Source organism: Candidatus Methylomirabilota bacterium (genome assembly GCA_035315345.1).
In the GTDB taxonomy this organism is placed as follows: Bacteria; Methylomirabilota; Methylomirabilia; order Rokubacteriales; family CSP1-6; genus CAMLFJ01.
On sequence record DATFYA010000225.1, the window covers coordinates 1 to 42,673 of the forward strand.

Annotated in this window: 42 protein-coding genes and 1 riboswitch; of the genes, 20 read left to right on the forward strand and 22 right to left on the reverse strand. The window is 71.9% G+C overall.

The window, feature by feature from the left end; genetic code table 11:
- The 4 genes from VKN16_28350 to VKN16_28365 all read right to left on the reverse strand — a co-directional run bounded on the left by VKN16_28350 (position 1) and on the right by VKN16_28365 (position 3,802).
- Positions 1–399: a cupin domain-containing protein gene (locus VKN16_28350; GenBank protein ID HME98135.1), complete on the reverse strand. Its 399-nt coding sequence runs from the start codon at positions 397–399 to the stop codon at positions 1–3.
- 18 nt (positions 400–417) lie between these two features.
- Positions 418–1,545 carry a zf-HC2 domain-containing protein gene (locus tag VKN16_28355; GenBank protein HME98136.1) on the reverse strand — a complete coding sequence of 376 codons (1,128 nt, stop codon included), beginning with the start codon at positions 1,543–1,545 and terminating at the stop codon, positions 418–420.
- Positions 1,546–1,641: 96 nt separating this feature from the next.
- Positions 1,642–2,751: a hypothetical protein gene (locus VKN16_28360; GenBank protein ID HME98137.1), complete on the reverse strand. Its 1,110-nt coding sequence runs from the start codon at positions 2,749–2,751 to the stop codon at positions 1,642–1,644.
- Between the two features lie 169 nt (positions 2,752–2,920).
- Positions 2,921–3,802: an LLM class flavin-dependent oxidoreductase gene (locus VKN16_28365; GenBank protein ID HME98138.1), complete on the reverse strand. Its 882-nt coding sequence runs from the start codon at positions 3,800–3,802 to the stop codon at positions 2,921–2,923.
- A 53-nt stretch (positions 3,803–3,855) separates the two neighbouring features.
- Between VKN16_28365 and VKN16_28370 the strand changes: the two genes are divergently transcribed.
- Both VKN16_28370 and VKN16_28375 read left to right on the forward strand, forming a co-directional pair.
- On the forward strand, positions 3,856–4,740 hold the full coding sequence (locus VKN16_28370) for a 5'-3' exonuclease H3TH domain-containing protein (GenBank protein HME98139.1): 885 nt from the start codon (positions 3,856–3,858) through the stop codon (positions 4,738–4,740).
- Between the two features lie 11 nt (positions 4,741–4,751).
- Positions 4,752–5,999: an MFS transporter gene (locus VKN16_28375; protein ID HME98140.1), complete on the forward strand. Its 1,248-nt coding sequence runs from the start codon at positions 4,752–4,754 to the stop codon at positions 5,997–5,999.
- Between the two features lie 55 nt (positions 6,000–6,054).
- On the opposite strand, the gene VKN16_28380 is transcribed toward VKN16_28375, so the two are convergent.
- The 7 genes from VKN16_28380 to VKN16_28410 all read right to left on the reverse strand — a co-directional run bounded on the left by VKN16_28380 (position 6,055) and on the right by VKN16_28410 (position 12,631).
- Positions 6,055–7,386 (reverse strand): adenylate/guanylate cyclase domain-containing protein, encoded by a 1,332-nt coding sequence (locus VKN16_28380; protein ID HME98141.1) that lies wholly within the window; start codon positions 7,384–7,386, stop codon positions 6,055–6,057.
- 64 nt (positions 7,387–7,450) lie between these two features.
- Positions 7,451–7,834: a RidA family protein gene (locus VKN16_28385; GenBank protein ID HME98142.1), complete on the reverse strand. Its 384-nt coding sequence runs from the start codon at positions 7,832–7,834 to the stop codon at positions 7,451–7,453.
- A complete protein-coding gene (locus VKN16_28390) occupies positions 7,831–9,375 on the reverse strand; it encodes an acetolactate synthase large subunit (protein HME98143.1) in 1,545 nt (514 codons plus the stop codon). The genes VKN16_28385 and VKN16_28390 overlap by 4 nt, the downstream gene beginning before the upstream one ends.
- A gap of 35 nt (positions 9,376–9,410) precedes the next feature.
- Positions 9,411–10,613, reverse strand: a complete 1,203-nt coding sequence (locus VKN16_28395; protein HME98144.1) for a CoA transferase — start codon at positions 10,611–10,613, stop codon at positions 9,411–9,413.
- A gap of 39 nt (positions 10,614–10,652) precedes the next feature.
- Entirely contained in the window at positions 10,653–11,906 is a 1,254-nt protein-coding gene (locus VKN16_28400; GenBank protein ID HME98145.1) for an RNA polymerase sigma factor, read from the reverse strand.
- A gap of 18 nt (positions 11,907–11,924) precedes the next feature.
- Positions 11,925–12,281: a YciI family protein gene (locus tag VKN16_28405; GenBank protein ID HME98146.1), complete on the reverse strand. Its 357-nt coding sequence runs from the start codon at positions 12,279–12,281 to the stop codon at positions 11,925–11,927.
- Positions 12,278–12,631, reverse strand: coding sequence for a YciI family protein (locus tag VKN16_28410; protein ID HME98147.1), 354 nt, complete (start codon positions 12,629–12,631; stop codon positions 12,278–12,280). Before VKN16_28410 ends, VKN16_28405 begins: the two co-directional genes overlap by 4 nt.
- A 161-nt stretch (positions 12,632–12,792) precedes the next feature.
- Between VKN16_28410 and VKN16_28415 the strand changes: the two genes are divergently transcribed.
- Positions 12,793–13,158, forward strand: a complete 366-nt coding sequence (locus VKN16_28415; protein ID HME98148.1) for a YciI family protein — start codon at positions 12,793–12,795, stop codon at positions 13,156–13,158.
- Between the two features lie 14 nt (positions 13,159–13,172).
- A complete protein-coding gene (locus VKN16_28420; GenBank protein ID HME98149.1) occupies positions 13,173–15,101 on the forward strand; it encodes a primary-amine oxidase in 1,929 nt (642 codons plus the stop codon).
- Between the two features lie 50 nt (positions 15,102–15,151).
- Here the strand turns inward: VKN16_28420 and VKN16_28425 are convergent, their stop codons facing one another.
- A complete protein-coding gene (locus VKN16_28425) occupies positions 15,152–15,784 on the reverse strand; it encodes a PilZ domain-containing protein (protein HME98150.1) in 633 nt (210 codons plus the stop codon).
- Between VKN16_28425 and VKN16_28430 the strand changes: the two genes are divergently transcribed.
- From VKN16_28430 to VKN16_28440, 3 genes are read left to right on the forward strand one after another with little or no spacing between them, the layout of a single operon-like run.
- The gene (locus VKN16_28430; protein ID HME98151.1) at positions 15,683–16,870 is read left to right on the forward strand and encodes a M20 family metallopeptidase; all 1,188 of its coding nucleotides are present in this window, start codon (positions 15,683–15,685) and stop codon (positions 16,868–16,870) included. The two genes, VKN16_28425 and VKN16_28430, sit on opposite strands and share 102 nt — an antisense overlap.
- A 10-nt stretch (positions 16,871–16,880) precedes the next feature.
- The gene (locus VKN16_28435; protein ID HME98152.1) at positions 16,881–17,648 is read left to right on the forward strand and encodes an SDR family oxidoreductase; all 768 of its coding nucleotides are present in this window, start codon (positions 16,881–16,883) and stop codon (positions 17,646–17,648) included.
- Positions 17,649–17,660: 12 nt separating this feature from the next.
- The gene (locus VKN16_28440) at positions 17,661–18,266 is read left to right on the forward strand and encodes a DinB family protein (GenBank protein ID HME98153.1); all 606 of its coding nucleotides are present in this window, start codon (positions 17,661–17,663) and stop codon (positions 18,264–18,266) included.
- 20 nt (positions 18,267–18,286) lie between these two features.
- Here VKN16_28440 and VKN16_28445 read toward each other — a convergent pair whose 3' ends face one another.
- Genes VKN16_28445 through VKN16_28455 form a run of 3 tightly spaced genes read right to left on the reverse strand, consistent with a single transcriptional unit; the run spans position 18,287 to position 20,239 of the window.
- Entirely contained in the window at positions 18,287–18,739 is a 453-nt protein-coding gene (locus VKN16_28445; protein HME98154.1) for a hypothetical protein, read from the reverse strand.
- Between the two features lie 35 nt (positions 18,740–18,774).
- The gene (locus VKN16_28450; protein HME98155.1) at positions 18,775–19,647 is read right to left on the reverse strand and encodes a glucose 1-dehydrogenase; all 873 of its coding nucleotides are present in this window, start codon (positions 19,645–19,647) and stop codon (positions 18,775–18,777) included.
- 13 nt (positions 19,648–19,660) lie between these two features.
- Positions 19,661–20,239, reverse strand: a complete 579-nt coding sequence (locus VKN16_28455; GenBank protein HME98156.1) for a hypothetical protein — start codon at positions 20,237–20,239, stop codon at positions 19,661–19,663.
- Positions 20,240–20,370: 131 nt separating this feature from the next.
- Here VKN16_28455 and VKN16_28460 point away from each other — a divergent pair, with 131 nt between their 5' ends.
- Genes VKN16_28460 through VKN16_28470 form a run of 3 tightly spaced genes read left to right on the forward strand, consistent with a single transcriptional unit; the run spans position 20,371 to position 24,431 of the window.
- Complete coding sequence (locus tag VKN16_28460; protein HME98157.1) at positions 20,371–20,994, forward strand: hypothetical protein; 624 nt, start codon at positions 20,371–20,373, stop codon at positions 20,992–20,994.
- Entirely contained in the window at positions 20,994–21,980 is a 987-nt protein-coding gene (locus VKN16_28465) for an LLM class F420-dependent oxidoreductase (protein ID HME98158.1), read from the forward strand. The genes VKN16_28460 and VKN16_28465 overlap by 1 nt, the downstream gene beginning before the upstream one ends.
- Before the next feature lie 18 nt (positions 21,981–21,998).
- Complete coding sequence (locus tag VKN16_28470; protein ID HME98159.1) at positions 21,999–24,431, forward strand: mechanosensitive ion channel domain-containing protein; 2,433 nt, start codon at positions 21,999–22,001, stop codon at positions 24,429–24,431.
- Here VKN16_28470 and VKN16_28475 read toward each other — a convergent pair.
- Positions 24,428–25,609: a mandelate racemase/muconate lactonizing enzyme family protein gene (locus VKN16_28475; protein HME98160.1), complete on the reverse strand. Its 1,182-nt coding sequence runs from the start codon at positions 25,607–25,609 to the stop codon at positions 24,428–24,430. The genes VKN16_28470 and VKN16_28475 overlap by 4 nt on opposite strands.
- 136 nt (positions 25,610–25,745) lie before the next feature.
- Positions 25,746–27,164, reverse strand: a complete 1,419-nt coding sequence (ahcY, locus tag VKN16_28480; protein ID HME98161.1) for an adenosylhomocysteinase — start codon at positions 27,162–27,164, stop codon at positions 25,746–25,748.
- A 25-nt stretch (positions 27,165–27,189) separates the two neighbouring features.
- A riboswitch (S-adenosyl-L-homocysteine riboswitch) is annotated at positions 27,190–27,280 on the reverse strand.
- Positions 27,281–27,475: 195 nt separating this feature from the next.
- Here ahcY and VKN16_28485 point away from each other — a divergent pair.
- Genes VKN16_28485 through cysK form a run of 3 tightly spaced genes read left to right on the forward strand, consistent with a single transcriptional unit; the run spans position 27,476 to position 30,026 of the window.
- Entirely contained in the window at positions 27,476–27,994 is a 519-nt protein-coding gene (locus VKN16_28485; GenBank protein HME98162.1) for a DinB family protein, read from the forward strand.
- Positions 27,995–28,005: 11 nt separating this feature from the next.
- Positions 28,006–29,073, forward strand: a complete 1,068-nt coding sequence (locus tag VKN16_28490; protein ID HME98163.1) for an LLM class flavin-dependent oxidoreductase — start codon at positions 28,006–28,008, stop codon at positions 29,071–29,073.
- Positions 29,074–29,093: 20 nt separating this feature from the next.
- Complete coding sequence (gene cysK / locus VKN16_28495) at positions 29,094–30,026, forward strand: cysteine synthase A (GenBank protein ID HME98164.1); 933 nt, start codon at positions 29,094–29,096, stop codon at positions 30,024–30,026.
- On the opposite strand, the gene VKN16_28500 is transcribed toward cysK, so the two are convergent.
- On the reverse strand, positions 30,023–31,984 hold the full coding sequence (locus tag VKN16_28500; GenBank protein HME98165.1) for a S9 family peptidase: 1,962 nt from the start codon (positions 31,982–31,984) through the stop codon (positions 30,023–30,025). The two genes, cysK and VKN16_28500, sit on opposite strands and share 4 nt — an antisense overlap.
- Positions 31,985–32,037: 53 nt before the next feature.
- Between VKN16_28500 and VKN16_28505 the strand changes: the two genes are divergently transcribed.
- The gene (locus VKN16_28505) at positions 32,038–32,388 is read left to right on the forward strand and encodes a hypothetical protein (GenBank protein ID HME98166.1); all 351 of its coding nucleotides are present in this window, start codon (positions 32,038–32,040) and stop codon (positions 32,386–32,388) included.
- A 309-nt stretch (positions 32,389–32,697) separates the two neighbouring features.
- Entirely contained in the window at positions 32,698–33,780 is a 1,083-nt protein-coding gene (locus tag VKN16_28510; GenBank protein HME98167.1) for a hypothetical protein, read from the forward strand.
- 53 nt (positions 33,781–33,833) lie between these two features.
- Here the strand turns inward: VKN16_28510 and VKN16_28515 are convergent, their stop codons facing one another.
- The 4 genes from VKN16_28515 to VKN16_28530 form a co-directional block, all read right to left on the reverse strand.
- A complete protein-coding gene (locus tag VKN16_28515) occupies positions 33,834–34,952 on the reverse strand; it encodes an ABC transporter ATP-binding protein (GenBank protein ID HME98168.1) in 1,119 nt (372 codons plus the stop codon).
- A complete protein-coding gene (locus tag VKN16_28520) occupies positions 34,949–36,649 on the reverse strand; it encodes an iron ABC transporter permease (GenBank protein ID HME98169.1) in 1,701 nt (566 codons plus the stop codon). Before VKN16_28520 ends, VKN16_28515 begins: the two co-directional genes overlap by 4 nt.
- 16 nt (positions 36,650–36,665) lie before the next feature.
- Positions 36,666–37,769 carry an extracellular solute-binding protein gene (locus VKN16_28525; protein ID HME98170.1) on the reverse strand — a complete coding sequence of 368 codons (1,104 nt, stop codon included), beginning with the start codon at positions 37,767–37,769 and terminating at the stop codon, positions 36,666–36,668.
- Positions 37,770–37,834: 65 nt separating this feature from the next.
- Complete coding sequence (locus VKN16_28530) at positions 37,835–38,557, reverse strand: hypothetical protein (GenBank protein ID HME98171.1); 723 nt, start codon at positions 38,555–38,557, stop codon at positions 37,835–37,837.
- A 112-nt stretch (positions 38,558–38,669) separates the two neighbouring features.
- Here VKN16_28530 and VKN16_28535 point away from each other — a divergent pair, with 112 nt between their 5' ends.
- The 5 genes from VKN16_28535 to VKN16_28555 form a co-directional block, all read left to right on the forward strand.
- Positions 38,670–39,368: a hypothetical protein gene (locus tag VKN16_28535; protein ID HME98172.1), complete on the forward strand. Its 699-nt coding sequence runs from the start codon at positions 38,670–38,672 to the stop codon at positions 39,366–39,368.
- Positions 39,365–39,817, forward strand: a complete 453-nt coding sequence (locus VKN16_28540) for a hypothetical protein (GenBank protein HME98173.1) — start codon at positions 39,365–39,367, stop codon at positions 39,815–39,817. Before VKN16_28535 ends, VKN16_28540 begins: the two co-directional genes overlap by 4 nt.
- A gap of 88 nt (positions 39,818–39,905) precedes the next feature.
- Positions 39,906–41,090, forward strand: a complete 1,185-nt coding sequence (locus VKN16_28545; protein ID HME98174.1) for an acetyl-CoA acetyltransferase — start codon at positions 39,906–39,908, stop codon at positions 41,088–41,090.
- Positions 41,087–41,536 (forward strand): OB-fold domain-containing protein, encoded by a 450-nt coding sequence (locus VKN16_28550; protein HME98175.1) that lies wholly within the window; start codon positions 41,087–41,089, stop codon positions 41,534–41,536. The genes VKN16_28545 and VKN16_28550 overlap by 4 nt, the downstream gene beginning before the upstream one ends.
- Positions 41,533–42,673 (forward strand): amidohydrolase family protein (locus VKN16_28555; GenBank protein ID HME98176.1); only part of this gene is annotated, 1,141 nt, incomplete at its 3' end. The genes VKN16_28550 and VKN16_28555, both read left to right, overlap by 4 nt.

A 42,673-nucleotide genomic window follows, 5' to 3' on the forward strand; every position in this document is an offset into this window, starting at 1 on the left:
CTAGGAGACGGCCGCGCGGGGATCCGCGGCGGTGGTGTGCTCGGTCGGCTGCGGCGTGGCGCTCAAGACGGTGACGCCGTCGGGCGCCTCGAAGCGATGCCAGCGCCCTTCCGGGACGACGATCAGCATGCCCTGAGACAGCGGGATGGACTGCGGCCCGTCCTCGGTCATGATCGTGAGGGTGGCCGCGCCCTCGAGGACGTGCACCAGCTCGTCGCCCGTGCCGTGCCGCTCCCACGCGGTGTTGCCCGAGAAGCGGCCCGCGAAGATGCTGCCGTCGCGGAACGGCAGGAGCGTCGAGAACGCGGCGCGCACCTCGTCGGCGGGCGTGTCGGGGCGGCGGTCGCGCAGCGGGATGAGTCCGGCCAGCTCGGCGGCGACGTCGACCGCGCGGATCACGACGTCGCCGCTCCCCGGTCAGTCGTCCACGCGGATGGCCATGCGCACGCCCCTGGGCAGGGGAGACCGCTCGGCTTCCACCTGCCAGGACCCGATCTGGGTCAGGCCGCGAACGAACGTGCGGTAGCGGGAGCTGGGGATCACCGCGTAGACGGTGGTCGCGGAGAGCTCGTGCCGTCCGCCGATCCGGGCCCCGCCGGAGCGGGTCAGCAATTCGGTCAGCTCCTGCTCGCTCGCGCCGCGATCCTGGACGGTGAGCCGTCCGACCACGTGCGGTCCGCCGCTGCGTGGGCTCTGCGCCGACGTGGTGGCCACCATCGCCCCGCTCCGAGCCGCGGCGAGCCGCGGTGGCGCCGGCTCCGATCCACGCCGCGACCCGCCGTCGATCGGCTCGGGGCGAGCGGGCGCCCGACGCGCCATCGTGACGTCGGACGCGGCATCCGGTCGCAGGATCGGCGTGGGCAGCAGCACGTAGAGGAGGAGACCGACCACGAGCGCGATGCCCGCGACCTGCACCGACCCGATGCGGGAGAACGAGACGAGCGCGGCGGTCGATGCGGCGGTGGCGCGCGCGGCCCGCGCGCGCGCGTGCGCGGCGACCCGGCCGACCTCGGCGCGGGCGCGCTCGACGCCGTCCTGGGCGCCCCGCCGGACACGCGCGTGGGCGCTCGCCAGCGCGGGCCGCAGGCGGCCGATGCCGGTGACGACGGCGTGGGAGCCGGCGCGCAAGGCGGCCGCGTCGTGCGCGGCGCGCTCTCGAAGTGTGGCACCCCGCGCCACGAGCGATTGCGAGGCCGCGCGCGTCCCGGACGAGGCCGCGGCGGCCCACGCGCGCGCGGCGCCGGCGGCGCGCCCCGCCGCGGCGACGGCTCCCGTCACCGGCAGGCGCAGCCTCGGTTCGACGCGATCGGGCAGGACGGAGAGGGCGGCGGCGTGGCCGACGGGCTCGGTCAGCCCGCTCGAGATGGAGAGCGTCCGCGACCAGATCGGATTCAGCAGGGAATGCCGCTCACGGTCCAGGCGGTCCCGCTCGGCTTGACAGTCGGAGCACTGCTTCAGGTGAGTTTCGACGAGAGCCCATTCGGTCAGGCTGGTCTCGCCGCGAGCGACCGGGGGAATCAGCGGGAGGATCTCGTGACAGTTCATGGCAGCAGCCTCTTCAGCGCTTCGGTATGGCGAACTTGCCGAGCTTAGTGGGTCATGAGGGCCACGTCAAGGCAGGTGTGAAGACCCCGTCCGGGGTCATCCGCCTACGCGAATGGTCAGATGCACGTCCTCCGGAAGTCGCGACCGCTCGGCCTCGACGCGCCACGCGCCGATCCGGGCCAGCCCGCGGGTGAATTCCTCGTAACCGGACTGCGGGACCACCGCGTCCAGGAACATGACCGCGCCGGCCCGGTCCGTGCCCACCAGGCTGCCGCCCGTCCGCGCCAGCAGCGCCGTGAGATCGCGCTCGGCCACGCCCCGGTTCTTCACCGACAGCTGTCCCGCGACGTGCGCCAGCGTGGGCGGACGCCGCGGGGCCAGGTCCGGGCTGGCCGTCTCCGCCCGCTTCGGCGCCGACAGCGGGGCCCTGGCCGGCTCGGGCTTCTGGATGGGCGTGCTCGGGGGCGCCGGCGGGGCGGGCGCGCGCCGCACCTCGGGCTCCGGTCGGCTGACGCTGAGGGCGGCGAGGGCGACCCCGCTCTCCAGCTCGGCCGGCCCGGTGCGCTCGGGCACCGCGGGCGTGCTGCTCTCGATCGTGGCGGGCGGCGCGGCCTTGACGTCGAGCCGCGCGGGCGATGGCGCCGGAGATTCCACGAGCGCCGGCGGCGCGAGCCGCGCGTCCGTCCCCGTGCCGATCGGGCCCGGGGCACGCGGCCGGAGCGCGGAGTGACCGGCATAGACCGCCAGCGTCGCGAGGACCCCGAGCCACACCAGGCGGACGGCCGGCCGCCGCGGTGTCGGCAATGCGGCGAGCCGGACGCGCAGGCCGCCGACGCGAGCGCGCAGGCCGCCGACGCGAGCGCGCAGGCCGGGCGTCACGCGGAGCGCGCCCGCGCCGGCTCGCGCGGTCTCGGCGAGCGCGGTCCGGGCGCGCGCGAAGAGCGCCGCGCCGTGGCGGGCCGCGTCACCGGCGACGGCGCCGGCCCGGGCGCTGAGCGCCGGCCCCGACGCGCGCAGCGCACCGAGGCGCACGCGCACGACGGCCAGCGACGCGGCGCGTTCGGGGGGCGGCGGAGTCTGGTGGTCCCGTGAGGCCTCCCGGCACGCGGCGCACTGTCTGAGATGCGCTTCGACCAGGGCCAGCTCGGTGAGGCCGATGTTGCGGGATGAGGCGGCAGCCAGCTCGTGGGCATCTTCGCAGTTCATCGTGGTACCTCTACCGGTGCCGCGGCGTGTCGGGAACGGGTGTCTCAGCCTGAGGACGAGCGTAGAGCGAGACGGCGAGCGTGGTCAAGCACCCCCCGTGTAAGCGCAGGAGATTTCGCGGTGAGCAACCGAGGCGATCGGGGCGGAAGCCGAAGCTGCCCTTACGCAATCAGGTCTGCAGGTCGCCCACCGCGTCGGCGAGGGCCTCCAGCTCGACCCGCCACGAGCGTGGCGCGATCACCGGGCGCACCACGAACTTCGAGAATCCCACCGCGATGAACTGCTCGATGGTGGCGCGGAGGGCGGGATAGCCCACCGGCGTCAACTCGAGCGCGCGCGGCCGGCGGGCGGCCAGCGCCCGGGCCGCCGCGTCGTCGAGCGGCGCGCTCGCGTAACCGATACTCATGCCGAAGTGCTCGGGGCTGATCGAGCGGGAGGCGCGCGCGGCCGCCGCCTCGATCACCTCGCGCCCCGCCGCCGCTTCCGCCGGCGTGCAGAGCGAGGGCAGCCAGCCGTCGGACAGCCGGCCGCAGCGCTGGAGCGCGGCCGGCGCGGTGCCGCCGAGCCAGACCTCGAGCGGTTGCTGCACCGGCAGCGGAGCGAGGCGGACGTCCGTGAAGCGCCCGGCCGGCCCGTCGTGATCCACCGTCTCGCCCGCCCACAGGCGCCGCAGCAGCGGGAGCGCCTCGTCGATGAACGCGCCGCGCTGCTTCGGCTCGACGCCGATCGCGTCGCGCTCGGGCGCGTAGGTCAATCCGGGCACCAGGGTGACGAGCAGTCGACCGCCCGAGAGCCGGTCCAGACTCGCCAGCTGCTTCGCGAGCCTCAGCACGTTGCGTCCGGGCAGCAGCGCGGTCGTGCCGATCTTCAGCTGCGGGCGGATCGCGGCGGCCCACGCCAGGCCCACCAGCGGGTCGACCACCGGCCCGGTCAGCACTTCCGAGAGCCACAGCGAGTCGAACCCAAGCGTCTCGAGCCCGTCCACCAGCTCGGCGAACGCCTCGGTCGTCGGCGCCGCGCCCCCGGCTCCCACCCCGATGCGGATCTTCATGGTGCGATGGATTCTACCGCGTTCGCCCCGCGTGCTGGCGTATCGTTGCCGGGATGATCGTGCACCTGGTCGACGGCACGTACGAGCTGTTCCGCTACTTCCTCTCGCCGGCCGCCGCCTTCGACCGGGGCGCGCCGCCCGAGCTGCGCGCAGTCCGCGGCGTGGTGGGCTCGATCCTCTGGATGCTCGAGGGCGGCGCGACCCACGTCGGCGTCGCGACCGATCACGTGATCGAGTCGTTCCGGAACGGGCTCTGGCCCGGCTACAAGACGGGCGAGGGCATCGATCCTGTCCTCCGCGCCCAGTTCGAGCCGCTGGAGGAGGCGCTGCGGTCGCTCGGCGTCACGGTGTGGGCGATGGTCGAGCTCGAGGCCGATGACGCGCTGGCCGCGGCGGCGCAGATGTCCGCCGCCGACTCCCGGGTCGACCAGGTCATCATCTGCACGCCCGACAAGGACCTCGCCCAGTGCGTGCGGGGCGAGCGCGTCGTCCAGCTCGACCGGCGGCGCAACGAGACGCGCGACGAGTCGGGCGTCGAGAAGAAGTTCGGGGTCCGCCCCGCGTCCATCCCCGACTGGCTCGCCCTGGTCGGTGACGCCGCCGACGGCTACCCGGGGCTGCCCGGCTGGGGTGCCACTTCCGCCTCCGCGGTGCTCGCCCGCTACCGGCACCTCGAGGGCATCCCCGAGCGCCCCGGTGACTGGGAAATCTCCGTGCGCGGCGCCGCACGGCTGGCCGCGACCCTCGCCGAGCAGCGCGAGCACGCGCTCCTGTTCCGCACGCTCGCGACCCTGCGCGCCGACGCGCCGATCGACGCGGACGTGGATGCCTTGCGGTGGACGGGGCCGCGCCCGGATTTTCCATCGTGGGCCGGGCGGCTCGGCACGCCCGCGCTCCACGAGCGCGCGGCCGCGCTGGCCGCGGACCGCGCCCCCTGAGCCGCGCCGCGGTGAACGCGCTCGCGCGGCCGGTACCGGCTCGGCTCGCCGCGCTCCGTCACCGTGACTTCCGGCTGTTCTGGAGCGGCCAGCTCGTCTCGCTGATCGGCACCTGGATGCAGAGCGTGGGACAGGCCTGGCTCGTGCTGGAGCTGACCGGCTCCCCGTTCCACCTCGGCGTGGTGACCGCGCTGCAGTTCACGCCGATCCTCCTCCTCTCGCCGGTGGGCGGCGCGCTCAGCGATCGCTTCCCCAAACGGCGCATCATCCTGGTGACCCAGGCCGCGATGATGGTGCAGGCCTTCGTGCTGGCCGCGCTCGTGTGGAGCGGGCAGGTACGCTACTGGCACGTGGCGACCCTCGCCCTGATCTACGGCCTGGGACGCGCGGTCGACATCCCGGCGCGCCAGTCCTACATCACCGACCTGGTGGGCCGGGCCGATCTCGCCAACGCGGTGGCGTTGAACTCGGTGGTCTTCAACGGCGCGCGCATCGTGGGCCCCGCGGTGGCGGGCCTGCTCATCGCGCGGTTCGGCGTGGGCTGGGCCTTCTGCCTCAACGGGCTCAGCTTCGTCGCGGTCCTGGGTGCGCTGCTGGCCACCCGCACGCCGGGCGATCCCCATCCGGCCGGGCGGCTCGGCATTCGCCAGGGGATCTGGGGCGCGCTCGATTACGCGGCGAGGACGCCGTCGGCCGCCTTCACCCTCTCGATGGTGGTGGCGGTCAGCATCCTGGTGCTGAACTTCAACGTGGTGGTGCCGCTGATCGCCCGCGACGTGCTCGGCGAGGGCGCGCACGGCTTCGGCCTGCTGATGTCCTCGCTCGGCGCCGGCGCGGTGGCCGCCGGGATCACGCTGACGCTCTTCCGTCGCGGGCGTCCGGCGCTCTGGTCGCTCGCCGCGGCCGCCGCGATCCTCAGCGCGGGCACCGCCACGCTGGGCCTGGTCTCACACTTCGCGGCGGCCGCGGCGCTGCTGGTTATCCTCGGCGGCTGTCAGATCGTCTTCTCCACCGGCTGCAACACCACGCTGCAGCTGGACACCCCGGATGCGCTGCGCGGGCGGGTGATGGGTCTCTACGCGCTCGCCAACGCGGGCATGACCCCGTTCGGCTCGCTGCTGATCGGCGCGCTCGCCGAGCGCCTCGGGGTGCGCGCGGCCTGCGCGCTGGGCGGCGGCTCAGGCCTGGTCGCGGTGGCGGCCCTGGTGCTGATCGGGCGCCGCGCCGGCGTGGCGTGGAGCCGGGGAACCGAGCGCTAGCCGCCCATCGCGCCCATCACGTTCTCGAGCGAGGTGTCCGCGACGGCGAGGCGGCTTACGGGGTGACCGCGTAGAGCGGCCAGGTGCCCGGAAGGCCCTTGAGGGTGTGTACTCCACGCTCCTCGAACGACAGGCCCGATCCCGCGACCAGGTCCTTCACGGTCCCGGACACGAGGATCTCCCCGGCCCGGGCCTCCGCGACCACGCGCGCGCCGATGTGGACGGCGATGCCGCCGACCTTCTCCCCGATGACTTCGCACTCACCGGTGTGGAGACCGGCTCGGATTTCGAGTCCCAACGTCTTTACATTGTTCGCGATGCTGGCCGCGCATCGGATCCCACGCGCCGGTCCATCGAAGGTAGCGAAGATACCGTCGCCGGCCGTGTCCACTTCACGGCCCCGGAAGCGGGCGAGCTCCCGGCGCGCAACCGCGTAGTAGGTGCCGAGGACGTCGCGCCACTGCCGGTCCCCCAGCGCGGCCGCTCGCTCGGTAGAGCCCACGATGTCGGTGAAGAGTACCGTAGCGAGAATGCGGTCCGACTCGGGCGCGCGTCTCGCTCCCGTCAGGAATTCCTCGACCTCGTCCAGGAGGGTGCCGGTATCCTCGACCCACGGCGCGTGGTCTGCCCCCGCGAGCTCGACCAACCTCGCTCCGGGGATGTGTTCGACCAGGTAGCGGGCCTGCTCGACGCTGATCATCCGATCCTGAGCCCGATGGAGCACGAGGGTCGGTACGCGGACGGCGGGCAGGATGGCCCGGACGTCGATCTCCTTGTTCATCTGCATCACCGCCACCGCAGCGCCCGGGCTCGCAGCCAGACGTTGATACGTGGCCCACCACTGGCGGTAGCTCTGGTTGTCGGCCGCGCTCGGGGCGCGGAGGTCCGGGCTCCGAGCCTCGCCCCATCCCATCTCGATGGCATCGATCATCGCCTGCCATTCCTGCTCCGTATGTCCACAGGCATGGTCGGGCGCCCAGGACCGGCGGGCATACGAGCCATACAGCACGAGCGCCGAGGTGCGCTCGGGATAGGTCGCCGCGAAAAGCACTGACATCGGGCCGCCCTCCGAGGCTCCGAAGAGGGCGGCTCGCTCCGATCCCACCGCGTCCATGACCGCACGCACGTCGTCCATGCGCTCCTCGAGCGTCGGGATGCCGCCGACCCGGTCCGATAGCCCGGTGCCGCGTTTGTCGAATCGGATCAGACGCGAGAAGGATCCGAGCCGTTCGAAGAAGTGGGCCGACCACGGATGCTCCCACTGGTACTCGAGGTGCGACACGAAGCCTGGGACGAAGACGAGGTCGAGCGGTCCGGCGCCCGTCACCTGGTACGCGACGTGGACATCGCCGCTCTTCGCGTACTGGGTCTTGGGCGGTACCGGCATTCCGACCTCGTGTCCCGCAATATGACCAAGCCAGCGGTGGCCGTCAACCCGAGGCTCGATCGCCTCAGTCCGGGATGCCCGCGACGACCGTGATCTCGATCAGCAGGTCGGGCGAGTTCAGCGAGGCCACGGTCACGGTGGTGCGCGCCGGCTTGTCGGTCGGGAAGTACTTCGCGTATTCCTCGTTGTAGGCGGCCAGGTCGTCGCGGCGGGTGAGGTGGACCATCGCGCTCAGCACCTGGTCCAGCGAGGTTCCCGCGGCGGTCAGGATCACCCGGATCCGCTCGAGCGTGTTGCGGGTCTGCTCCCGGATGTCCTTCCCCACCTCGCCGGTCGTCGGATGCCGGCCGGTCTGGCCCGACACGAACACGAGGTTGCCGAACTTCGTGGCGAGCGACAGGTTCGGATTGGGACGCTCCACCGCGACGCGCACGATCTCTTTCTTCACAGGACGGCCTCCACGAGGTACGGGCCGGGCGTGGCGAGCCCGGCCGCGAATTGCTTGCTGAACTCCTCGGCGGTCGTGGCGCGGCCGGCCGGCACGCCCATGCCGCGCGCCATCGCCACCCAGTCGAGGTCGGGCCGGCCGATGTCGAGCATGTCGGCCGCCTTGGGACCCGGGGTTCCCGCCCGCACGCCGGACAGCTCGTGGCGCAGGATGGCGTAGGTGCGGTTGGCGAAGATCACGGTGGTGACGTCGAGGCCCTCGCGGGCCTGCGTCCAGAGCGCCTGCAGCGTGTACATGCCGCTGCCGTCGCCCTCCAGGCAGATGACTTTTCGATCAGGGCAGGCGACCGCGGCGCCGGTGGCCAGCGGCAGGCCCAGGCCGATGGAGCCGCCCATGTTGTTCATCCAGTCGTGCGGCGGCGCGCCCGCGGTCGCCTTGAAGAAGCCGCGGCCGCTGGTCACCGACTCGTCGGCGACGATGGCGCCCTCGGGCAGCAGCGCACCGAGCGCGGCGGCCAGGGTATCGGGGGTGAGCGCGCCGGTAGGTGGCGCGGGGCGGCCCGGCTGCTGCACCACCTCGCCGTTCTTCTTCGCGCCCACCGCCTCGGCCAGCGCCTCGAGCGCCCCGATCGAGTCCTCGGCGAGCGTCGAGAGCCGGTGGATCTGGCAGCCGTCGGGCGTGAGCACGCTCGGCTTGTCCGGGTAGGCGAAGAACGCCACCGGCGCCTTGGCGCCGACGAGGATCAGGTGGCGGACGTCCTTCAGCACGGCCAGCGCCTGGTCCACCGGATAGGGGAGGCGCTCGATCGGCACGCGGCCGGCTCCACGCTGGATGCGCGCGTTCGAGCCCTGCGCGATGAGCCGCGCGCCGGTGGCGCTGGCGATGCGCCCGGCCAGGGCGAGCCCACGCTCGCGCACGGCCAGGCCGGTCAGCATGAGCATCGCGGGCTCGCCGGTGCGGAGTGCGGCCGCGCAGCGCTCGATCGTCTCGGCGCCGACCGGAGCCGGCGGCGCCACCGCGGGCGCCGGCGCGACGCCGTCGGCCTCGTTCCATGCGGTGTCGGCGGGGAGGATCAGGGTGGCGACCTGGCCGGGCGCGGTGCGGGCCGCCGCGATGGCGGCGGCGCCGTCGGCCGCGACGGCGCGCGCGCTCGGCGAGGTGCGCACCCAGCCCGAGACCGGGCGCGCGATGCCCTCGATGTCCGAGGTCAGCGGCGCGTCGTGCTTGATGTGGTAGGTCGCGTGCTCGCCCACGATGTTGACGATGCCGGAGCTGGCCTTGCGCGCGTTGTGCAGATTCGCGAGCCCGTTGCCGAGACCGGGCCCCAGGTGCAGCAGGGTCGCCGCCGGCCGCTCCGCCATGCGCCAGTAGCCGTCGGCGGCGCCGGTGACCACGCCCTCGAAGAGGCCGAGCACGCACCGGATGCCGTCGACCTTGTCCAGCGCGGCCACGAAGTGCATCTCCGACGTGCCGGGGTTGGTGAAGCACACGTTGACTCCGCCGGCCACCAGCGTCCGCGCCAGGCTCTCGGCACCGTTCATCGTGGTCTCCTCGGTCTCGGGTGGTGGGACGGCGCTCAGCGCTTCGGACCGATCGCGCCGGCCTCGCGAAGCGCCGCGATGGCCCGGTGGTCGAGGCCCAGCAGCTCGCGCAGCACCGCGTCGGTGTGCTCGCCGAGCATCGGCGCGGGCGTGCGCACCGCGCCCGGGGTCTCGGACAGACGCACCGGCGCGCCGACCATGCGCACCGTCCCCGCGCGGGGATGCGTCGTCTCGACCAGCGTCCCGCGCGCGATCACCTGCGGGTGCTCGACGACCTGCGGGATGCTGTTGATCGCCCCCATCGGGATGCCCTGGGCGAGCAGCAGCGGCTCCCACTCTTCGTAGGGGCGCGTCAGGAACACCGCCTGCAGCCGGGCGATCAGGGTGTCGCGGTTGCGGGCGCGGTCGGCGTTGGTGCGATAGCGCGGATCGTCGGTCAGCTCCGGGCAGCCGATGGCCGGACAGAACACCTTCCACAGCTTCTCGCTGCCGACGGCCAGGGCGAGGTCGCGCGTCTTCGTGCGGAAGGTCTGGTAGGGCAGGAGCGCCTTGTAGGCCGTGCCCATCGGGAGCGGCACTTCCCCGTCCGCGAAGTACGCGCCGATCATGCTACCGAGCAGCGAGAGCTGGCCCTCCAGCATGGAGACGTCGATGGCCTGGCCGCGGCCCGTCCGCTCCTTCACGCGCAAGGCCAGCATGATGCCGAACGCGGCGTACATGCCGGCGGTCATGTCGGCGATCGAGACGCCGCAGCGCACGCCGTGGCCGCCCGGCTCCCCGGTGGTGCTGATCATTCCGCTCTCGGATTGCACGATAAGGTCGAGGGCGGCGCGATCGCGGTAGGGCCCGTCCTGGCCGAAGCCGGAGACCGAGCAATAGATGATGCCGGGATTGCGGGCCTTGGCGGCCTCGTAACCGAGGCCGAGCCGGTTCAGCGCGCCGACGCGGTAGTTCTCGAGCACCACGTCGCATCGCTCCATCAGCTGAAAGAAGAGACTCTTGCCTTCCGGATGCTTGAGGTCGACCTCGATGCCCTTCTTGTTGCGGTGCAGGCTCACGAAGTAGGACGTCTCGCCGCCCGGCAGCGGCGGCCCCCAGGCGCGGGAGATGTCACCGGCCCCCTTCGGCTCGAGCTTGATGACGTCCGCGCCGAAGTCGCCCAGCATGGTGGAGCAGAAGGGGCCGGCGAGGGCGTGGCTCAGATCCAGGACCTTCACGTCTTCGAGCGGCATGCGCATCGGTCGGCTCTCCGGGCGATCCTGCCAGATCGCTCCGGCTCAGTCCAGCAGTTCGGCCAGCCGTCGCTCGAGGAAGCGGCGCTGGGGCTCCTGCCGCGTCAGCGCGAGCGCGCGCGCGTAGGATGCGCGCGCGTCCGCGGTCCGCCCGAGCCGGCGGCACAGCTCGGCTCGCGCCGAGTGGGCGAGGGGGTAGTCGGCGAGGTCGCCGCGCGCGAGGATCGCGTCGATCAGGGCCAGGCCGGCGGTGGACCCGTCGCGCATCGCCACCGCGGCCGCGCGATTGAGCTCGACCACCGGCGACGGCTCGGCGCGCACGAGCACGTCGTACAGCCCGACGATCTGCGCCCAGTCGGTGTCGGCGGCGGTGGGGGCGGCCGCGTGCACGCCCGCGATCGCGGCCTGCAGCGTGTACGGGCCGATCCGGCGCGACGCGAGCGCGCGCTCCACCAGCCGCGCGCCCTCGTCGATCTGCCCGCGATTCCACAGCGCGCGGTCCTGGTCGTCCAGGAGGACCACCTCGCCGGCCGGCGAAGTCCGCGCGGGGCGCCGCGACTCGTGCAGCAGCATCAAGGCGAGCAGGCCCATGGCCTCGGGCTCCGGCAGCAGGTCGACCAGCAGGCGCCCGAGGCGGATCGCCTCACCGGAGAGATCGGCCCGGGTCAGCGACTCGCCCGACGAGGCCGAGTAGCCCTCGTTGAAGACCAGGTAGATCACGTGCAGGACGGTGTCGAGCCGCTCCGGCAGCTCGGTCCGCGCCGGCACCTCGTAGGGAATGCGCGCGTCGCGGATCTTCGCCTTGGCGCGGACGATGCGCTGGGCCAGCGTGGGCGGGGCGGTGAGGAACGCGCGCGCGATCTCCTCGGTGGTGAGGCCGCAGACTTCCCGCAGGGTGAGGGCCACCTGGGCGTCCGGTGTCAAGGCGGGATGACAGCAGGTGAAGATCAAGCGCAGCCGGTCGTCCTCGATGTCCTCGGCCTCGCCCGGCCGGGGGACCGCGGTCTGCGCCTCCAGCCGCTCGGCCAGCTCGGCCTGGGAGGCGTCGAACCGCGCGCGGCGGCGCATGGCGTCGATGGCCTTGAAGCGGCCCGCCGAGACCAGCCAGGCCCGCGGGTTGGCGGGCGTGCCCTCGCGCGGCCACTGCTCCACCGCGGCGGCGAAGGCCTCGTGCAGCGCCTCCTCGGCGAGGTCGAAGTCGCCGAGGAGGCGGATCAGGGTGGCCAGCACGCGGCGGCCGTCGGCGCGATAGACCGCGTCGACGGCCTCGCGGGCGCGGTCGGCCGAGTCCTCGGTCACGACGGCGCGCCGGCGCGGCTAGGAATGCCGCAGCTCGAGGACCGGCCGCACCTCGATGATCCCGATGCGCGCGGGCGGAAAGCGGGCGGCCACCGCGCACGCCTCGTCCATGTCCCGGGCCTCGATGAGGAAGAAGCCACCGAGCTGCTCCTTGGTCTCCGCGAAGGGCCCGTCGGTGACGGAGACCTTGCCCCCGCGCACCCGCAGGGTCCGGGCGGTCCGCGCGCGCTGCAAGGCATTCGAGACGATGTAGTGGCCGCTGCGCCGGATCTCCTCGTCGTAGTCGAGGGCCGCGTCCACCAGCGCCTGCATCTCCGGCTCCGGCATGTCGTCCAGCGTTTGCTCGTCGTGAAAGATCGTGAAGAGGAACTTCATCGCGCGATCTCCTTGATGGGGCGAACCTCGATGCTGCCGCGGCTCGCCATGGGAATCCGCGAGGCCACCTGCAGCGCCTCGTTGAGGTCGCGGGCCTCGATGAGCAGGAACCCGCCCAGCTGCTCCTTGGTCTCGGCGAAGGGGCCGTCGGTGGTGGACAGCTTGCCGTTGCGCACGCGGATGGTGGTGGCCGCCGCCACCGGCTGGAGCGCGTGGGCCGCGATCAGATGCCCGGTCTTCCGCAGCGCGGCGTCGTAGGCGAGGCTCTCCTCGGTGCAGGTGTCGGCCTGCGTCTTGGTCATGGCGTCCATCTCCTTCTCGACAAGATAGACCAGGCAGATGTACCTCATGGGCGTCTCCTCGCGGCGGATCGGATGGGTACGGTCATACCTGGTCGTTCCGGAAGCGCGGAATCGACAGGCCCGCCGCCTCCGGCCCGGCCGGCCCGTGTCGTCCGGGGCGGCCGGCTCCATCTCCTGCAGGCCGCCCGCGGGAATGATAGGCTGCGCTGATGCGCTACATGCTGCTGATGTACCGGGACGAGCAGTGGTGGAACGGCAAGCCCGAGGAGGAGCGCGCGGCGATCCGGCAGCAGGCGGTCGACCGCTCCGAGGACCTGCGGGCGCGCGGCATCTTCCTGGCCGGCGACCCGCTGCTGCCCGCGGGCACCGCCACCACGGTGCGGATGCGGAACGGCAAGCCGGTCGCGACCGACGGCCCGTTCGCGGAGACCAAGGAGCAGCTGGGCGGCTATACCATCGTGGACGCGCCGAGCCTGGACGAGGCGCGGGCCATCGCGCTCGATCACCCACTGCTGCGGGTGGGCGGCCACTCGATCGAGATCCGCGCCATTCGCGAGCTGCCTCCGACACGGTAGACAGGAGACCCGGCATGGCATCGTCCACCGTCGAGACCACGCGACCCACCCATCCGCTCGACCCCTTGAGCGCCTCCGAGATCGAGCGGGCGTGGGAGATCCTGCGCGAGGCGCGCGCGCTGGGCCCGCGCGTGCGCGTGATCTTCTCCATGCTGCACGAGCCGGCCAAGAAGGTCGTGCTGGGTCATCGGCCCGGCGACGCGGTGGAGCGGACCGCCTGCGTGGTGGTGGTGGACCGCGCCGAGGGCAAGACCTACGAGGCCACCGTCTCGCTGTCCGACGGCCGCGTGGTCTCGTGGGAGCACGTGCCCGGCGCCCAGCCCGCGATCGTCCTCGACGAGTTCGTGGACTGCGAGGCCGCGGTGCGTGCCGACCCACGCTGGCAGGAGGCCATGCGCAAGCGCGGCGTCACCGACCTGAGCCTGGCCATGGTGGACAGCTGGTCGGCGGGCCACTTCGGCTTCCCGGCCGACGAGGGCCGGCGGCTGGTGCGCGCGCTCACCTGGGTGCGGCGCCATCCGCAGGACAACGGCTACGCGCGGCCGGTGGCGAACCTGCTCACGGTGGTGGACCTCAACGCGATGACCGTGCTCGAGGTCGTGGACGGCGGGGTGATTCCGCTGCCTCCCGAGGACGCCGGCTACTCCCCGGAAGCCGCGGGCCTCCGCACCGGGCTCAAGCCGATCGAGATCCGTCAGCCCGAAGGCCCGAGCTTCGCGCTGGAGGGCCACGAGCTGAGCTGGCAGAAGTGGCGCATGCGGATCGGATTCACGCCCCGCGAAGGCCTCGTGCTCCACACCGTCACCTACGAGGACGGCGGCCGGGAGCGTCCCGTGCTCTATCGCGCCTCGGTCGCGGACATGGTGGTGCCCTACGGCGACCCGCGGCCGACCTACTTCCACCGCAACGCCTTCGACGTGGGCGAGTACGGCATCGGCACCCTGGCCAACGCGCTCGAGAACGGGTGCGACTGCCTGGGCGAGATCCGCTATCTCGACGCGGTGGTGAACGACAGCCGCGGGCGCGCGGTCCCGCTGCCGAACGCGATCTGCATCCACGAGGAGGACGCCGGCATCCTCTGGAAGCACTTCGACTGGCGACTGGGCACGACCGAGGTGCGGCGCGCCCGGCGGCTGGTCGTCTCGTCCATCTCCACCGTCGGCAACTACGAGTACGGCTTCTACTGGTACTTCGGCCAGGACGGGGCCATCCAGCTCGAGGTCAAGCTCACCGGCGTCATCTCCAACGGCGCCGAGCGGCCCGGTGACCGGCCGCGCTGGGGCGAGATGGTCGCCCCCGGTGTGTACGGACCGATCCACCAGCACTTCTTCTGCGCCCGCCTCGACATGATGGTGGACGGACCCGACAACTCGGTCTACGAGATCAACACGGTGGCCGATCCGCCCGGCCCCGACAACCCGCACCACAACGCCTTCCACGCGGAGGCCACGCTGCTGTCGTCGGAAGCCTCGGCCCAGCGGCTGGCGGATCCGCTCGCCGGGCGCTTCTGGAAGATCGTGAACCCCTCGGCGCGCAACCGGATGGGCGAGCCGGTCGGCTACAAGCTGATGCCCGGCGAGAACGTGCGCCCGTTCGCGGGGCCCGACGCCTCGGTCACCCGCCGCGCCGGATTCATGACGCGGCATCTGTGGGTCACCCGCTACGATCCGCGCGAGCGCTACGCGGCGGGGGAATACCCGAACCAGCACCCGGGAGGCGCCGGCCTGCCGAGCTACGTGCAGGACGATGCGCCGCTGGAGAACACCGACGTGGTGGTCTGGTACACCTTCGGGGCGCACCACGTGGTCCGTCCCGAGGACTGGCCGGTGATGCCGGTGGTGCCCATCGGCTTCACGCTCAAGCCGTCGGGCTTCTTCGATCGCAATCCCGGACTCGACGTCCCGCGGCCGACGCGGCACGGCGAGTGCTGCCCGGAGCGGTGAGCCGGCGGCGCCGCGCGGGCGGCTGGCTCACGCCCGCGAGACGCGGGAGCCTAGCGCCAGCCTCGGCGCCCGTTCTCGGGCCGCGTCCCGGACGTGGTGAACTGCACGGGAATGTTGCGGAGGAACATCACGGCCATGCCATCCGTGTCGAGGCGCCAGACCAGGCCGGCCACGTTGACCGGATGCCCGTCCGGCGGCTGAAGCTGCAGCTCGACGGCGGTGCCCGGCGCCATCTCGGCCCGCGGCTTCAGCTTCGTGCCGTTGGCGCTGAGATCCACGGTGTGGCAACGGAGTCGGCGGCTTCCGACCTTGACCCAGGCCGTCCACGAGACATCTTTGCGGGAGTGGTGTCGGCGGCTACGCTGTCTCTTGTCCATGAGGGTCAGTGGAGAGCAAGGGGCGGGCCACCCGGTAAACCATCGGAAAGCGAGCGGCGGATGCGAACCGTGCCCAGGTTGGGAGCCACAGGTTGGCCAGGGCCGGGGGCAATGTGGGTAACGAATGGGACGGTTGACAGCGAGGCGCACGGCAGAGCAGCATCGGGACCGCGCAAAATTTCCGCGAGGGGGACGAGCACGACGATGAGCAAGACGCGTCCGGAGTGGAAGGACGAGGTGGGCCGGCGCGGCGACGGCCTGCTCGCGCTGCGCCGCGATTTCCACCGGCATCCCGAGCTGAGCCATCAGGAGACCCGCACCGCCGAGATCATCGCGGAGCGGCTGCACGCGGCCCGGCTCGACGTCCGGACCGGCGTCGGCGGGACCGGGGTGGTGGGCGTGCTGCACGGCGACCGGCCGGGTCGCACCGTCGCCTGGCGCGCCGACATCGACGCGCTGCCGCTGACCGAGCTGCTCGACGCGCCCTTCGTCTCCGGGACGCCGGGCGTCATGCACGCGTGCGGACATGACGGGCACACCGCGATCGCGATCACCCTCGCCGAGATCATGGCCGAGCGGCGCGACGACGTTCCCGGCACGGCCGTCTTCATCTTCCAGCCCGCCGAGGAGGTGCTGGGCGGCGCCCGGCCCATGATCGAGGCGGGCGCGCTCGAGGACCCGCACGTCGACGAGGTCTATGGGCTGCATCTCACGACCCAGCAGCGGGTGGGCCAGGTCCAGGTGCGGCCCGGGCCGTCGATGGCGTCGGCCGACGCCTTCAGCGTCGAGGTGCGCGGCACCGGCGGCCACGGGGCGATGCCGCATCTGTCCATCGATCCGATCACCGCGGCCGCGAACATCCTGCTCGGCATGCAGAGCATCGTGTCGCGCGAGATCCCGGCTCAGGAGACCGCGGTGCTGACGGTCGGACAGATCGTGGCCGGCACGAAAGGCAACATCCTGCCCGACCGGGCGATCATGAAGGGCACGATCCGGGCGTTCGAGCCGTCGGTGCGAGATCACCTGGTCTCCCGTCTCGGGGCCTTCGTGACCGACATCGCGAGGGCCTATCGGGCCGAGGCGGACCTGCGGCTCGACGGCGGCTCGTGCCCCGCGGTGGTGAACCATCCGCGCGAGAGCGCCTTCGTGCGCGAGTGCGCCAGCCGGGAGGTCGGCGCCGACTCGGTGACCGAGGGACGGGTGGTCATGGCGAGCGACGACATGAGCCTGTTCCTGCGCGAGAGGCCGGGGTGCTACTTCCGGGTCGGCATCGGATCGGCGAGCGGCGCCGCGCGGCCGCACCACGCGCCCGAGTTCGAGATGAACGAGGCCGGGCTGCCGGTCGGCCTGCGGATAGGGCTGGCGGTCATGCGCTCGGCCCTCGCGCGCTGAGGGCGACCGGATGGGCCGGCTCAGCGGCAAGGTGGCGGCGATCACCGGCGGCGCCTCCGGCATCGGCGAGGCCACCGCGCGGCGCTTCGCGGAGGAAGGCGCGCACGTGGCCATCGCGGACGTCGACGCGGAGCGGGGCCGCGTGGTCGCGGCCGAGATCGGGGCGACCGGCGGCCGCGCGATCTTCCGCGAGATGCACGCGGCGCGCGAGGCCGAGTGCGCGGCGTTCGTCCAGGCGGCGCGCCAGGAGCTGGGCCGGCTCGACATCCTGGTCAACAACGCGGGCATGCGTCTGTATCAGACGGTGGTGGAAGCGAGCGAGGCGAGCTGGGACGCGATCCTCGGCGTGAACGTCAAGGGCTACGCGTTCTGCGCCAAGGCCGCGATCCCGTTCATGCGCGAGGCGGGGGGCGGCAGCATCGTCAACGTGGCATCGATTCGCGCGGTGGTAGCCGGGGGGCGCATGGTGCAGTACGACACCACCAAGGCCGCGGTGGCCGGACTCACCCGGGCCATGGCGCTCGATCACGCGGCCGAGGGCATCCGGGTCAACGCGGTCTGCCCCGGCCCGATCTTCACGCGCTTCCACGAGCGCCGGGCTGCCGACGCAGGCAAGAGCGCGGAGGAGTTTCGGACCGAGTTCGGGCGCGGCACCATGCTCAAGCGGCCGGGGACCCCCGCGGAGGTCGCGGCGTGCATCCTGTTCCTGGCCTCCGACGACGCCTCGTACGTCACCGGCGCCTCGCTCTTCGTCGACGGCGGCCACGTCTCGATCTGAGGAGAGATCTCGATGAACCTGCGCGACCTGTTCCTGGACCAGCACGCCGCGGTGCACTCGGCCGCGGTGGGAGGCAACAAGATGTCGAGCGCGGAGCGGACCTTCGGCGGAGTGACCGACGAGCAGATGCGCGTCCGGCCCCGCGAGGACCTCAACTCGCTCGCGTGGCTCCTGTGGCACATCGCGCGCGCCGAGGACATCATGGTGAACCAGGTCCTGGCCGGCGTCAGCCCGGTGCTCGACGACGGGTGGAAGCGGCGCCTCGGGATCGGCCGTCCCGACTTCGGCATCGGCATGACCAGCGCCGAGGTCAGCGATCTCACCCGGCAGATCGACCTGGGCGCCCTGCGCGCCTATCGCGACGCGGTCGGCCTCCGCACGCGCGACGTGATCTCCGGCTTCACGCCGACGGACTGGGACGGGACGGTCGCGGCGGACCGGGTGGAGGGAGCGGCGGCGGCCGGGGCCTTCGGAGTGCGGACCGAGACGCTGGCCAAGATGCTGCCCGGCCGCTCGCGCGCGCTGGTCCTGAGCAACATCGCGCTGTTCCACGCGGCGGGCCACATGGGCGAGGCCAACACGGTGCGAAGCGCGGGAGGCTTCGGCACCGGCGTCTGAGGCGGACGGGTCCCCCGGGATCAGCTCCGGGCCGCGGCCCGGCGCGCGAGCGCGGCGCGAAGCCCGCGGACCACGATCCACACGAAGACGACGTCGAGCAGCACCGCGCCGATCCCGAAGGCGACGCGTCCCGTCGTCTCGCTCACGGCCGAGGAGACGGCGAGGAACGGTAGACCCAGCATGCCGCCGAAGCGCCGCTCGCCCGGCCCGAACGCGATCCAGTTGGGGGCGACCGCCATCAGGCCGACGATCGCGCCGCCCAGCAGGCTGCTTCGCCACGTGCCCGGCGCGCTCGCCGTGGTGGGGCGACCGTCGGCCGGTCCGGCGGCGACCGCGATCCCCGCGAGGACGAAGGCGAGGCCGGCCGCGCCCACGACCCACCGCGGGGCGTGGATGTCACGCGCATCGCCGATGACACCGGCCGCCAGCAACAGGATCAGGATCCCGCCGAGCACGCAAGCCGTCCCGACCACGGCCAGCTTCCGGCGCGGGTTCTGCGGTACCAGCACTAGGTGCGCCGCACCTCGCGCACGCGGCCCGGCACGCCGGTCGACCCGGTGTTGAGCCCGGCCTTTCGCAGCATCCGGCTGTCGACGTCGTGGCCGAAGATGTCGGGCCCCAGCGCGGTCAGCCCGCCGTCCACCACGATGACCTGGCCGGTGATGAATCGCGATTCGTCACTGGCGAGGAAGAGCGCGGTGTCCGCGATGTGCTGAGGGAGGCCGAGGTCCGGCCACGGCTGCTTCTGCTGGACCAGTCGCTCCCACGCGTCCTCCCGATGCCCGGTGGCCAGCGGCGTCTTGATGAGCCCCGGCGCGATCGCGTTGACCCGCACGCGGTGCGCGGCCATCTCCGCCGACACCGCGCGGCTCAGGTTCGCCACCGCGGCCTTCGCGGCGGAGTAGGCATGCGGGCCCGCGCCGCCGCCGATCCCGGCCACCGAGGCGGTATTGATGATGCTGCCGCCCCGCCCCTGTGCCTTCATCCGATTCGACGCGTGCTTCATGCCCAGGAACACCCCGCGGACGAGGACCGCGAAGGTGAAGTCCCACTCTTCCACGGTGGTCTCGCCGATCGGTCCGAAGGCGCCGCCCACCCCCGCGTTGTTGAACATGCAGTCGAGGCCGCCGAAGCGCTCGACGGCGAGCCCGACCAGGGCGGCCACGTCCCGCTCCGCCGAGACGTCGGCGCGAAGCGAGGCCAGGCGATCGCCGGCGCCCTGGGTGCGGGCGAGCGCCCCGGTCTCGCCGAGACTCGCCTCGTTCAGGTCGCCGATCACCACCGTCGCGCCCTCGCGCAGGAAGGTGAACGCGGTGGCGCGGCCGATGCCGCTCCCGCCCCCGGTGATGACCGCGACCTTGCCGTCGAGCCGCCCGCTCATCCGGCCCGCCCCGCTATCCGCGCGGCTTCACCCAGGTCTCGGACCAGGCCAGGGTGGCGCTGCTGCCCTGCCGATCGCCGCGCATCTCGGGCCACACGCTGCCCGCCGCAGTCTTGCCATTGATCTCGAGCTGCGCGGCGCGGGCGGGGAAGAACGTGCTGAACACCCCGAGCGGCCGGTCGTTGAAGCCGGGCGGCGCGTGCAGCACGAAGGGCTCGATGCAGTCGTACCAGGACATGGTGATGTGGGTGTCCGTCGTGTTCACCGTCTCGATGGCGGTGGACCAGGGCCCGCCCTGCCGGTTGAAGTGGGCGTGGACGACCGGGAGCCCGGTGTCCGCGAAGGCCGGGAAGAGCAGGGTCTCGATCGTCTTCTGCAGCCAGCGGGCCACCGCGATGTTGTCGCTGTAGACGCGCGGCCGGTTGTCGGTCAGCGTGGATTGCAGGAAGAGGGTGTGACCGGCGCCGGCCGGACACCAGAGCACCCGCCAGTGGCTCGCGCGATCCGACAGCGTCTTGCCTCCGTCCGGGCTCAGGCGAATGAAGGAGTTCTCGCCGGTCATCAGGACTTGATTCGGGTCCACTGGCGGCATCGCGATGGTCTCCTCTTCGAGTTTGGGGTGCGCGGCGGGGCCCGGCGCGGTACAGTCAGCCGGCAGCCCGGCCCCGACAGACAATACGGGGGAAGCCCGCCCGGGGCAAGCGGGAGAGAGAGGAGAGCCCGATGAGCGCGCGCTTCCTGTACCTGGTGCGGATGGACGTGGCCCACGACCACGAGAAGACGTTCAACGACGTCTACGACCACGAGCACCTGCCGCGGCTCGCCGCGGTGCCCGGCGTGATCCGGGCCACGCGCTACCGGCAGCCGGCGCCCACCGACCCTCGCTACATCGCGGCCTACGAGATGGAGAGCGCGGCGGTGCTGCAGAGCCCCGAGTGGAAGCAGGCGGGCGAGTCCGGACGCTGGCCGACCGACATCCGCCCGCACACCATGAACCGTCACCTCGCGGCCTACGAGTGGGTGGGGAGCAACGCGGGCCTCACCTACCGCACCCCGTACGTCTTCTGGGTGATGATGGACATCGAGCCGCATCGCGAGCAGCTGTTCAACGAGCTCTACGACGTGGAGCACGTCCCGCTGCTGCTGAAGCTCCCCGGCTGCGTCAACGTCGCGCGCTACCGGACCGAGACCCCGGGGGAGCCGCGCTACCTGGCCGCTTACGAGGTGGAGCGCGCCGACCTGCCGATGTCCCAGTCGTGGAACGACACCTCCGACATCGGCCGCTGGAAGCCCGAGGTGCGCCCCTACACCCACAACAAGCGGTTCATCGTGAGCGAGCGGATCTGATGGCCGTCGACATCGCGCTCACCGGCCTCGCGATGCCGCTCGGCGAGCTACCCGCCATCGCCCGCGAGGCCGAGACGCGCGGCTATCGCACCGCGTGGATCGGCGAGGCCTCGGGCACCGAGGCCATCGTGCTGTCCACCTTGATCGCCACGCACACGCAGACGCTGCAGATCGCCAACGGGGTCATCCCGGTGCAGACCCGCACCCCGATCGTGTACGGGCAGGCCGCGGCCACCCTCGCGCACCTGGCGCCTGGGCGGTTCGCCCTGGGCATCGGCCTCTCCAGCGAGATCATCGTCGGGCAGTGGCACGGGCTGCCGTTCGTGCCGTCCATCCAGCAGATGCGGGAAGCCGTGCAGATCATCCGCATGGCCGCCTCCGGGGAGCGCGTGAACTTCGAGGGCCGGTTCTACCGGCTCAAGAACTTCCGCCTCGGGATCCCCGCGCCGTCGCCCCCGCCGCGCGTCTATCTCGCCGCGCTCGGCCCGAAGATGTGCGAGCTGGCCGGCGAGGTCGCGGACGGAGTTCTGCTCAACTGGATCCCGCCGTCCGCGATGTCGGCGTCGCTGCGCTCGGTCGAGGACGGCGCGAAGCGCGCGGGGCGCCGCCTCTCGGATCTCGACGTGGCGGTGTACGTGCGCACCTGCGTCACCGACGAGGCCGGGCCGGTGCGCGAGGCGCTCGCCCGCGACATTACCGGCTACGCCATCGTCGGCGCCTACGCGCGGTTCTTCCGGGACTGCGGCTTCGCCGAGGAGGTGGAGGCGGTGAACCGCGCCTGGAAGGCGGGCGATCGGGCGAACGCGGTGAAGAGCATCTCGGATCGGGTGCTGGACGGGCTGGGCGCGGTGGGCCCGGCCGACCGCTGCCGCGCGCAGATCGCCGCCTTCGCGCGGACCGGCGTCACGCCGGTGGTGCTGCCGTTCGCCTCGCCCGGCCCCGACGCCCGCGCTTCGATGCTGCGGACCTTCCGGACGTTTCCCTAGGAACGAGGCGCCTCGGCGATGCGGCGAGCGGGAGCCCGATTCGCCTGCGCGCTGGGTCTGCTCCTGGCCGGCGCGAGTGGCGCGTACGCCCAGAGCCCGCCCGCGCCGACCGCGCCGGAGAGCAGCGGACCGATCCCGCTGGCCGAGGTAGCCGCGCGCGCGGCCGAGCTGCGTGGCCTGCTCGACAGCCAGGACGCGGCGTTCACCCCGACCCGCGAGGTGCAGGCCATCCTGGACGCGCTCCCGCGACAGGCCACCGAGCTGCAGACCCGCTTCGAGCAGACCCGCAAGCGCCTCGAGGGCAGCCCCCCGCTGTCGGTCGTCGAGGAGGTCGGGGCCACCTGGGAGGCCACGCGCGCGAAGCTGCGAGGCTGGAACGAGACGCTGACGCAGTGGGCGAGCCGGGTCGAGCAGGAGCGCGCGCGGCTCGCCGGCCTGCGGGACAGCTGGCTGCGCTCGCGCGAGGGCGCGGCCGCCGCGGGCGCGCCGCCGGTGGTGCTGAGCCAGATCGACGGCATCGTGGGCGCGATCAACACCACGCGCGCCCGCGTGGAGACCCGACTGTCGACGCTGCTGCTCGCCCAGTACCGCCTGGCTCAGCTGCAGCGGCGGGCCGACGAGGCGTTGAGCCGGGCCGCCCAGGCCCGCTCCGAGCGGCTGCACCGGCTCGGGCAGCGGGAGGGACCGCCGCTCTGGGACCGGGGGATCTGGGCCGGCGCGGTGGAGCAGACCGCGGCGGCCGCGCGCGACGTGATGGGCGCTGGGCAGGGGCTGGCCGCGGAGCTCGGGCAGCAGCACGCCGCGCGCGTGCCCCTGCACGTTCTGCTGTTCCTGATCCTGCTGGCCGTGTTGTGGCGCGGCCGGCGGGTCGCCAGCCGCTGGACCGCCGACGACCCGATCATCGTGACGGTGGTCGAGGTCTTCAGGCGTCCGATCGCCTCGGCGCTGCTGGTCTCCTGCCTGGTGGCCCCGTGGATCTACGAGGAAGCCACGCCGACCCTCATGCGGCTGATCGCAGTGATCGCGATCGTGCCGGTGATCCGGCTCATCCGGCCGTCGCTCGACCGCTCGGTGGCCCCGGTGCTCTACGTCTTCGGGGCGCTCTTCGTGGTGGACGCCATCCGCTCGGTGATCGCCAGCGCTCCGCTCTTCGAGCATCTGGTGTTCCTCGCCGAGATGCTCGTGGCCAGCGCGGGGACGCTCTGGGTGCTGAGGGCGCGCGGTCCCGAAGGGCTCGTGGTTCCCGAGGTGGATGCGATGGAGGGGGCCGCCCTCCGCCTCTTCGGCCGCCTCCTGCTCGCCGCCTTCGCGAGCGCCTTCGTCGTCGGCAGCCTCGGCTACGCGGGGCTGGGCCGCCTCATCGGAGCCGGCGCCCTCGGCAGCGCGTACTTCGGCCTGGCGATCCTCGCCGCGCTGCAGGTCGCGAAGGGGCTGATCGCGGTCCTGCTGCGAAGCCGCCCGCTGGGCCTGCTGTCCGCGGTGCAGCACGCGCGGGCTGCGCTCGAGCGGCGGATCGTGCGGGTCCTGCGCTGGATCGGGGTGCTCGCGTGGATGGCGGCCACCCTCGCGTCGCTGACCCTGCTGCCCGCGGTGGCCTCGGCGGTGCGCCGCGCGCTGACCGTGGAGTGGGGCTGGGGCGCGATCCGGATCTCGCTCGGCGACCTGGCGATCTTCGCGCTGACCATCTGGTTGTCGTTCGTGGTGGCCGGTGCGGTGCGGCTGCTGCTGGCCGAGGACGTGTTCCCCCGCGTGCGCCTGGCGAAGGGGCTGCCGCTGGCGATGTCGCTCGTGATCCAGTACGCCCTGGTGCTCAGCGGCTTCACGCTGGCCCTCGCCGCCCTCGGGGTGGACCTCACCAAGCTCACCATCCTCGCCGGCGCGTTCGGGGTCGGCGCGGGGCTGGGGCTGCAGAACCTCGTCAACAACTTCGCGTCCGGCCTGATCCTGCTCTTCGAGCGCCCGCTGCACCTGGGCGACGTCGTGCAGATCACCGGGGTGGGCGGAGAGGTGCGCCACATCGGCGCGCGCGCCACCCTCGTGCGCACCGCCGACGGCGCAGAGGTGTTCATCCCGAACTCCCAGCTGGTCTCCCAGAACTTCATCAACTGGACCTACTCGGATCTGCGGCGGCGGATCGTGCTGCCGGTCAAGGTGGCCTACGGGGCGGCCCCCAAGCAGGTGAGCGAGCTGCTGATCGGCATCGCCGCGAAGCATCCGCTCGTGCTGGACCAGCCCGCGCCCGCGGTGGTCCTGATGGGCTTCGGGGAGTCGTCGCTCGACTTCGAGCTGCGGGCGTGGACGGACCGCTTCGGCGACGCGGAGACGATCCAGAGCGAGCTGGCCGACGCGATCTACGCCGGCCTCGCGGAGGCGCGCATCGACCTGCCGGTGCCCCGTCGCGACGTGCGGCTGTGGCGGGCCGACGAGCCGCCGAAGGAAGATTCGAGCTAGCGGCGCGGCCGGGGCGGATGCGCCCGCACCGCCTCCTCGTCGATCTCGGTCCCCCATCCCGGCCCGCCGGGCAGCAGCAGGTGGCCGTCCCGGATCTCGGGCTTCACGGTGACCAGGTCGTCCTGCCACGGCACCATGTCCGGATCGATCTCCATGATCCGCAGATTTGGCACCACCGAGGCGAAGTGCGCGCTCATCATGGTGGCGAGGTGGCCGTAGAAGTTGTGGGGGGCCACGTTGATCTCGTAGGCCTCGGCCATCGCCGCGATCTTCAGCGACTCGGCCACCCCGTTCCACGGGGTGTCGATGATCGCGACGTCCACCGCGTGCCGCTCGAAGAAGGGCCGGTAGTCCCGGCGGCCGAAGAGGCACTCGCACGAGGCGACCGGAATGGTGGTGCGGCTCCGCACGTAGGCCAGCGCGCTCGCATCGCGGGTGTCCATCTCGACCCAGAACAGGTCGAAGGGCTCCATCGCGCGGGCCATCTTGAGGAAGCCCTCGGTCTTGTAGTTGAAGTTCAGGTCCACCAGGACATCCATCCCGGGTCCGGCGCCCTCGCGGAAGGCGGCGAGCTGCGCGCGCATCGCCTCGACGACGTGGCGGTCCGCGTTCAGCTCCGGGAAGCCCTCGCCGCGCGCGAAGCCGGGGACGTGGGCGCGGGGACGTCCGTCACCCAGCAGCAGCACGTTGGTCTTGAGCGCGGTGTAGCCCTTCCGCACCACCTCACGGCCGAGCGCGGTGACGTCGCCCAGCGTCCGCACCGGCGGCAGCTCCATCTCGCGCGCCCGGCTCACCCGGTAGGTGGCGCAGTGCGACCAGTAGAGGCGGAGGCGGGTGCGGATCGGCCCGCCCAGGAGCGCGTACACCGGCACCCCGAGGGCGCGGGCATTGACGTCGAGCAGCGCGTTCTCGATCGCTCCGATGGCCTGCTGGACCACGCCGCCGGCGGCTTGACGGCGAAGCGCGTACAGCAAGGCCACGTGGGCTTCCCACGGGCGCGGGTCCTGGCCGATCAGGGTCGGCGCGAGCTCGGCGATGACCGCGGAGACCCCGAGGCCGCCGAAGGACTCGTTGTACTCGCTCCAGCCGACGATGCCCTCGTCGGTGCTGATCTTGAGGAAGTCGAGGTTCCGCCAGCCCGCGTCGGCGTGGAGCGATTCGATCGTGGTGATCTTCATGCCCGGTAGGCTACCGAACCGCCCGACCCCTCGGCAACCCTGCCCTCACCGTCTCGCGCCCCACCCTCCCGAGCCCTCACCCTCTCCCCGGAGGGGAGAGGGCAGGGGTGAGGGGCGGTTCAGGAAGCGCGCGCGCCTAGTATCGGTAGTGATCCGGCTTGTAGGGCCCCGACTTCTCCACGCCGATGTAGCGGGCCTGCGTGTCGGTCAGCTCGGTGAGGTGCGCGTTCAGCTTTCGGAGCTGCAGCCGCGCCACCTTCTCGTCGAGATGCTTGGGCAGGACGTAGACGCCGATCTGGTACTTGTCAGGGTTGGTGTACAGCTCGATCTGCGCGATGACCTGGTTGGCGAACGACGAGCTCATGACGTAGCTGGGGTGCCCGGTGGCGCAGCCCAGGTTGACCAGCCGTCCCTCCGCGAGCAGGATGATGCGCTTGCCGTCGGGGAAGACGACGTGGTCGACCTGCGGCTTGATGTTCTCCCACCTGTACTGCTTGAGCGAGGCGATGTCGATCTCGCTGTCGAAGTGGCCGATGTTGCACACGATCGCGTTGTTCTTCATCCGGGCCATGTGTGCGTGGCCGATGACGTGGAAGTTGCCGGTGCAGGTCACGAAGATGTCGGCCTGGTCGGCGGCCTCGTCCATGGTCACCACCCGGTAGCCTTCCATGGCCGCCTGCAAGGCGCAGATGGGATCGATCTCGGTGACCCACACCTGGGCGGACAGCGCGCGCAGGGCCTGGGCGGAGCCCTTGCCCACGTCGCCGTAGCCGCACACCACCGCGATCTTGCCCGCCACCATCACGTCGGTGGCCCGCTTGATGCCGTCGACCAGCGACTCGCGGCAGCCGTAGAGATTGTCGAACTTGGACTTGGTCACCGAGTCGTTGACGTTGATGGCCGGGAATCTCAGCCGGCCGTCCTTGGCCATCTGGTAGAGCCGCTTGACCCCGGTGGTGGTCTCCTCGCTCACCCCGCGGATCTTGCCGATGCGGGTCGAGTACCACGTGGGATCCTTGGCCAGCTGGTGGCGGATCGCCGCGAAGAGCGCGGTCTCCTCTTCGTTGTCGGGATGGGCGATCGCGGCGGGATCCTTCTCGGCGACCGCCCCGAGGTGCAGCAGCAGCGTCGCGTCGCCGCCGTCGTCGAGGATCATGTTGGCGTGACCGCCTTGCGGCCACTCGAAGATGCGGTGCGTGTAGTCCCAATACTCGTCGAGCGACTCGCCCTTGCGCGCGAACACCGCGGTGCCCACCGCCGCAATGGCGGCCGCCGCGTGGTCCTGGGTCGAGAAGATGTTGCAGGAGGCCCAGCGGACCTCGGCCCCGAGGGCCTGCAGGGTCTCGATCAGCACCGCGGTCTGGATGGTCATGTGCAGCGACCCGGCGATGCGGGCCCCCCGCAGGGGCTGCTGGCTCGCGTACTCCTCGCGGATGGCCATGAGACCGGGCATCTCCGTCTCCGCGATCTGGATCTCCTTGCGGCCCCAGTCGGACAGCTTGAGATCGGTGACGACGTGGTCCGGTGAGTGGCTGGTCCTGGCAGTGGCGCTCATCTCGCGCCCTCCTCGTGTGAGCTGGAGTTTGCGAGCGCCGTTGTTCCGAGCCGACCGGGCGGCCGGCCGCTCCGAGCCTGGCGGGCCTGGCGCCCGTCGCAACGCTCCTCGGAGCCGGGTAACGCAGATCAGTATACCCGATCCGCACGCCGGCCCTCCATCACTCGATCACCCGGTCTGGCCCGCGCGCGTGTCGACGGGACCACTTCACGCCAGCATCATCGGACGCGACGGCCGATGGACGTCGGCCGAAAGTCCACCATCGGGCGGCGGAGCGTGGTACAAGGGCTGCCGAGGAGGAACTCGAGCTCATGGTCACCGCGGCCGACTTCATTCGCGCCAACCTCACGCGGCTCCACGCCGGCCTCGACAAAGTGATGGCCGATCTCACGCCGGACCAGCTGCACACGGTGCCGGCGCGCCCCTCCAGGGCCAACACCATCGCCTGGGGGGTCTGGCACTACACGCGCACCGAGGACAACATCGTGCGCTGGGTGATCCAGGACCGGAAGCCGCCGATCTGGGTGGAGGCCGGCTACGGCGAGAAGCTCGGCCTGCCCCCCGCCGCGCAGGGCACCGGCATGTCCACCGAGGAGGCGCAGGCGCTCCGGATCAAGGACGTGCCGCTCTTCCGCGAGTACATGGGTCGGGTGTGGGCGGGGACCGACGAGCTGATCGCGGGGGCCTCGCCCGCCCTCCTGGAGAAGGTCGTCACGGTCAAGCCGCTGGGCGACATGACGGTGGTGCAGTGCCTGGGACAGGTGGGCCTCACCCACGGCATGACCCATCTCGGCGAGATCGAGCTGAGCCGCAGCCTCATCGGCGCCTGATCGGGTCGGCCATGCGCTTCGGCTGGCTCACGCTGGCGCATTCACCGTCGCCCGAGGGCGACCACGCCGCGATCGGCGAGCAGCTCGAGCAGGCCTGCCTGGCCGAGACGGTGGGCTTCGACTCGGTCTGGCTCACCGAGCACAACTTCACCGGCGAGGCGGTGTACTGCGATCCGATCCCGTTCGCGAGCGCGCTCGCCGCGCGCACCAGCCGCGTGCGCATCGGCTTCGCGGTGATCCAGCTCGCGCTGCGACACCCGGTGCGGCTCGCCGTCCAGCTCGCCCTGCTCGACAATCTGAGCCGCGGCCGGCTCGACGTGGGAGTGGGTCGTGGCAGCCTCTACAACGAGTACGAGTTCGTGGGCTACGGCCTGCGCAGCGACGACAGCCGTGAGCGCAGCGCCGAGGCCCTCGAGGTCCTGACCCGCGCGTGGACCGAAGAGCCGTTCGTCTACCAGGGCAAGTTCTTCCAAATGAGCCTGCCCGCGCTGCGGCCGCGGGTCTACCAGCGCCCGCATCCGCCGATCTGGCGCAGCGTGGTGACGGAGGCCTCGTTCGAGGAGTGCGGGCGCCTGGGGGTGCCCATCCTGACCTCGCGGATCCCGCTCGAATCGATCGGCGCGCGCCTGAAGCTCTACGAGAACGGCCTCGTGGCGGGCGGGCACCCCGAGCCGCTGCGCGACCGCCGCCGCCGCGAGGTGGCGGTGTGGCGGCACGTCTACGTGGCGCCGAGCCAGGCGCAGGCCGAGGACGAGCTGGCCGAGACGCTCGGGCACACCCGCCGGCACATGCTGCACGCGCGCGCCGCCCACAACCCGGACGACTACCGGGTGGACCCCGCGGTGGTGAACCCGTTCAACGACCCGCGCGTGTCGGAGGACGAGGCGGTCCGGTTCTCGCTGGCCACCGGCGCGCTCTGCGGCACTCCCGCGCGCGTGACCGAGCAGATGGCCGCGCTCCGCGACGCGGGCGTGGGCCACGTGCTGGCCCAGATGAGCTTTGGCTACCTGGGACACGAGCGGATCCTCGCCTCGATGCGGCGCTTCGGCGAGACGGTGATGCCCGCGTTCCGCGACTAGATCCAGAGGGAGCGACCGCCGTGAAGATCGCCCGCGACGTCACCGCGCTGGTCGGCAACACGCCGCTGGTGCAGATTCGCCGGCTCGCCGACCGGGCGGTGGGGCTGGTCGTCGCGAAGCTGGAGTTCTACAATCCGGCCCACAGCGTCAAGGACCGGATCGGCCTGTCCATGATCGACGCGGCGGAGCGGGCGGGGCGCATCAGGCCCGACACCATCATCCTCGAGCCGACCTCGGGCAACACCGGCATCGGGCTGGCGTTCGTGTGCGCGGCGCGCGGCTACCGGCTGGTGCTCCTGATGCCGGACAGCATGAGCCGCGAGCGGCGACAGCTCCTGCGGGCCTACGGCGCCGAGCTGATCCTGACCCCGGCCGCCGAGGGCATGCCGGGGGCGATCCAGCGTGCCGAGGAGATGGCGGCGGCCGATCCGCGCTACTTCATCCCTCAGCAGTTCCAGAATCCGGCGAATCCGGAGATCCACCGCCGCACCACCGCGGAGGAGATCTGGCGCGACACCGACGGACGGGCCGACGTGCTGGTGGCCGGGGTGGGCACCGGCGGCACCATCACCGGCGTCGGCGAGGTGCTGAAGGCCCGCCGACCGTCGTTCCGCTGCGTGGCGGTCGAGCCCGACGCCTCCCCGGTGCTGTCGGGCGGCGCGAAGGGCCCGCATCCGATCCAGGGCATCGGCGCGGGCTTCGTGCCCGACGTGCTGAACACGAAGATCTACGACGAGATCATCCGGGTCACCAACGACGACGCGTTCGCCACCGCGCGCCGGGCCGCCCGCGAGGAGGGCCTCCTGGTCGGCATCTCCTCCGGCGCCGCGCTCTGGGCCGCCGTCGAGGTGGCCCGCCGCCCGGAGAGCGCGGGCCAGCTCATCGTGGTGATCGTCCCATCGTTCGGCGAGCGCTATCTCAGCACGCCGCTCTTCGCGGACCTGGCCGACTAGGTGGTCGGCAGGTACTTGGCGAACCAGTCCAGGATGATCCGGAAGCGCTCGAGGCGGTGGCGCGGCCGGCCCGAGCGCGACAGCTCGTGGTTCTCGTCGGGGAACCGCACGAACACCACCTCGCGGCGCAGGGTCTTGAGCGCCACGTAGAGCTGCTCGGCCTGCTCGATGGGGCAGCGCAGGTCGTCCTCGGAGTGGATGATCAGGAGCGGGGTGGTGATGTCGCGGGCGTAGGAGAGCGGCGAGCGCTCGAGGTACTTCGCCATGTCGTCCCACGGCCGGATCCCGCCCATCTCGACGGTGTTGAAGACGTAGCCGATGTCACTGGTGCCGAACATGCTGGTCTGCGCGTTCACCGCCCGCTCGGAGCACGCGGCCCGGAAGCGCGTGCAGTGGCCCACGATCCAGCTCGTCATGAAGCCGCCGTAGCTGCCGCCGAGCAGGCCGAGCCGCTCCGGGTCGATCCAGTCGTAGCGGGCGAGGGCGGCGTCGAGGCCGGCGAGCACGTCGGCCGAGTCTCCGCCGCCCCAGTCGCCGACCACCGCGCCGGTGAAGGTCTCGCCGTAACCCTGGCTACCGCGGGGATTCGTGAACAGCACCGCGTAGCCGGCCCCGGCCTGGACCTGGAACTCGTCGAAGAAGGACAGCCCGTACTGGGCGTGGGGGCCGCCGTGCACGTTGACGAGCAGGGGATAGCGTCGGCCCGCCGCGAAGCCGAAGGGCTTCATCACGAAGCCGTCCACCGTGAAGCCGGCGCGCTCGAAGCGGAAGCGCTCGGGTCGGCTCAGCGCCACCTCCCGCTTCCATTCGCGGTTGAGATCGGTGAGCGGCCGCTCCCCGCGGCCGTCGCCTGCGCACACGAAGATCTCGGCGGGCGTCACCGGGTCGCTCGCCGCGAAGGCGAGCGTGGCGCCGTCGGCGGACAGGGAGTAGCCGGTCACGGTGCGCTCGCCCTCGACGATTCGGGTAATGGACCCGTCGACGCGATTCACCCGATAGAGCCCGAGCGAGGCCTGATCCTCCGCCGCGATCGTGAGGCGGTCGTCGGGGCTCCAGGCCGGCGCGACGCCCAGGGGCGAGCACGAGCGATCGAGCGCCGCGGTCAAGCAGACCGGCGCCCCGCCGGTGACCGGGACGGTGAAGAGCCGCAGGTTCTTCGAGAACGAGTTGACGATCGTCCGGCCGAGAAACGCCACCGCCTGCCCGGTCGGCGAGAAGCGCGGATGGACCGCGGGCCCCGCCGTCCCGGTCAGGCGCCGGGGTGCTCCTCCCTCCGCGGACACCACCCAGATGTCGCTGACGTCGTCGTGATCGCGCTCATCGTGGCGGGCGCTCGCGAACGCGATCCACCGTCCGTCCGGGGACCAGACCGGATCGCCGTGATCGTGGTCGCCCTCGGTGATCTGGCGGGGCTCGCCCCCCGCCCCGTCGACCACGAAGACGTGGCCGCGGCGGTCATAGGTGAAGCCCTCGCCGTTGAACCGGTACTTGAGCGTGGTGATGACCCGCGGCGGCCGCGACTTCGCCTTCTCCTCCTCGGACTCGGGCTCCGACCACCCACCCACCCGCGCCACGAACGCCAGGCGGGCGCCGTCGGGTGACCACTGGGGCGCGCTCACGCCGTGGCGCAGGTCGGTGAGGCGAATCGGCTCGCCGCCGCGGGCCGGCATCACGTAGAGCTGGCCCTTCTTCTTGGCCTCGCGCTCGGAGACGAACGCCAGGCGCGCGCCGTCGGGCGACCAGCGGGGGGTGGTGTCGCGCCGCGGGCCGGCGGTGAACCGCCGCGGCTCGCCGCCGGCCACGTCCACCAGCCAGATCGCGGAGAGGTACTCGTCCCGCTCCTCGGACAGCGTCGTCACCACGAAGGCCACCGTCGTCCCGTCCGGCGAGATCTGCGGGTCGCTCACGAACCGGACGCGGGTGAGATCGTGCGGCGTCATCGGCCGGGGGGCGGGCATGGCGCGCATCATACCGTAGGCGGCGCAGCCGGGACGGATCGCCGGGCGGCGGGATGCGGCTCGCCGTCCGGCGCGTCTACGGCTCCCTCCTCAACTCCGACGACGACGCGGGCGCGATCGACCCGGTCGCGTGGCAAGACGCCGACTTCCGGTTGCGGCGACGCCGCTTCAAGGCGAAGACCGCGGCCGGCGCATCGACAAACTGTATCGACCCGGGCACACGAACGATCTCTCCCGCGGCCCCGCTGACGCGTCATGCCAGCGTTCGCGTCGTGCCCGTCGTGGCGATGAGCTGCCCCGCTCCACCATCGTCGGACAAAAAAATCGCCCCCGGCGACGACGTCGTAGCGGCCTTCTGCCCCATGGAGCCTGACGGTAGGAAAACAAATCTCGGTCGGCGATGACGTGAGGTAACCGGAAAAAGTTCCGCCTCCGCGGGTACACGTCATGCGTGCGAACGCTGCCGCGAACACGCGCGTCAGTCTCATGACACCGTGACACGCGCGGGCGCGATATGTGTCGATTCCAGTTCGACCGCGTGCTGGCTCCGTGCGTGGCACTTCCATTGCTGCAATCCGCGGCCCTCTGACCGTCGGGGCTGAATGTCCAAGGCGGTCTCTCCGAACACCCGCTGGCCAGCCCCGCGCCGCCGGCCAGCGACTTCACGACAACCTCTAACCGCAAGGGAAGACAAAATGCACGTTCCGTACATGATGCGGCGGCTGATCGCGGCCCCGAGCGGGTTCGTCGGCTTGCCGGTGCTGCTCGCGGTCGCGCTCACCCTGCCGAGCCCGGCGGCGGCCGTGTTGACGAGCCAGGAGGCGACGGCGCTGCAACGCCCGTTTGCCGCCGCGCGCAATCTCTCCAGCGGCATCAGCGGAGCGCTGCTGCCGGCGATCAAGGACCAGACCAACACGTCGACGCGCCCGAAGCTGGCGACCGTGGCCCAGCTGATCGTCCGCGCGCAAGGGCAGCTGGCTGGTGGGATCGCCGATCTGCTCGGGGGCTCGGCGGCCGACGACGACGGCCGCGGGCGCACCTTCTTCGTACGGAGGGGCATGGAGCAACTGACGTCCGCGCACTACACCCTCACGGCGGCCAAGAGCGCGGTGAATGCCGCCATCGCGGCCGGAGCCAGCTCCTACTACCTGGGGCGCCTGCGCGACATCGACATCGCGGGGGCCCTGGTGAACCTGCAAGCGTTCGATACGACCCTCCGCTTCGCCGACCCGTATCCGGCCGCGCGCTCGCCGCAGGGCCGGATGCTGGTGATCGGCCCGCACGGAGACTACGACGAAGCGCAGCGCCGGCTGACCTCGGCCACGACGTTCCTTCTCGCGGCCACCGCCGCGGTGGTCAACGCCTACAAATCGGACAGCCTGCTGCCGTCGTACTGGTCTCTCTACCAGCAGCTCAAGTTCGCGGGGACGTTATATCAGCAGAACATTCAGGCCATGGCCACGCTGGCCGGCCTCAGCCAGAATGCGACGGAGGCGGCGCGCTCGCCGTTCTTTCGGATCCTCGGGCGGATCGAGACCCTCACCCATGGGGGTGGAGGCCCGTGCCATCCCGACGATTGCCACGGCACGCCCTACCAGTACAACAACTTCATGCAATTCACGCTGAGCCAGGTGTCGTATTGGGCCGGCCGCCCGAGCTTCGCGCACTACCAGCAAGAAGCCATGCATCGGATCACCGAGGCGTGGGACGGGACCGATTCCGCGGTGTGGTACATGCTGACGTTCCCCGAATGCGACCAGCGGTCGACACCACGCGGCTGCGGCGGGATCAAATGAGCGGCGCGGCCGCCGCGGGCGACGCTCACCGGCGCGGCTGACCGGAGCGGGCGCTAGTCCTCCAGCAGCACGCAGTGGCGGGGATCGACGATCAGATAGACCGCGTCGCCCTCGTCCACCGGGTCGGTGGTGACCTGGCGCGCCACCAGCGGCCGGCCGTCCCACTCCACGTGATATTGCGTGAAGTCCCCCTGGAACACCCGGCGCCGCACCGTGGCCGGCCACACGTTGACCGCCGCGGCCGGTCGCTCGCGAGCCAGGCGCAGGTGCACGGTGCGGACCGAGAAGAGGGCGTCGTCGCCGACGCGGCGGCCGTGCCCGGTCCCGTGCACGATCGCGCCGCCCGGCGTCTCCAGCACGATCCGCCCGTCCGTCTCCAGGTCCGGCCGCCGCCGACCGCGGATCAGGTTGGCCGAGCCCACGAAGTCGGCCACGAACGTGTTGCGGGGGAGGTCGTAGATCTGGGACGGGGTGCCGATCTGCTCGATCACTCCGTCGCGCATCACGATGATCCGGTCGGAGATGGCGAGTGCCTCCTCGAGATCGTGGGTCACGTAGACCGAGGTGATGCCGAGGCGCCGCTGCAGCTCCTTGATCTCGAGTCGCATCTCGGCGCGCAGCTTGGCGTCGAGATTGCTGAGCGGCTCGTCGAAGAGCAGCACCGCGGGCTGGAACACGAAGGCGCGCGCCAGGGCCACCCGCTGCTGCTGTCCGCCCGAGAGCTTCGAGGCGCTGCGCGCGCCGAGCGAGCCCAGCTGGACCAGGTCGAGGGCCCACCGTACCCGCTCCGCGATCGCGGGCTCCGCCATCTTGCGGACCCGCAGGCCGTAGGCCACGTTGTCGAACACGGTCATGTGGGGCCAGATCGCGTACGACTGGAACACCATCGAGAGGCCGCGCCGCTCCGGCGGCACCTGGATCCGCGGCGATGAGGAGAACACCGGCGTGCCGTCGATCCGGATCTCGCCGGAGGCGGGCTGCTCGAGGCCGGCGATGGCGCGCAGGGTGGTGGTCTTGCCGCAGCCCGACGGGCCCAGCAGCGTCACGTGCTCGCCCGCCGCGACCTGAAAGGTGACGCCGCGCACCGCCACCACCTGGCCGTAGCGGACCACCAGGTCGCGCACCTCGATCGACGCGGTGCGGGCCGGGGCGGGCGGCGACGGCGCGCTCATTCGCCGGGATGCTGGGCGGCGCGCCGGGCCACCGTGAAGAGCAGCGCGAGGGCGACCGCCACCGCGAGGGTCTGGAGCAGGGCCATCGCCGCGGTCAGCTCGGTGCTGGTGGAGAACCACGACTCCACGATGGTGGGCGTGATCACCTTGGCCTTCGGGCCGGTCAGCAGGATCGACGCGCCGAGCTCGCGCACGCTCGCGATGAAGAGCAGCAGCCACGCCGCGATCAGCCCGGGGCGCAGCAGGGGCATGGTGACCGTGCGCATGCGGTAGCCCCAGGAGGCCCCGCACATCTGCGCCGACTCCTCGAGCGAGCGGTCGATCTGCAGCATCACCCCCGCGATGGTGCGCAGGCCGAGCGGCAGGAACACGGTGAGGTAGGCGATCAGAAGCAGCCAGAGGGTGCCGTAGATCGGGATCGGGAAGATCAGCCACGCCCACAGCATCCCGAACGCGAACACGAGCCGCGGCACCGCCTGGGGGAACATCACCACGTACTCGATCGCGCCGGCGCCGGGCAGGCGCGAGCGGTAGATCATCCAGGCCAGGAAGCCCATCAGCAGCACGCCGATGCTCGCGGTGGCGAGGCCCAGCCACAGGCTGTCCCACAGCGCGGTCCGCACCGCGTCGAGCGAGAGCGCGGTGCGGTAGTTGGCGAGAGTGAAGTTGTCCGCCCGCGGGAACACGATGGCGAGGCGCTGCACCGAGGCGTAGAGCAGGGTGAGCACGGGCAGGACCACCGCGATCGCGAGGTAGACCACCGACACCGCGAGCAGGGACCATCGCAGTCCGCCCACGTCCATCGCGCGCGGGCGGAACGCCTTGCCGGTGATCGTCGCGTAGCTGCCGGACCGGACGATCCGCCGGTAGACGTACACCATGGCGAACATGACCGCGAAGAGCGAGACGCCCATCGCGGCGGCCCGCGGGAACTGCGGCGGATACTGCGACACCAGCTGGTACATCGCGGTGGTCACCACGTAGAAGCGGCTCGGCAGTCCCAGGACCAGGGCCGCCGAGAACGATCCGAGCATCTCGGCGAACACGAAGATGGCGGCGCCGAGCACGCCGGGCAGGACCAGCGGCAGGGTGATGCGCAGCATGGTGCGGAGCCGCCCCGCCCCCAGGACCTGTGAGGCCTCCTCGAGGGAAGGGTCCATGGACTTCATCACCGCGCCGATCATCACGAAGGCCACCGAGCCCTCGAACAGGGCCATCACCCACGCGATGCCGTACGGCGTCGTCACGTCGATCAGGTGACCGTCGCCCCCCACGGCCCGCCAGAGCTGGTTCACGAAGCCGCCGCTCGGCGAGCCGAGCAGGCTCCACGCCAGCGCGCCCATCAGCGGCGTCACGTAGTAGGGCAGGGCCATGAGCTGCTCCAGCGCGCCCCGGCCGGGCACGTTGGTGCGCGAGAGGATCCAGCCCATCGTGAAGCCGAGCGCGACGGCCATCGCGGTCGCGGCCACCGCCACGATCACGGTGTTGGCGAAGATGTGACCGTAGCGCGGCAGATCCGTGAAGTTGTCGAGCCCGTAGGCTTCGGGCGGTCGCGCCTGCGGATCGCCGGTGCTGAGCGAGGCCTGGACCAGGAACACGATCGGATAGAGGACGAGGATCGCGGCGGCGCCCCCCACCAGGACGCTGACGAGCCGCGGGCCCGGCAAGAATCGCCGGGCCCGGCCGAGATCGTGCACCGGGACGGCCCCGGCCTCAGAGACCCATCAGGGCGTTCCACTCCTTCACGAAGGCGGAGTGGCTGGCCTGGAAATCGGTCCAGTCGGACGGGAAGAGCAGCTTGAAGTCGGAGAGCTTCTTGCCGGTGGCCATCGGCGGCGCGTCGCTGCGCACCGACCCGTACAGCAAGATGGTCTGCGTCTGGTACACCGCCTGCCCGCGGTTGGAGAGCGCCCAGTCCACGAAGAGCTTGGCCGCCTCCGGGTGCGGCGCGCGGGTGACCACGCCGATGAGGGCGGGCGTCGCGGGCAGGCCGTCGGCGGGCGCGACGAACTCGATCTCCGCGCCTTTCTCCTTGAAGAGCGTGTAGCCCGCGTACTCGGCGAGCGCGCACACCCGGTCGTCACCCTTGGCGAGCCGATCGAAGAGCTGGGCGCGCGAGTCGAACCCCTTCGGCTTCTGCTTGGCGAACTCCTGCCAGAAATCCGCCCCGTAGAGCCTTCGCAGGGTGTACCACTGCATGTGCTGCATCCCGGAGGTGGAGAGCTTGGCGCTGATGCCGTCCTTGTAGGTCGGGCTCAGGATGTCCTTCCAGGCCTTGGGCGCCTGCTCCGGCTTGACCTTGCCGCGGTTGTAGCCGATGCCCGCGAAGGTGACGCCGGCCCACGTGAAGAATCCGCCCGGGGTGCTCTGGTAGGCGGGCTTGTAGGCCGCGTGCTCGGGCGACACGTACGGCTCGTAGCCGCCCTTCTTCTGAAAATCGATGGCGGGCGAGATGTCGGAGAGCTGCAGCACGTCTACCCCGAAGCGATTGGCCGAGCGCTCCGCGGTGATCTTCGCGTAGAGGGCGCCGGTCTGCAGGCGCACGTAGCTCGTCTTGATCTTGGGGAAGTCCTTGCGGAAGCCCTCCAGCAGCGCGCCGATGCCGGCCTCGCCGTCGTGGCCGTAGTAGACCACCTCGCCTTCCTGCTCGGCCTTTGCCACGTCGGCGCCGGTGTGGAAGTCGAGCACCTTGGTGCTCTTCGCGGGCGCCTGCGCCGCGGCCGGCCGGGTGGAGCCCAGGAGCGGCGCGGCGGCCAGCAGCGCGCCGGTTTTGAGAAGATGACGCCGGGTGATCGAAGTGGGCTCGTGATCGGACATCGGGTTCGTCCTCCTCGACGGGGGTTGGGCGGGGCGACCGATGCCACCGCAGAATGGCCGCTAGTCTACAGGTACCAGTCGCGGAAGATCTCGAAGATGTTCAGGTCGCCCCCGCGCCAGTAGCGATTGGCGGGCAGCGAGAAGGTGCGGCGCTCGCGATCGTAGGTGAGGCGGGCCGGCCGCTCCGGATCGTTGGGATCGTAGGCCAGGAACTCGATGCCGTCGGCGGTCCGGGTCCCGTCGAACACCACCATGCCGTGGTTGATGGCCAGCGAGGGAAAGCGCAGCAGGTGGATGATCGGCGCGGTGTTCTGCTCGACCTCCTCGAGCAGCCGCGCGGCGGTCCGGTGCTGATGGCGGCGCATGACCGGCACCACGATGCGCCAGTGGCTGCGCATGACGTAGGAGCGCCAGGCCCCGCCGCACTCTTCCTTGAGCAGGGCGGTGCGCGCCCGGCTCAGCTCGCGGAGCCCCGAGAAGCCGGGAACCACCACCCGGTCCTCCCCGCTCGGCGGCTGTCGTGGATTCCGGTCCAGCACCGCCCGGATGATGCGGCGGTAGGCCGCGTCGCTGGCCGGCGGAGCCTCCGGATCGAAGCGGGCGTGGTAGAGGAACTGTCGCGCCGCGCGGACCAGCACGAAGCAGCGGTGCACGTAGTCCGGCGGGGGCTGGCGCCGGCTGAAGACGGTGGTGGCGGTGGCCGGATCGAAGTGGTACTCCCAGACCAGCTCGTTCGGAAACGCGAAGGCGTCGCGCTCCAGCTGGAAGCGGCGGCCAGTGGCGAGCATCTACCGTAGCGTACACCGAATCAGCTCGGCCGGATCCGGCGGGCGGTGGGATGGCCGGAGGCGGAGCACACTGGCCCGACCTGGTGCCGGTGCTATCATCCGGGGCGCCGGCATGGATCGAACGGATCGGGGCGGGGACGACGTCGCAGGGCGCATCGTATTGATCGTCGACGCGCGCGCGCCCGAGGCGGCGCGCGCCGCCTGCGACGAGGCCGCGGCCACGCTCGCGCAGCGCGCCGGGATGCCGGTCACCCTCGCCCTGGTGCCCGTCCAGACCCTCGACGCGGTCCAGCCGGTGCTGCGGCGCCCGCCCGCGCGTCTTCGCGAGATCGATCCGCCGTCGACCGCGGATCCGGCCGCGATGTCCTCGGCGCGCTTCGTGTGGCGGCGCGACGGGCGCCCCGACTGGGGCGCGATGTGGACCACGTTCTGCGAGCTCGCGCTGTACGGCGGGCCCCCGCAGCGCGGCGCCGACTCGGCGCTGCGCGTCCCGGATCGCGCGCACGGGCTCATCGCGTCGCCGGCGGTGCTCGCCGAGCTTCAGCGCGGCATCCGCGAGACCACCGGGCTCGCGGCGGAGGCGGCCGACCCGGGCTGGATCGCCGTCGTCTGCGAGAGCGGGCGGATGGCCGCGTGGCTGTGCGCGGCCATCATCGTGGAGAACGTGGAGGCGCGCGTCGACGGCGAGCGCCTGCTGGTGCCGGCAGGCCACGACTTCCTCCTCGAGGACCAGGTCCGCAGCGTCATCACGGTGGTCGCGAAGACGCACCACTACTGGCGCGAACACCTGGGCCGCCTCGCGCGGGGGTGATCGCCGACTCGGTCGTCATCGCGGCCCGGCCCGCGCCGCGCGAGCCCGCGGACCTCGCCGGCTTCGAGCCCGACGCGGTCGATCTGACCGCCCAGGAGCGCCGCCGGCCCCGCCGGCGCGTGGTGACCCGGGGCGGGCGGGCGCTCACGCTGATGCTGCCGTCCGGGGAGACGCTGGCCCCGGGTGACCTCCTCCACGTGGGGCCGGGCTGGTACGTCACGGTAGAGGCCGCCTCCGAGGCGCTGCTCGCGGTGCATCCGCGCAGCCCGCGCGAGGCCATCCGGGTGGCGCTCGAGGTGGGACGGCTCCACTCGGCGCTCGCGGTGGCGGACGGCCGGCTTCTCGTGCCCGACGAGCCGGCGACCGAGCGGCTGCTGCGGCGGTTGGGCGTGCGCTGGGAGCGTCGCCACGAGGCGTTCCATCCGATCTCGAGCGGCTCGCCTCACTGAGGCGCCGCGACCGGATCGCCCGTGGACAAGCCGGCCGGTCTCGGGTACCGTGCACGTGCTGAATCCGGAACGGCATTCGGCCTCTCACATGCGCGAGCACCGGACCATTCGCGGGAAGGTGGCCATCGTCGGCGTCGGCGAGACCGCCTACTACAAGCACGGCCGCGCCCCGCAGTCCGAGTTCGCGCTGGCCCTGCAGGCCGTCCTGCGCGCCTGCGAGGACGCCGGCCTCGACCCGCGCGAGGTGGACGGGTTCGCGTCGTACAGCAACGACCGCAACGATCCCTCGCGGCTGGCCGCCGCCCTCGGGCTCCCCGAGCTGCGCTTCTCCAACATGCAGTGGGGCGGGGGCGGGGGCGGCGGCTCGGCGGCGGTCGGCAACGCGGCGGCGGCGGTGGCCGCGGGCTACGCCGACTGCGTGGTGGTGTTCCGCGCGCTGGCCCAGGGCCAGTTCCAGCGCTTCGGCGCGGCGCCGCCGGGCGGCACCGTGTCGGGCGAGGCGGCGCTCACGTTTCCGTACGGGCTCATCTCGCCCGCGCAGCGCTTCGCGATGCGGGTGATGCGCTTCATGCACGACCACGGGGTGCGGCAGGAAGCGCAGCGGGCGATCGCGCTCGCGTCGTATCACCACGCCCAGGCCAACCAGAGAGCCGTGATGCACGGCCGGCCGCTGACCGCCGAGGCCTACGACGCCTCGCGCTGGATCGTCGAGCCGTTCCGACTCTTCGACTGCTGCATGGAGAACGACGGCGCGGCCGCGCTGGTCCTGGTCTCCGCGGAGCGCGCGCGCGACCTGCGGCAGCCCCCCGCGTACCTGCTGGGCGTGGCCCAGGGCTCCGAGTATCGCAACGCGGCGCGGGGCCACAACGCGCCGACCTACGCGACCTCGAGCTTCACCACGGTCGCCCCGCACCTCTGGGAGATGGCGGGCCTCGGCCCCAAGGACGTCTCGGTGGTGCAGAGCTACGAGAACTTCACGGGCGGGGTGCTGATGAGCCTGGTGGAGCACGGCTTCTTCGCCCCCGAGGAGGCCAACGACTTCCTCACGTTCGAGAACCTGATCGCGCCCGGCGGACGGCTGCCGCTCAACACCAGCGGCGGCAACCTGGCCGAGTGCTACATGCACGGACTCGAGCTGCAGATCGAGGCGGTGCGCCAGCTGCGCTCGCAGTCCACCAGCCAGGTGCCGGGCGCGCGGGTGGGGCTCGTGATCTCGGGCCCGATGGTGACGCCGGTCTCCAGCATGCTGCTGGGCGGAGCCGACGCGCTATGACGTCCGGCTCCTACCTGCCCGCCGGCCTGCCACGGCCGGTCCCCGAGGCCGACGGGCTGGACCGGCCGTACTGGGAGGGCACGCGCGCGGGCGCGCTGCGGATCCAGCGCTGCCGCGGCTGCCGCGAGTTCCAGTGGGGCCCGGAGTGGATCTGCCATCGCTGCCTCGCCGCGGACCTGGAATGGGTCGACGTCGCGCCGCGCGGGCGCGTCTACTCCTGGGAGCGGGCCTGGCATCCGGTGCATCCCGCGCTCACGGATCACGGCCCTTACATCGTCGTCCTCGTCGAGCTGCCGGAGGCGGGCTCGGTCCGCATGATCGGCAACCTGCTCGGCGATCCCACCCAAGACGTCACGATCGGCGCACCGGTGGAGGCGGTGTTCGAGCCCCACGACGACGCCGCGCCGCCATTCACGCTCGTGCAGTGGAGGAGGAGCGCGCCATGACCCCGATCGCCTCGACCGACATCGTCGTCAACGAGCCCAACCGCTGGCGGCTCGACACCCCGGGGCACGCGGGCTGGCCCCGCACCGCGCGTCCCGGCGATCCGCGGAAGTACTTCATGGTGTCCGCGGATTGCCACGCCAACGAGCCGCACGATCTCTGGGCCACGCGCATCGACGAGAAGTACCGCGCGCGCGTCCCCAAGGTCATCACCGACGAGAACGGCGTGAAGTGGCGCGTCTCCGAGGGCCACCGTCCTGACCGGCTCCGCACCGACGCCCTCGAGGGCGAGGACGGGCTACGCCAGCGGGTCGGTGCCGACCCGGCCGAGCGCCTGCGCGACATGGACCGCGACGGCATCGACATCGAGGTGATCTTCCCCAACAAGGGCCTCGCCATGTGGGCCACGCCGGACCCGGTGTTCGCGATGGCCCAGTGCCGCGTCTTCAACGACTGGGCGCACGAGACCTTCGGTCCCTATCGCGACCGCATGGCCCCGGCCGCCGCGCTGGCCACCGGCGACCTCGAGGGCTCGATCGCGGAGGTGCAGCGGGTGGCCGGGCTCGGCTTCCAGCTCCTGACCCTGCCGTGCAAGCCCATCTGGGGCGGCCACGACGTGGACCATCCGAACTACAACCTGCCGATGTTCGACCCGCTCTGGACGGTGATCCAGGACGCGAACCTGCCGGTGACCTTCCACGTCTCGACCGGGCGCGATCCGCGCGCGGCGCGCGGCAACGGCGGGGCGGTGATCAACTACGTGTCGCACTCGCTGTCCCCCACCATCGAGCCGGTGGCCAATCTGTGCGCCTCCGGCGTGTTCGAGCGCTTCCCGCGGCTGCGCGTGGCCACCATCGAGGCCGGGATCGGCTGGGTGCCGTGGTTCCTGGGCGCGATGGACGAGGCCTACCGCAAGCATCACTTCTGGGTCCGGCCGAAGCTCGGGCGGCTGCCGAGCGACTACTACCGCGAGCACTGCTGGGCGTCGTTCCAGGAGGACCCGGCCGGCCTCGCGCTCGCCGAGCCGATGGGGCTGGCCGACCGCTTCATGTGGGGCAACGACTATCCGCACCACGAAGGCACCTGGCCGCACTCGGCGGAGGCGATCGAGCGGACCATGCAGCATCTCTCGGAGCCCG

Bases quoted from the DNA above. Each gene is read 5' to 3' on its own strand.
- VKN16_28545 (HME98174.1), top strand. From the start codon at position 39,906: ATGCGCGAGCACCGGACCATTCGCGGGAAGGTGGCCATCGTCGGCGTC.
- VKN16_28365 (HME98138.1), bottom strand. From the start codon at position 3,802: ATGAAGATCCGCATCGGGGTGGGAGCCGGGGGCGCGGCGCCGACGACC.
- VKN16_28450 (HME98155.1), bottom strand. From the start codon at position 19,647: ATGAGCGGGCGGCTCGACGGCAAGGTCGCGGTCATCACCGGGGGCGGG.
- VKN16_28355 (HME98136.1), bottom strand. From the start codon at position 1,545: ATGAACTGTCACGAGATCCTCCCGCTGATTCCCCCGGTCGCTCGCGGC.
- VKN16_28435 (HME98152.1), top strand. From the start codon at position 16,881: ATGGGCCGGCTCAGCGGCAAGGTGGCGGCGATCACCGGCGGCGCCTCC.
- VKN16_28470 (HME98159.1), top strand. From the start codon at position 21,999: ATGCGGCGAGCGGGAGCCCGATTCGCCTGCGCGCTGGGTCTGCTCCTG.
- VKN16_28455 (HME98156.1), bottom strand. From the start codon at position 20,239: ATGCCGCCAGTGGACCCGAATCAAGTCCTGATGACCGGCGAGAACTCC.
- VKN16_28415 (HME98148.1), top strand. From the start codon at position 12,793: ATGCGCTACATGCTGCTGATGTACCGGGACGAGCAGTGGTGGAACGGC.
- VKN16_28510 (HME98167.1), top strand. From the start codon at position 32,698: ATGCGGCGGCTGATCGCGGCCCCGAGCGGGTTCGTCGGCTTGCCGGTG.
- VKN16_28465 (HME98158.1), top strand. From the start codon at position 20,994: ATGGCCGTCGACATCGCGCTCACCGGCCTCGCGATGCCGCTCGGCGAG.
- VKN16_28370 (HME98139.1), top strand. From the start codon at position 3,856: ATGATCGTGCACCTGGTCGACGGCACGTACGAGCTGTTCCGCTACTTC.
- VKN16_28390 (HME98143.1), bottom strand. From the start codon at position 9,375: ATGAACGGTGCCGAGAGCCTGGCGCGGACGCTGGTGGCCGGCGGAGTC.
- VKN16_28535 (HME98172.1), top strand. From the start codon at position 38,670: ATGGATCGAACGGATCGGGGCGGGGACGACGTCGCAGGGCGCATCGTA.
- VKN16_28425 (HME98150.1), bottom strand. From the start codon at position 15,784: ATGGCTCAGCTCGGGATGCCGGTGGAAATCGCGGCGCAGCGCGAGCAG.
- VKN16_28460 (HME98157.1), top strand. From the start codon at position 20,371: ATGAGCGCGCGCTTCCTGTACCTGGTGCGGATGGACGTGGCCCACGAC.
- VKN16_28360 (HME98137.1), bottom strand. From the start codon at position 2,751: ATGAACTGCGAAGATGCCCACGAGCTGGCTGCCGCCTCATCCCGCAAC.
- VKN16_28500 (HME98165.1), bottom strand. From the start codon at position 31,984: ATGCCCGCCCCCCGGCCGATGACGCCGCACGATCTCACCCGCGTCCGG.
- VKN16_28485 (HME98162.1), top strand. From the start codon at position 27,476: ATGGTCACCGCGGCCGACTTCATTCGCGCCAACCTCACGCGGCTCCAC.
- VKN16_28525 (HME98170.1), bottom strand. From the start codon at position 37,769: ATGTCCGATCACGAGCCCACTTCGATCACCCGGCGTCATCTTCTCAAA.
- VKN16_28440 (HME98153.1), top strand. From the start codon at position 17,661: ATGAACCTGCGCGACCTGTTCCTGGACCAGCACGCCGCGGTGCACTCG.
- VKN16_28380 (HME98141.1), bottom strand. From the start codon at position 7,386: ATGCCGGTACCGCCCAAGACCCAGTACGCGAAGAGCGGCGATGTCCAC.
- VKN16_28405 (HME98146.1), bottom strand. From the start codon at position 12,281: ATGAAGTTCCTCTTCACGATCTTTCACGACGAGCAAACGCTGGACGAC.
- VKN16_28515 (HME98168.1), bottom strand. From the start codon at position 34,952: ATGAGCGCGCCGTCGCCGCCCGCCCCGGCCCGCACCGCGTCGATCGAG.
- VKN16_28420 (HME98149.1), top strand. From the start codon at position 13,173: ATGGCATCGTCCACCGTCGAGACCACGCGACCCACCCATCCGCTCGAC.
- VKN16_28530 (HME98171.1), bottom strand. From the start codon at position 38,557: ATGCTCGCCACTGGCCGCCGCTTCCAGCTGGAGCGCGACGCCTTCGCG.
- VKN16_28475 (HME98160.1), bottom strand. From the start codon at position 25,609: ATGAAGATCACCACGATCGAATCGCTCCACGCCGACGCGGGCTGGCGG.
- VKN16_28550 (HME98175.1), top strand. From the start codon at position 41,087: ATGACGTCCGGCTCCTACCTGCCCGCCGGCCTGCCACGGCCGGTCCCC.
- ahcY (HME98161.1), bottom strand. From the start codon at position 27,164: ATGAGCGCCACTGCCAGGACCAGCCACTCACCGGACCACGTCGTCACC.
- VKN16_28430 (HME98151.1), top strand. From the start codon at position 15,683: ATGAGCAAGACGCGTCCGGAGTGGAAGGACGAGGTGGGCCGGCGCGGC.
- VKN16_28410 (HME98147.1), bottom strand. From the start codon at position 12,631: ATGAGGTACATCTGCCTGGTCTATCTTGTCGAGAAGGAGATGGACGCC.
- VKN16_28490 (HME98163.1), top strand. From the start codon at position 28,006: ATGCGCTTCGGCTGGCTCACGCTGGCGCATTCACCGTCGCCCGAGGGC.
- VKN16_28395 (HME98144.1), bottom strand. From the start codon at position 10,613: ATGCGCATGCCGCTCGAAGACGTGAAGGTCCTGGATCTGAGCCACGCC.
- VKN16_28505 (HME98166.1), top strand. From the start codon at position 32,038: ATGCGGCTCGCCGTCCGGCGCGTCTACGGCTCCCTCCTCAACTCCGAC.